Below are 56027 nucleotides of genomic sequence, written 5' to 3' on the forward strand. Positions count from 1 at the left end.
CACCGTGCAGCCGGGCCCGCGGCGCGGCCCGCCGGGTGCTGTGCGCCGCGCGGCCGCCGGAGAGCAGCGCGCGCACGGGGGCGAAGGTGTCGTTGCCCACCAGCCCCGCCCAGACCAGGTCCCACAGGGCGGCGGCGAGGGCGGCGTCGTCCTGGCTGCCGACGGCATCCGCGAGCTGGCGGAAAAAGAAGGCTCCGCCGCCGGCCAGGGTGGTCAGGATCTCCTGCTGCAGCGCGGTGGTCTCCAGCGGCGTGGGCAGCGGCAGGGTGAGCGGCGCGGTCTCGCGCAGGTGCAGGCTGATCCAGCCGTCGTTGCCGGCCAGCGTGCCGGCGCCGGCCCAGAGCACCTCGCCCGTGTTGGTGAGCTCGTCGAGCATACCCGGCCGGTAATCGGCGACCCGGGACGGGAACACGAGGGTCTCCCAGGCCGACGCCGGGATGCGCGCCCCCTCCAACTGTTCGATGACGGATGCGACCCCGTCGATGCCGCGGAGGCGCCCGCCCACGTGCTGCCAGGCGGGCAGGAACCGGCCCATCGTGACCTGGTCGACCGGCTCGACCTCGTGCCGGAGCGCGGCCAGGGAACGGCGGCGGAGGCGGCGGAGCACCTCGGTGTCGCACCATTCGCTGCCGGTGCCGTGCGGGCGGAACTCACCCTCCAGGATGCGGCGGGCCCCGGCGAGCCGGCGGAGGGCGACGAGCGCCACGGCCGGGCCGAGCCCGAACCGCGCGGCCACGTCGGCGAGGGTGAACGGGCCGTGGGTGCGGGCGTACCGGCTGACCAGGTCGCCGAGCGGGTCCGGCACCGGCTCGGTGAACACCGCCGGGACCCCCTGCGGCAGGGGAACTCCGAGCGCGTCGCGGAGCCGGGCGGCGTCTTCGATCGCCGCCCACCACTGCTGCCCGGCGAAACCGACCGGGATGATGCGGCGGGCGTCGAAAAGCACCTGCAGGCCCTCGGCGGCGCCGGGCGGCACGGCGGGGTCGAGGCGGGCGGCCACCTCCGCGGTGGTGAGCGGGCCGAGGCCGCGGAGCAGGTCGGCGATGCCCTCGATGCCGCGCGCCTTCCGGTCGGCCGGCAGCCGCTGCAGCTCCAGGTCGGTCTGCTCGATCACGGCCGGGTCGAGCAACTCCCGCAGCTCGACCCGGCCGAGCAACTCGGCCAGCAGGCTGGAGTCGAGGGAGAGGGCGGTGGCTCGCCGCTCGGCGAGCGGGGAATCCCCCTCGTACATGAACGCTGCCACGTAGCCGAAGAGAAGCGAGCTCGCGAACGGGCTCGCGGCATCCGTCTGGGTCTCGACCAGGCGCAGGGCCCGACTGTCGATGCGGCGGGTGAGGGCCAGGAGGGCGGGCAGGTCGTAGACGTCCTGCAGGCACTCGCGCACGGTTTCCAAGATGATCGGGAAGGTCGGAAAGGCGCGGGCCACGTCGAGCAGCTGGGCCGCCTTCTGGCGCTGCTGCCACAGCGGCGACCGGCGGCCCGGGTTGTAGCGCGGGAGCAGCAGGGCCCGCGCAGCGCACTCGCGGAACCGGGCGGCGAACAGGGCCGACCCGCCGACCTCGTCGGTGACCAGCGGTTCGAGCTCGGCCGGGTCGAACACGAACAGGGCACTGCCCGGCGGGTCCGATTCGGTGTCGGGGATGCGCACGACGATGCCGTCGTCGCTGGCGACGCAGGCTCCATCGAGCCCGTAGCGCTCGCGCACCCGGGCGCCCACGGCGAGGGCCCAGGGGGCGTGAACCTGCAGGCCGAACGGGGAGTGCAGCACCAGCCGCCAGTCGCCGAGTTCGTCCCGGAACCGCTCGACGATCAGGGTGCGGTCGGTCGGCACCTGGCCGGTCGCGACGCGCTGCTCGGAGAGGAAGGCCAGGAGATTGTCGACGGCCCGCTCGTCGAGGCCGCCGGCCCGGCAGCGCACCCGGGCTTCCGCGGCCGGAAGCGCCGAGACCTCGCGTAGGAAGGCGCCGATCGCCTCGCCGAGCTCGGCGGGCCGGCCGAGGCCGTCGCCCTTCCAGAACGGCAACCGCCCGGGCTCGCCGTAGGCCGGCAGTACCAGCACCCGGTCGTGGGTGATCTCCTGGATGCGCCAGCTCGTGGTGCCGAGGGCGAAGACGTCGCCGACCCGGGATTCGTAGACCATCTCCTCGTCGAGCTCCCCCACCCGGCGGCCGGTGGTCTGGTCGCCGCCGACCATGAAGACGCCGAACAGTCCGCGGTCGGGGATCGTGCCGCCACTGGTCACTGCGAGCCGTTGGGCGCCCGGGCGGCCGGTGAGGATGCCCGTTTCCCGGTCCCAGACGATGCGCGGGCGCAGCTCGGCGAACTGGTCGGACGGGTACCGGCCGGCGAGCAGGTCGAGGGTGGCCTCGTAGGCCGAACGCGGCAACGAGTGGAAGGGGGCGCTGCGGCGCACGGTGTCGAACCACTCCTCCGCGTGGATGGGTTCGAGGGCGGTCGCCGCCACGGTCTGCTGCGCGAGGATGTCGAGCGGGTTGGACGGCACCTGGAGGGATTCGATCAGGCCGGCGGCCATGCGCTCGGCCGCGACGGCCGCGTGGATGAGATCGGCCCGGTGCTTGGGGAAGATGACGCCCCGCGAGACCTCGCCCACCTGGTGACCGGCCCGGCCGATCCGCTGCAGCCCGCTGGCGACGGACGGCGGCGACTCCACCTGCACGACCAGGTCGACGGCGCCCATGTCGATGCCGAGCTCGAGGCTGGACGTGGCCACCACGCAGCGCAGCCGACCGGCTTTCAGGTCGTCCTCGATCAGCGCGCGTTGTTCCTTGCTGACGGAGCCGTGGTGGGCGCGGGCGAGCAGCGGCTCGGCCCCGGCACTCTGGCCGCTGGCCCCCATCAGCGCCGCCGGCGGGCCGGATGCTCCCCCGCCGGCGGGCACCAGGGCGGGCACCGGCGCGGGCACGAGCTCGTCTTCCAGACGTTCGGCGTAAATCTCGTTGAAGCGCGCGGTCAGCCGTTCGGCCAGCCGGCGCGAGTTCGCGAACACGATCGAGGAGGTGTGCGCCAGGACCGCGTCGACGATCGCCTCCTCCACATGCGGCCAGATGGAACCGGTCTGCGGGGCGGTGGCGGCCGTCGACCCCTCCCGCACCGGCGCCGGGCCGACCTGGCTCATGTCGTCCACGGGCACGACCACGCTGAGGTCGAACCGTTTGGTCGACACCGGCGCGACGATCTCCACCGGTGCGGAACCGCCGAGGAACCGGGCCACCTCGGCGGCCGGGCGCACGGTCGCCGACAGCCCGATGCGCTGCGCCGGGCGGGCGAGCAGGTCGTCGAGCCGTTCCAGGGAGAGCGCCAGGTGCGCGCCGCGCTTGCTGGACGCGACCGCGTGCACCTCGTCGATGATGACCGTGTCGACGTCGCGCAGCGATTCCCGCGCGGCCGAGGTGAGCATGAGGAACAACGATTCGGGCGTGGTGATCAGGATGTCCGGCGGCGCTTTGACCATACTGCGGCGCTCGGCGGCCGGGGTGTCCCCCGACCGCACGCCCACGCTCACCCGGGGCGGGGCGAAACCGAGGCGCTCGGCAGCCTGGACGATGCCCACCAGCGGGGCACGCAGGTTGCGTTCCACGTCGACACCGAGGGCCTTGAGGGGCGAGATGTAGAGAACGCGGGTTCCCGGGGCGGCGACCCGGTCCGGCGGCGGCGCCGGGGCATCCGCGGCGGCCGCAGTATCCGCGGCCAGGCGGTCGATGGCAAAGAGGAACGCGGCGAGGGTCTTGCCCGACCCGGTGGGGGCGACGACCAGCGTGTGGGAGCCGCGGGAGATGGCGTCCCACGCTCCGAGCTGCGCCTCGGTGGGCGCGGCGAAGGCCTGCGCGAACCAGGCGCGGGTGGCCGGGGTGAATTGGTGCAGAACCTCGTTCATACGACCATCCTCCCCGATCCGCCTGAGCGCCGCTGCCCGAGCCAATTCGACGGAGATTTTGGCCTGAAACCGCTATTCCGGCGGGTTCAGGGCCGATTCGGGCAGAATCTCCGTCGAATTCGTTAGGGGCGGGGACTGCGGAGCCGGCGGCCTACGCGGAGGGAACCAGCTGAACGGTGAGGGAGTCGACCTGGGTGGCGATGATGTCGCTCGACGACCAGCGGGCCGCGAGCCGGGCGAGGGTCGCGTCGAGTTCGGTGCGGGTCAGACCGTCCACCAACTCGAGGCGCACCACCAGTTCAGGTCCGGCGAGGCGGGCGGCCGAGTCGCCGGGGGCCAGCTCCACCCCGAGCACGCTCAGCTCGCTCGCGACCGACTCGGCGAAGGCATCCGCGACCTGCCGGCTGGCATAACTGGGGGTCCAGGGCAGGGACTGGGCGATCGCCCACAGGGCGGGCCGGCGCACGACGAACTCGGTGGGCGCGGTCGGGTCGAGCACGACGAGGTCGGTGTCGTCCTGGGCTGCGGCCAGCGCCACCCGGATGCCGTTGGACGGCACCGGCCGGGCCTGGGTGTTCCAGGCCGCCATTGCGGCGACGGAGGAGAACACCGGCAGCACCGTGCGCCCGTCGGGGCCGGCGACGGTGATGATCGACAGTTCCTGGGTCTTGTCGACGACGAGCCCGGCCTCGGTGGTGCCCGATTCGCCGAGTTCGGTGACCAGGGGAATGAGCAGGCGGGCACTGCGGATGGCGTCGACCACCGTCTCCTCGCCCGCCTCCCGGGCCTGGAAACGGCGCAGCGCCTCGAGCAGCGGCTCGGGCGCAAGGCCGTCGTCGTCGGCGTGCAGGCTCGGACCGAACGCGCGCCCGGCCCACGGCTGCCCGGCGGAGTCGCCGCCGCCGGGCAGGCCGGTGGATCCGAGGTTACGCGCCCGCGACATCCAGCGCCTCGCCCAGGGTGAACGCTCCCGCGTAGAGGGCCTTGCCGACGATGGCGCCCTCGAGTCCGAGCGGCACCAGTTCGCGCAGCGCGCGGAGGTCGTCGAGGCTGGAGATGCCGCCGGAGGCGACGACCGGGCGGGCGGTGCGCTCCATCACCTGGCGGAGCAGGTCGATGTTGGGGCCCTGGAGCGTACCGTCCTTGGTCACGTCGGTGACGACGTACCGCGAGCAGCCGGCTTCTTCGAGTCGGGCGAGCACCTGCCAGAGGTCGCCGCCCTCCTTGGTCCAGCCGCGGGCGGCGAGGGTGGTTCCGCGCACGTCGAGCCCGACGGCGACGGCGTCCCCGTGCCGGGCGATGACCTGGGCGGCCCACTCCGGGTTCTCCAGGGCTGCGGTGCCGAGGTTGATCCGGCTGACGCCCGCGTTCAGGGCCGCGTCCAGCGACGCGTCGTCGCGGATGCCGCCGGAGAGCTCGATCTTCACGCCGGTGACCTCGCGGATCACGGTGCGGATGACCTCCGTGTTGTTGCCGCGACCGAATGCCGCGTCGAGGTCGACGAGGTGGATCCATTCGGCGCCCTGGCGGGCCCAGTCGAGGGCCGCATCCACCGGGTCGCCGTAGTTGGTCTCGGTGCCGGCCTCGCCCTGGGTCAGGCGGACGGCCTTGCCGTCGGCCACGTCCACGGCGGGCAGCAGAACGAGACGGGGGGAAGGGGTGTTCACAGTCATGGGTGTCCTCGGTTGGGAGCGGTCGCGGTGACCAGGTCAGTCAGGGAAGGTGGCGAAGCTAGTTCTTGAGCGTGCCGAGCCAGTTGTGCAGCAGACGGATGCCCGCCTCACCGGATTTCTCCGGGTGGAACTGGGTGGCCGTGAGCGGTCCGTTCTCGATGGCGGCCAGGAACGGCTGCCCGTGCTCGGACCAGGTGAGAATGGGCTTGGGGAACGGCGGCATGACGTCGAGGGTCCATTCCTGGGCGGCGTACGAGTGCACGAAGTAGAAGCGCTCCTGCTCGATGCCGCGGAACAGTGTCGAACCCTCCCCCGGCGTGACCGTGTCCCAGCCCATGTGCGGAAGCACCGGTGCCGGCAGTTGCGTCACGGTGCCGGGCCATTCGCCCAGCCCCTCGGTGTCCACTCCGCGTTCGACGCCGTGCTCGAACATGATCTGCATGCCCACGCAGATGCCCAGCACCGGGCGGCCGCCCGCGATCCTGCGGTCGATGATCTCGTCGCCGTGCACCGCCTTCAAGGCCGCCATGACGGCACTGAACGCGCCCACGCCGGGGACGACGAGCCCGTCGGCCTCGAGCGCCTGGCGGCGGTCGCTGGTCAGCGTCACCTCGGCCCCGGCGAGTTCGAGTGCCTTGACGGCGGAGTGCACGTTACCGGTGCCGTAGTCGAAGACGACGACGCTGGTCACAGCGCACCCTTGGTGGAGGGAATGCCGGACACCAGCGGGTCGAGCGCCTTCGCCTGACGGAACGCGCGGGCGAACGCCTTGAATTCGGCTTCGGCGATGTGGTGCGGGTCGCGGCCACCCTGAACGGTGACGTGCACGGTGAGGCCGGCGTTGAAGGCGATGGCCTCGAAGACGTGGCGCACCATGGAGCCGGTGAAGTGGCCGCCGATCAGGTGGAACTCGAAACCGGACGGCTCGCCCCGGTGCACGAGATACGGGCGTCCGGAGATGTCGACGACGGCCTGCACCAGGGCCTCGTCGAGCGGCACGAGGGCGTCGCCGTAGCGGGAGATGCCGGATTTGTCCCCGAGAGCCTGCTTGATCGCCTGGCCGAGCAGGATGCCGACGTCCTCGACCGTGTGGTGCACATCGATGTCGATGTCGCCGCGGGCGCGCACGGTGAGGTCGGTGAGCGAGTGCTTCGCGAACGCGGTGAGCAGGTGGTCGTAGAACGGCACCGATGTCTGAATGTCGGATTCACCGGTGCCGTCGAGGTTGAGCGACAGGTCGATGCTGGACTCGCTCGTCTCACGCTGCAGGTGGGCGAAACGGGGCGACGTGGACGCTGAAGAGAAGCTCATGCGGCTAGTTTATTGGCCCGAGCAGGTCACGGGCGCCCCAGAGCCTCGAGGGCGTCGAGGAACGAGGTCGTCTCGGCCTCGGTGCCGGCGCTGACCCGCAGGTGGCCCGGGATGCCGACGTCGCGCACGAGGACGCCGTCCGCCAACAGCGCCTCGAAGGTGGCCCGGGGGTCCTCGACGCCGCCGAACAGCACGAAGTTGCTCGCGCTGCGACGCGGCGAGTAGCCGAGTCGGGCCAGTTCGCTCACCAGGCGGTCCCGCTGGGATCGGATGTCGTCGACCATGGCGAGCATCGCGGGCGTGTGGGCGAGCGCGGCGACCGCGGCAGCCTGGGTCAGCGCCGACAGGTGATACGGCAGGCGCACCAGTCGGAGGGCATCCGTCACGGCCGGGTCGGCCGCCAGATAGCCGACCCGGGCACCGGCGAAAGCGAATGCCTTGCTCATGGTGCGGGACACCAGCAGGCGTTCCCGACCGGGCAGCAAAGTGAGCGCGCCGGGCTCCTCCGGCGCACCGAACTCGGCGTAGGCCTCGTCGACGACGACGATTCCGTCGGTCGCGCTGTAAACGGCCGCGATCGTCTCCAAAGACAACGGCGTGCCGGTGGGGTTGTTCGGCGAGCAGAGGAAGACCAGGTCGGGTGCGACCCGGTCCACCCACTCGACGGCCGTGGCCGGGGAGAGTTCGAACTCGGCGTCGCGCCCGCCCGCGATCCAGCGGGTGCCGGTGCCGGAGGCGAGCAGCGGGTACATGGAATACGTGGGGGCGAATCCGAGTACCGACCGACCGGGGCCGCCGAAGGCCTGCAGCACCTGCTGGAGTACTTCGTTGGAGCCGTTGGCCGCCCAGATGTTCTCGCGGGTCAGGCCGTGGCCGAGGTACCGGGACAGAGCAACGCGCAGCTCGGTGAACTCCCGATCCGGGTACCGGTTCACCGTCGTGACCGCGACCGCCAGCGCCGCCACGATGTCCTGCGCAACCTCCTCCGGGATGCCGTGGGTGTTCTCATTCACGTTAAGAGCCACCGGCACGTGCAGCTGAGGAGCCCCGTAGGGAGTGAGTCCACGCAGATTGTCGCGGAGAGGCAGGTCGTTGAGACTGGTCACACCCCCCATGTTACCGGGGAGAGGTTCGGCGCGGTCTCGGCGGTGGTGGATCAGAGATCGTTCGGCAGCGCCAGCCGCTGACCGGGCTGCACGCTGTCGGACGGCAGCTGGTTGAGGTTGACGATCTCCGCGATGACCTCGCGCGGATCGGACGTGGGCGCGATGTCCTCGGCAAGTTGCCAGAGCGACTGCCCCGACTGAATGGTGACGTAGTCGAAGGCTGTGACCACGCCGCCGACAGTCGAGCTCTCGGCGGCGGCAATGCCCCCGTTGAGGGCGACGGCCAGGGCCGCAGCCACGAGCGGGACGGCAGCCAGCGAGGTGAAAACGACGCGACCGCGCCGGGTGAGCCGGAGCCGGGTGCGACCGGTTGCCATGGGAGTGTTCAGTTCAAATGCAGTGCTCATTTCATACCTCCTGTGAGAAAACGCATCCGGCTCTCGGCCGGGAGAGCCGGATACGAACCTATGTTCCGAATCTATATTCGATTATTCGAACAATCAAGCCGTTTCCAGTTGTTTCTGAAAAGTTTTTTCCGACCCACTCGAATACATGTTTGTTTAATGAGCAAGACGCGGATACAGTTTCGATTGTTGATTGGAACTCAATCAGGCACCCCCGACATTCGCGTGAATCGGCGGCATTCGCTGCTTGCCGCCAGCGCATCCATCGAAACGAGGAGCGACGAACGTGGCACACAACACCAGCGGTCCCCGCGACAAGGGCGGCACCAGACGCCGCAAGAGCCTGAGCGAGAAGCAGCTCGCCATCCTCGACGTCATCCAGCGCTCGGTCAGCCAGCGCGGCTACCCGCCGAGCATGCGCGAAATCGGCGACGCCGTCGGCTTGTCGTCCCTGTCGAGCGTCACGCACCAGCTCAACCAGCTGGAACTGAGCGGCTACCTTCGCCGGGACCCGAACCGTCCCCGTGCCCTCGAGGTGCTCATCGAGATTCCGCAGTCGCCGGAAGACACGACGGCCGGTGCCGCGGAGAGTTTCCACACCGGCGTGCAGGTCGGCGACGCCGCCATGGTCCCGCTCGTCGGACGCATCGCGGCGGGCATTCCGATCACCGCCGACCAGCAGATCGACGAGATCTTCCCGCTCCCCCGGCAACTGGTCGGAAAGGGCGACCTGTTCATGCTCAAGGTTGCCGGCGAATCCATGATCGATGCCGCCATCATGGACGGCGACTGGGTCGTCGTGCGGCAGCAGAAGACCGCCGAGAACGGTGAGATCGTCGCGGCGATGCTCGACAACGAGGCAACCGTGAAGGTGTTCCGCCAGCGCGACGGCCACACCTGGTTGCTCCCCCGCAACACGAACTTCGAGCCCATCGTCGGCGACCACGCCGAGATCCTGGGCAAGGTTGTGGCGGTGCTGAGGTCCGTCTAAGGGATGGGCTAGTCTCGCCAGGCTCGATCAGCGTCGTGGAGACTTTGATCTATTAGGTCGCCGACGGGGTCGGGGCGAGCAGACCGGCTCCGTCAAGCACGGCGAGCACGGTCTCGTGCTGATTGAAGGCGTAGAGGTGCAGCCCGGGGGCGCCGCCGGCGACGAGTTCCCGCGCCAGTTCGGTGGCCTGACGGATGCCGATCTCCCGCTGGCCCTCTTTCGTCGGCTCCACCTCCAAAGCGATCGCTAGCTCGGACGGAAGCTCCTCGCCGGACAGCTCAAGGATGCGGCGCAGCCGTGCCGGGCTGGTGACCGGCATGATCCCCGGCAGGATCGGGAATTCGACCCCCGCTGCCCGGGCCCGCTGGATGAAGCTGAGATAGTGGTCGGCGTGAAAGAAGAGCTGGGTGATCGCCAGGTTGGCACCGGCGGCCTGCTTGGCCAGCAGCGTGTCGATGTCCTGGGCGGCCGACCGGGACTGCGGGTGGCCGTTCGGGAACGCGGCCACGGCGATGCGCACCTTCTCCCGCTCCCTTTTGATCGTGCGGGCGGCGGGGAGCCCCGGGATCACGGCCTCGCGGTACGGCACCCGTTCGGCCTGTACCCGGTGGATCAGCTGCACCAGCTCCGCCGCGCTGCCCAGGTCGCCGAGGAAGGCCTCACCCTCCCGTGCGCCCTCCGGCGGGTCCCCGCGCAGGGCCAGGAAGCTCCGCACCCCGGCGTCCAGGAACTCCCGGATCAGTTGGCTGGCCTCCGCACTGGACGAGCCGACGCAGGTGAGGTGGGCCAGCGGGTCCACGGTGGTGGTGCGCAGGATGTGGGTGAGCACGTCCAGGGAGGAGCGGCGGGAGGAGCCGCTGGCGCCGTAGGTGACCGAGATGAACTCCGGGCCCGCCGCGGCGAGCCGCTCGATGGTGGCGTGCAACGCGGAGGTGGCGGCATCCGATTTGGGCGGATACAGCTCGAACGAGAACGGGATGTTCCCACACGCAGGGTCCGAGGTGTCAGGCATTGCTCCTCATTCGACAGGTGCCGGTGGCCGGCTGGGGGCCGGGCGGCCGCGGACCGCCAGACCAGCGAGGCGGGTGTTCGCGGGCGGGTGCCGGGCTCGGCTGTCGCTCCATGCCAGAGGCCGGAAGGCCCACGGCAACGATTACAAAAAGTGTAACAAGCACGCCGTCGCGCGGCCGGTCTGTGTCCGAATGTGTCGGGAGCGAAGGCCGGCGACTGTCAGCCGGCGGCGGCGGGCCGTACGACGAACGGCTCGAACTGGGGCTCGATCTCCGCGGTCACGAGCGCCGTGACCCGCGTCCCGGTCTCGGCGTACTCGGTGGCGAGCACCGTTCCCTGCTCGTGCAGCACCGCGATCAGGTCACCCCGTTCATAAGGGATCAGCAGTTCGAGCCTGATCGACGGCCGCGGCAGCAGGTCGGAGATGGTCGCGAGCAGTTCCTCGATGCCTTCGGCGGTGCGGGCCGAGACGAAGATGCCCTTCGGCCAGAGTCCGCGCAGCACGAGCCGGTCATCTTCGCCGACCAGGTCGCTCTTGTTGAAGACGACGATCTCGGGGATCTCCCGGGCGCCGACCTCGGCGATGACCTCACGCACGGTGGAAAGCTGGCTTGCCGGGTCGGGGTGCGAGCCGTCGACGACGTGCACGATGACGTCGGCGTCGGCGACCTCCTCCAGGGTCGACCGGAACGCCTCCACCAGCTGGTGGGGCAGGTTGCGCACGAACCCGACGGTGTCGGTCAGCGTGTAGAGCAGGCCGTCGGCCGTCGTGGACTTGCGCACGGTTGCGTCCAGGGTGGCGAACAGGGAGTTCTCGACGAGAACGCCGGCTCGGGTTATGCGGTTGAGCAGGCTCGACTTGCCGGCGTTGGTGTAGCCGACGATGGCAACGGATGGCACGGCGTTGCGCTTGCGGTTGGCCCGCTTGGCTTCGCGGGCGGGTTTCATCTCGAGGATCTGCTTGCGGAGCCGGGACATCCGGGTGTGGATGCGGCGGCGGTCCAGCTCGATCTTGGTCTCACCGGGGCCGCGCGAGCCCATGCCGGCGCCGGCGCCACCGACCTGGCCACCGGCCTGGCGGGACATCGAGTCGCCCCAGCCGCGCAGTCGGGGCAGCAGGTACTCGAGCTGGGCGAGTTCGACCTGCGCCTTGCCCTCGCGGCTTTTGGCGTGCTGGCTGAAGATGTCCAGGATGACGGCGGTGCGGTCGATGACCTTGACCTTGACGACGTCTTCGAGGGCGCGCCGCTGGCTGGGCGCGAGCTCGGTGTCGGCGATGACGGTGTCGGCGCCCATCGCCTTGACGATGCCGGCCACCTCCTCGGCCTTGCCCTTGCCGAGGTAGGTGCTGGCGTCGGGCTTGGCCCGGCGCTGCATGAGACCGTCGAGCACGGTGGCGCCGGCGGTCTCGGCCAGCGCGGCGAGTTCACGCATGGAGTTCTCGGCGTCCGCGACGGTGCCGTGCGTGTACAGGCCGATCAGAACGACGTTCTCCAGCCGGAGCTGGCGGTATTCGACCTCGGTGACGTCCTCGAGTTCGGTGGAGAGGCTGGGCACGCGCCGCAGCGCGTTGCGGTCCTCGCGGTCCTGCTGCACGCCGTCGTGGTCCTCGTCGTCGTGTGACGGGCCGGATTCGGCCTGCAGGGCCTGCGCGGAGCCGCTGCGGAACAGCGAGTAGCCGGCAGCTTTGCTGTCGGCGCTGGCCAGAACGCGGGCGACCACGTCGTCGGTCTCGTCGGGCAGGTTTGACTCAGTCATTCCTTTAACAATAGTTCCTCGATGCACGGTAAGTTCCCTCTATGCCTTCCGACCATTACTTCACCCCGGCACCCGACAGCACCCTGAAACTCCGCCAGGTGACCGTGCACTTGGGTGGTGCGGACCGTGAGCTGACCACGGCCAATTCGGTCTTCAGCCCGGACCACATCGACACCGGCACCCAAGTGCTGCTGAACAACGCCCCGACCCCGCCGCCCGGCGGCGACTTTCTCGATCTGGGCTGCGGCTGGGGTCCGATCAGCCTGCATCTGGCTCTCGCGTCCCCCCACGCCACGATCTGGGCCGTCGACGTGAACGAGCGTGCGCTCGACCTGGTGCGGCTGAACGCGGAAAAGCTCGGCCTCACCAACGTCACCGCGGTGCTGCCCGAACAGGTGCCCGCCCACGTGACCTTCCGCACGATCTGGTCGAATCCGCCGATCCGGGTGGGCAAGACCGAACTGCACAACATGCTGCGCACCTGGCTGCCGCGCCTGGAGCCGGGTTCGGATGCCTGGCTCGTCGTGCAGCGCAACCTCGGCTCCGATTCGCTGCAGCGCTGGCTCGATGGCGACCTGCCCGACGAATTCGGCACGTCGCGGCACGCCATCAGCAAGGGCTTCCGGGTTCTGCGGGTGAAGCGCCAGGGCTGAACCGTCTGGCGGTCCGACCGCCACCGGCGGCGCGACTCAGCCGAGGCGGAAAACCCCGTCGAACACGAGTTCCGCCGGGCCGGACAGCGACACATGCTCGCCGTCCTCGGTCGGGAACATGCGCACGCCCAGTGTGCCGCCGGTGACCTCGACCTGCCACTGGTTCGGGGCACCCGCGCCGGCCCAGTGCCGGGTGGCGAGGGCGGCGGCGGCGGCGCCGGTGCCGCAGGAGAGGGTCTCGCCGCTGCCGCGCTCGTGCACGCGCATCCGGATGCGGCCGACGCCGTTCACGATCAGTGGATCGCCCGGAAGCACGAACTCGACGTTCGCGCCGGCCGCCGGGTCCGGGTCGAGCTGGGGTATGAAGGTGAGGTCGACGCCCGCGAGCTCGTCCTCGTCGGCGAGGGCCACGACCACGTGCGGGTTGCCCACGTTGATGCCGAGGCCGGGGCGGGCCACGGGCAGGTTCTTCGCCCGGACGAGCGGTTCGCCGCCGTCCAGGCGCCACCGGCCGAGGTCGACCTGGTAGCCGGCAGCGCCGCGCTGCACGTCGCGCACTCCCCCGCGGGTGCCGATGCAGAGCGTGTCGCCCCGATCGAGCGTGGCCAGGCCCTGCTCCACCAGGAAGCGCGTGTAGACGCGGATGCCGTTGCCGCACATCTCGGACACGGTGCCGTCGGCGTTCCAGTAGTCCATGAACCATTCGGCCCCGTCGTCCTCGGCGAGGGCGGCCGCGCCGGCGGGCAGGCTCATCGAGCGCACCGCGCGGATGATGCCGTCGGCACCGATACCGAAGCGGCGGTCGCAGATCGCCTGGATTTGGCCCGGGCTGAGCTCGATCTGTCCGGCGGGGTCGGAGAAAAGCACGAAGTCGTTCCCGGTGCCGTGGCCCTTGGTGAAATTCAGATCGATACCCATGGCGTCCAGTTTAGGAGGCCGGGTGGGGTGCCCAGTGCTCGACCGGCTGATCCGGGTCGGCCAGGCGGGTGAGGGCCTGGTCGACCCGGTCGGGCGCGTCGGAGTCGATCCAGTGAGTGTGCGGGGAGCGCTTGAACCAGCTGACCTGCCGTCTCGCGTACCGGCGGGTGATCTGCTGTGTTTCCACGATGGCCTCCGTCTGGCTGAGGGTTCCCGCCAGTTGGCGGAGGGCCTGGGCGTAGCCGATGGCCCGGCCGGCCGTGACGCCGGTCTCGATTCCGTTCGGGATCAACCCGCGCACCTCCTCGACGAGCCCGTGGGCCCACATGCCCTCCACCCGGGCGTCGAGGCGCGGGGTGAGCTCCGCGCGCTGGGCGCGGAGGCCCAGGGTGAGCGCGGGCATCCAGTAGACCGGCTCGTCGGGAAGGGCGGCGGTGTGCGGCCGCCCGGTCAGTTCCACGACCTCCAGGGCGCGCACGAGGCGCCGGCCGTTGCTGGCGCCGATGCGGGCCGCGGCGACCGGGTCCACGGTCTTCAGCCGGGTGTACAGCGCGCCGGGCCCCTGCTCGACCAGTTCCGCTTCGAGTCGGGCACGCACCGCAGCATCCGTGCCGGGGAACTGAAAGTCGTACACCACGGCGGAGACATAGAGCCCGGAACCGCCGACCAGAATGGGGACACGCCCGCGGGACACGATGTCGGTGATGGCCGCGCGGGCCTCCGTCTGGTAGCGGGCGACGGTGGCCTCATCGGTCACCCGGAGCACGTCGAGCATATGGTGCGGGATGCCGCGGCGGTCGGCCACGCTGAGCTTGGCCGTGCCGATGTCCATGCCGCGGTAGAGCTGCATGGCGTCGGCGTTCACGATCTCGGCCGGGCGACCGGCCTCGGCTGAACGTTCCGCAACGTCGAGCGAGAGATCGGACTTGCCCGTGCCGGTCGGGCCGACGATGACGATCAGCGTGGGGTCGGCGCCGGGCACCGGGCCGGCGCCGGCCACCGGGTTCGGGCCGGGCACCGGCCTAGCGCTCCCCGTCGGTGACGTCGTAGATCGGCGTGGTGCTGGCGCCGCTCACCGCGAGCGAACCCTCGCGCGGGGTGGGGAGGCCCGGGGTGGGCAGGCGCGGGGTGGGCAGGCGCGGGGTTGGAAGGCGCGGGGTTGGAAGGCGCGGGGTTGGAAGGCGCAGGGTGGGCAGGCCGAGGGAGACCGAGCCGGGGCCACCGGCTGTCCCGCCGTGGCCGGGCACGCCGCAGGACTCCGCCTCGAGGCGGTCCCAGGCGTCGCCGGCGATGGTGCGACGGATGCGCAGCGGCGCCCCGTCGACGGAGTCGGCGATCAGGTGGAACGGGGCCGCCTGGGTGACCGTGACGGTGACGAGGTCGCCCGGGCGGGGCAGGTCGGACCCCTCGGGCACGTCGAAGTGCACGAGGCGGCTGTCGGGGGCGCGGCCGCTGAGCCGGTGGGTGTCGGAGTCCTTGCGGCCCTCCCCGTTGGCGACGAGCAGTTCGACCTCGCGGCCGATCACGGTCTGGTTCTCTTCCCAGGAGATGCGCTCCTGCAGGGCGGCGAGGCGCTCGTAGCGGTCCTGAACGACCTGTTTCGGGACCTGGTCGGGCATCGTCGCGGCCGGGGTTCCGGGACGGATCGAGTATTGGAAGGTGAAGGCGGTGGCGAACCGGGCCAGCTCCACGACCCGCAGGGTCTCCTGGAAGTCCTCCTCGGTCTCGCCGGGGAAGCCGACGATGATGTCGGTGCTGATGGCCGCGTGCGGCATCTGGGCGCGCACCCGCTCGAGAATGCCGAGGAACCGCCCCGACCGGTAGGAGCGCCGCATGGCCTTGAGGACGCGGTCTGACCCGGACTGCAGGGGCATGTGCAACTGCGGCATGACGGACGGCGTCTCGGCCATGGCATCGATCACATCGTCGGTGAAGGCGGCCGGGTGCGGGCTGGTGAAACGGATGCGCTCGAGCCCCTCGATCTTGCCCGCCGCACGCAGCAGCTTGCCGAACGCGAGGCGGTCTCCGAACTCGACCCCGTAGGAGTTGACGTTCTGGCCGAGCAGGGTGACCTCGATGGCCCCGTCGTCGACGAGCGCCTGGATTTCGGCCAGGATCTCACCGGGGCGGCGGTCCTTCTCCTTGCCGCGCAGCGCCGGCACGATGCAGAACGTGCAGGTGTTGTTGCAGCCGACGGAGATGGAGACCCAGCCGCTGTAGCTCGAGTCGCGTTTGGTGGGCAGGGTCGAGGGGAATGTCTCGAGGGAGTCGAGGATTTCGAGCTGGGCCTCGCCGTTGTGCCGGGCGCGCTCGAGCATGCTCGGCAGGGAGCCCATGTTGTGCGTTCCGAAGACGACGTCGACCCAGGGCGCCTTCTTGAGGATGACGTCCTTGTCTTTCTGGGCCAGGCAGCCACCGACGGCGATCTGCATGCCGTCGTGGCGGCGCTTGACCGAGGCCAGGTGCCCCAGATTTCCGTAGAGCTTGTTGTCGGCGTTCTCCCGCACGGCGCAGGTGTTGAGTACGACGATGTCGGCCTCCGCACCGGCGGCCGGCACGTAACCGGCCGCCTCGAGCGACCCGCTGAGGCGCTCGGAGTCGTGCACGTTCATCTGGCAGCCGAAGGTGCGCACCTCGTAGGTGCGGGCCCGACCCTCCGCGTCATGCGCCGCCGAGGACGGGGCGATCACAGTCGGTGCGCTCAGGCTCGGTTCGCTCAGGGTCGGCGCGCTCACGGGCGACGGGAAGGGGGGCATAGCGGTGCTGCTGGTCATAGTGGATACCAGCTTACGCGTGGCACCTCCGAAACCGGGCCGGGTCGCCCCGGCCCGCTCCCTACTGGAACCGCACCCGGGACGGCGAACCGCCGCGGGAGGCCAGGGCGGCCTTGACCGCCACGCGCACGATGGACCAGGAATAGCCCTTACGCATCAGGAACGCGTTGAGGCGACGGTCGATGGTCTGGTCGTCGAGCCGACCGAGCTGCCCCACCCGCTTCACGGCGATTTCGATGGCCCGTTCCGTTTCGTCGTCGGGCATCTCGTCGAGCTTGGACAGGATCAGGTCCTGATCGAGCCCGCGGCGGCGCATCTCCGCCTGCACGCCGGAGCGTCCCAGGCCCTTGCGCTCGTGGTGGCTGTGCACGATCTGGTCGGCGAGGCGGCCCTCGTCGATGTATGACAGCTCCGTGAATCGCTCGATGATCTTCTCGATCTCGTGCTCGGCGACCTCCGTGCCGGCCAGCACCAGACGGGCCTCGGACGCCGACAGCGACCGGCCGCGCAGGCGCTGCCGAAGCACCCCCTCGGCATGCTCGCGTTCGACTGCGACGCGGGCCGCCTGGCTCTCGGGGGTCTCGTCCTCTTTGTCGTCGTCGTCGTCCTCATACTTCTCGACGCCATACGGCGCGTCATCAGCGTCGTCGGAACCTTCAGCACCGTCAACACCGTCAGCGTTGTCGGTGCTGTCGGCGGCGGTGCTGTCGGCGGCGGTGCTGTCGGCGGCGGCGCCATGCGACGCGGCCGGAACGCCGCCGAGGTACGTGACCGGAGCGAGTCGCTCTTCGACGATGGGCGCCACCTCTGGCTCGGCTGCCCGGGTCGCGGCGGTGCCGCGTGCCGCATTCTTGCGGCGGGCCGCACTCAGCGACGCGACCTCGTCGGCCGGCTCGAAGTGGACCACGCGCTACGCCCCCTTGCGGGCGGCGAGCTTGGCCTGGAGGGAGTCGGCCTTGGCTGCCGCGGCCTCCTTGGCTGCCGCTGCGGTCACCAGGGCCGCCGCGGCGTCGACTGCCGCCTGAGCCTTCTTGGCCGCCGCACCCTCGGGGCTGATCCCGAGCTTGAACAGGATCTTCTTCTCGATCTCGTTGGCCATCTCCGCTTCGCGCAGCAGGAAGTTGCGCGAGTTCTCTTTGCCCTGGCCCAGCTGGTCGCCGTCATAGGTGTACCAGGCGCCGGATTTCTTGACGATGCCGTGCTCGACACCGAAGTCGATCAGGCTGCCCTCACGAGAGATGCCGATGCCGTAGATGATGTCGAATTCTGCCTGCTTGAAGGGCGGCGCCATCTTGTTCTTGACGACCTTGACCCTGGTGCGGTTACCGACGGCCTCGGTGCCGTCTTTCAGGGTCTCGATGCGGCGGATGTCGAGGCGCACCGAGGCGTAGAACTTGAGCGCCTTGCCGCCGGCGGTGGTCTCCGGGCTGCCGAAGAAGACCCCGATCTTCTCGCGCAGCTGGTTGATGAAGATCATGGTGGTATTGGTCTGGCTGAGCCCACCGGTGAGCTTGCGCAGCGCCTGGGACATCAGGCGGGCCTGCAGGCCGACGTGCGAGTCGCCCATCTCGCCCTCGATCTCGGCGCGGGGCACGAGCGCGGCGACGGAGTCGATCACGATCAGGTCGATCGACCCGCTTCGCACCAGCATGTCGGCGATTTCCAGTGCCTGCTCACCGGTGTCGGGCTGGGAGACGAGCAGGGCATCGATGTCGACGCCGAGCTTGCGGGCGTATTCGGGGTCAAGGGCGTGCTCGGCGTCGATGAACGCGGCGATGCCGCCGTTCTTCTGCGCATTGGCGATGGCATGCAGGGTGAGGGTGGTCTTTCCCGACGACTCCGGGCCGTAGATCTCGACGATTCGGCCGCGAGGCAGGCCACCTATGCCGAGGGCCACGTCCAACGCAATCGATCCGGTGGAGATCGTCTCGACGGGAGCGCGCTCGTCGCTGCCCAAACGCATGATCGAACCCTTGCCGAACTGGCGGTCGATTGCCGCGAGGGCGGTGTCGAGTGCCTTTTCGCGATCTGCTGATGATGCCATGAGTGGTCTCCTTCGGTCGTGCGTTTCGGCGCCTATAGGCTGTCGCGTTTGGCTACCGGGAAGACCCCGACACCCGCTCTCAACAAGGCATGTGCTCTCTGTCGCTGACAAAAACCGACTGTACGCGGCACGTCCGACACAGGCCGGAACGGGCAACGGCAGTGGATAAGCCTTCTTCGACTCCTGCTGTGGAGGAGTCTATCAAAATGCGAACACGCATTCGATGATTTGCGGAATGCGAGGCGTGTCGGGCGAAGGCTAGTTGCAGGCGGCGGGGAGTCCTGCGCCGTACCAGCGGGCTTTCGGCACATCCGTCTCGGCGCAGAGCGCCAGCCAGACGTCACGCGCCGAAGCACCGCCGGCCAGAGCCTGGTCGGCGGTGCTTCCGAACGCGGTCAGGATGAGATCGCGAGTGAGGACGCGGCCGTAGCCGTCGCCGAACTCGTCGCTCAAAGCCTGACGGAACTCACTGAGTCGCATGGAGGGGAGCTAGCGCACCATCATGCCGTCGTAGGTGGCTACGAGTTCGTCGGGCACGGTGTCGGGGAACCTGTCGAGTCCCTCGATGACGGCAAGGCGGTCGCCGACCTCCCGCATGATGACCGAGATCGGGGTTTCCAACGCCTCAGCAACGGACGCCAAAATCTCGGAAGACGCTTCCTTCTGGCCACGCTCCACCTCGCTCAGATATCCGAGGGCCACGCTGGCCCTGCTCGCTACCTGACGGAGTGTGCGCCCTTTCTGCAGGCGGAAGTCCCTGAGTACATCGCCGATTTCCTGTCGAACAAGAATCATCGGAACCTCCTTCTCGTACTGATTAAGGATTGCTTATCAAGTACTGCTTGATACTTCTGGCGCCCACTCAACCGGGAGGTTTCGTGTGTTGGATCGCAAGAGTACTACAACCTTCAACACCCTGACACTACCGACCACGACTGGGCTTTTCTTGTGAATACGCTCGTTGTAACCGAGGCTTTCGGGGAACTATTCCACCCGATCCCGGGCTAACAGCTGCCACACAGCTTCGACGGCCGCGGCCACCGAGGCCGCTCGGATGCCGGCCCGATCCCCCTGCAGCCGGAGCGGGATGACCGACGTCTCTGCCCCGCGGGCCAGCCCGAGGAAGACGGTTCCCGGCTCCTGGCCGCCCTGGCCGTCGGGACCGGCCACCCCCGTCGTGGCGACGCCGATGTCCGCGGGGCGGCCGTCGACGGCGAGGCGTGTGCGCACCCCCTCGGCCATCTGGACGGCGACCCGCGGATGCACCGGGCCGTGCTCCTCGAGGAGAGCCGCGTCCACGCCGAGGAGGGTGTGCTTCAGCGCGCTCTGGTAGGCCACCACTCCCCCGTTGACGACGACGGATGCGCCCGGGATGCGGATGAGTTCGGCCGTCAGGGCGCCGCCGGTGAGGGACTCGGCCACGGCGATGGTGAGGCCGCGGCGGGCGAGCTCGCCGACGAGGCGCGCCGTGGCATCCGTCGTTCGGGGCAGGTCAGCCACGGTCGTGCTGGTGCCGGTTGTCGCGGCGCGCGGCCACGAGGTAGTCGATGCCGGTGACGACGGTGACGATGAGGGCGAGGGCCATGGCAGTCCAGTTGACCCAGTAGATCCAGTCGCCCAGCACCAGCCAGAGCGGCACGAGGGCGAGGGAGATCGCCACGGACTGCAGCAGGGTCTTCAGCTTGCCGCCCCGCGACGCCGGGATGACCCGGTCCTTCAGCATGACGAACCGGAACACCGTGATGCCGATTTCGCGCACGAGGATGACGATGGTCACCCACCACCACAGCTCGCCCAGGATGGAGAGGCAGACCAGGGCGCCACCGGTGAGCACCTTGTCGGCGATCGGATCGAGGATCTTGCCGAGGTCGGTGACCAGGTTGTGCCGGCGGGCGATGGCCCCGTCGATTCCGTCGGTTGCGATCGCCACGATGAACAGGGCGGCCGCCCACCAGCGCAGCGCGCCGTCCTGGCCGGCGTCGGTCAGGAGCATCCAGATGAACAGGGGTGCCAGCAGGATGCGCACGACCGTGATCAGGTTCGGGAGGTTCCAGTTGCTGGGCCGGGCGACCGGCGTGGATGATGTGGCCATGGGTCAGTCCCTGTCGGTCAGTTGCCAGGCGTCTTCATCGGGGGATGCGTCTTCTTCCGCGTACCCCTCCGACATTTTGGCGACCGGGTCGTCGGCGTAGCGCGGATCGGGTGGGCCGGGCGTGGGCTGGTGGGCAGCGGATGCCTGCGCGCTGGCGGCGTGGTGCTCGGCGTCGGAGCCGCGCAGCAGGGCCAGCACGCCGGGCAGCTGCTCCGCGGAGACGAGCACATCGCGCGCCTTCGACCCCTCGGAGGGACCGACGATTTCGCGGGACTCGAGCAGGTCCATCAGGCGCCCGGCCTTGGCGAAGCCGACCCGGAGTTTGCGCTGCAGCATCGAGGTCGACCCGAACTGGGTCGACACCACCAGTTCCGCCGCGGCGAGGAGCACCTCGAGGTCGTCTCCGATGTCGGAGTCGATCTCTTTGCGGGGGGCGACCATGGAGACATCCGGCCGGTAATCGGGTCGGGCCTGCAGGGTGACGTGCTTGACGACCCGTTCGATCTCGGCCTCGTTCACCCAGGCGCCCTGCACGCGGATGGCCTTGGAGGCCCCCATGGGCAGGAACAGGGCGTCGCCCTGTCCGATCAGCTTGTCGGCGCCCGGCTGGTCGAGGATGACCCGGGAGTCGGTGACGCTGGTCACCGCGAACGCGAGGCGGGAGGGCACGTTGGCCTTGATCAGGCCCGTGACGACGTCGACGCTGGGGCGCTGGGTGGCGAGCACGAGGTGGATGCCCGAGGCTCGGGCCAGCTGCGTGATGCGCACAATCGAGTCTTCGACGTCGCGCGGGGCCACCATCATCAGGTCGGCGAGCTCGTCGACGACGACCAGGAGGTAGGGGTACGGCTTGAGGCTGCGCAGGCTGCCGGCCGGGAGAACGATCTCGTTGTTGACGACGGCCTTGTTGAAGTCGTCGATGTGGCGGAACCCGAAGCTGGCCAGGTCGTCGTAACGCATGTCCATCTCCTTCACCACCCACTGCAGCGCTTCGGCGGCCTTTTTCGGGCTGGTGATGATGGGCGTGATCAGGTGAGGGACCCCGGCGTAGGCGGCCAGCTCGACCCGCTTCGGGTCGATCAGCACCATGCGCACGTCGCTCGGCTTGGCCCGCATGAGCAGGCTGGTGATCATGGAGTTGACGAAGCTGGACTTGCCGGACCCGGTCGAACCGGCGACCAGGAGGTGAGGCATTTTGGCGAGGTTGGCGAGCACGAAGCCGCCGCCGACGTCTTTTCCGACGCCGATGGTCATCGGGTGGGTGCTGTTCGAGGCCGCCGGGGAGCGGAGCACGTCACCGAGGGTGACGATTTCCCGGTCGGTGTTCGGGATCTCGATGCCGATCGCGCTCTTGCCCGGAATGGGCGACAGGATGCGCACCTCGTTGGACGCGACGGCGTAGGACAGGTTCTTGCTCAGCGCGGTGACCCGCTCCACCTTGACGCCGGGGCCGAGCTGGATTTCGTACTGCGTCACGGTGGGGCCGCGGGAGAACCCGGTGACTTTCGCGTCGACCTGGAACTGGTTCAGCACCTCGGTGATGGACTTGACGATCTCGTCGTTGGCCGCCGAGCGGGCCTTGGCCGGCGGACCCTTGGTGAGGGTCGTGTCCGAGGGCAGCAGGTAGGGGGCGGCGGGCTGGTCTGCAGCCGGGGAAACGGTCGACGGCTTCAGGGACAGTGGGGTGTCCATGACCCCGCCGGCGGCGGCCGCGTCGATGCCGTCGAAACCGGGGAGGACCTCGGTCAGTCCGGTCTGGTCGTCGGCCAGGAGGCCGGTCGAGGAGCCGTGCGGCAGGTCGATCGCGCCCGTGAAGCGTTTGAGGGCGTCTTCGGCCCGGAGCAGGTCTTCGAGCACCTCGGTGCCGTAGTGGTCTTTGCTGTGGTCTGCAGGCGGCGGTGTCGTCTCCAGCGCGGTGGCGAAGCTCCCTCGTTTGTCCCCGCCGAGCAGGGTGCTGAGGGGGTCGGCGCCGGGCGCGCCGGCGGTGTTCGGCCCGGCGGCGCTCGGCCCGGCGGTGTTCGGGCTGGAGCCGGTACCGGCGCCGTGCGCGGTGAGCGGCCCGCCGAAGTCGGGGTCTTCCTCGCGTTTGCTGGTGTTGCGCCGCCACCAGGGCAGCGCCCCCGCGTCCTCGTCGACGTCGTCGACCCCGTCCAGTTCGACCTGAACGGCTTTCTCGTGCTTCGCCTCCCGCGCGGCGGCGCGCTGCTCGGGATCGGGGAGCTGGGCGCCGAACAGCCAGGCGTAGAGTTCGCGGCTGCGCTGGCCGATGCGGTTGGGCGGGGTCTTGGTGATGATGAACAGGCTCAGGGCGAGCAGCAGGATGACGACGATGGTGGCGCCGATCGACGTCGTCAGGTAGATCAGGGGCGCGGCGATCATCCAGCCGATGACGCCGCCGGCCAGCGCGAGGGTCTCCATGCCGTCGCTGGGAGCGGGCTGGCCGCCGAAGATGTGGCAGAGACCCGACACCGAGACGAGCAGCACGGAGAGTCCGATGCCGATGCGGCCGTTGTCGTGCACCGAGCTGGGCTTGCGGAACAGCCAGAGGGAGAAAAGCAGCATGATCACGGGCAGGGCGAACGCGACCCGCCCGAACCAGCCACCGAAGGACCAGGCGTCGAGGGTCTGGGCGACCGTGTTGTTGATCAGGAACCACTCGATCACGGCGCCGGCGATCGAGAGGAGCACGAGGAAGAAGGGCAGGCCGTCGCGGCGTTCCTCCTTGGAGAGCTGCTCCGGGCCGAGCGCCCGGGCGGCGCCGCCGGTGACGTGGGCCAGGGCCATCCAGGAACGCACGAGCAGGCTCGGCTTGACCTCCACCGCGGTGAACTTGACCGTTTTCTGGGCGGCGGTGCGGGCTGCGGGCTTCCGCGCCGGGGTGCCGCGCGCAGGCGTGCTGCGGGCGCGACCGTTCGACTTAGTGCTCGTAGCCATGCACCTACGGTACTTCGAACCCCCGACATTGGGGTGCAGGCACGCCACAACGCCTGCGGGCGACGATCACCGACCGTGAGATCGGGAGCAGGCGGATGCCCGGCATCCGTCGCCTCGACCGGATCAGGCCTCGATCACCAGGGGGACGATCATCGGGCGGCGGCGGAAGGCGGTGTTCACCCAACGACCGACCGTGCGGCGCACGATCTGCTGCAGCGCGAACGGGTCGCGAACCCCGTGCTCGGCGGCCTCGGCCAGGGCGGCCGCGATTTTCGGCCGCACGGCGTCGAACACGGAGTCGTCCTCGGCGAAGCCTTTCGCGTGGATCTCCGGCCCGACGATCACCTTGCCGGTGGCGGCGTCGACCACGACGATGATCGAGATGAAGCCCTCCTCGGCGAGGGTGCGGCGGTCCTTGAGGTCGGCCTCGGTGATCTCGCCGACGGTGGACCCGTCGACGTAGACATAACCGAGATCGAGTTGGCCGACCGTGGTGGCCACGCCGTCCTTGAGGTCGATGACCGTGCCGTCCTCGGCGAGGATCACGTTCGCCTCCGGCACGCCGGTCTCCATCGCGAGCTTCGCGTTGGCGACCAGGTGCCGGTATTCGCCGTGCACGGGCAGCACGTTCTTCGGCTTCAGGATGTTGTAGCAGTAGGTCAGCTCCCCGGCGGCGGCATGCCCGGAGACGTGCACCTTCGCGTTGCCCTTGTGCACCACCGCGGCGCCCAGCTTCGTCAGGCCGTCGATGATGCGGTAGACCGCGTTCTCGTTGCCGGGGATGAGGCTGGATGCCAGGATGACGGTGTCGCCGTGGCCGACCTCGATCTGGTGGTCCTGGTTGACCATCCGGCTGAGCACGGCCATCGGCTCGCCCTGCGAGCCCGTGGACATGTAGACGATCTTGTCGCCGGGGATGTTGCCGGCCTTCTTGAAGTCGACCAGCACTCCCTCCGGCACCCGCAGGTGGCCGAGGTCGGCGGCGATGGTCATGTTGCGCACCATCGACCGGCCCAGGAGGGCGACCCGGCGCCCGTTCGCGTGGGCGGCGTCGAGCACCTGCTGCACCCGGTGCACATGGCTGGAAAAGCTGGCCACGATCACCCGGCGCGGAGCCCGGGCGATGACGTCGTCGAGCACGGGGCCGATGGAGCGTTCCGTGGGTGTGAAGCCCGGGACATCCGCGTTGGTGGAATCGACCAGGAACAGGTCGACGCCCTCGGTGCCGAGGCGTGCGAATTCGCGCAGGTCGGTGAGGCGGCCATCCAGCGGCAGCTGATCCATTTTGAAGTCGCCGGTGTGCAGCACGGTTCCGCCGGCGGTCTTGATGGCCACGGCCAGGGCGTCGGGGATGGAGTGGTTGACGGCGACGAATTCGAGGTTGAACGGGCCGAGCCGTTCCGTCTGCCCCTCTTTGACCTGCAGCGTGTACGGCGTGATCCGGTGTTCCTTGAGCTTCGCCTCGATGAACGCGAGGGTCAGTCCGGAACCGATCAGGGGGATGTCCGCGCGGAGCTTCAAGAGGTAGGGGACGGCGCCGATGTGGTCCTCGTGGCCGTGGGTGAGCACGACCGCGAGGATGTCGTCGAGGCGGTCCCTGATGGGGCTGAAGTCGGGCAGGATCAGGTCCACGCCGGGCTGGTGCTCCTCGGGGAACAGCACCCCGCAGTCGACGATCAGCAGCTTCCCGTCGATCTCGAACGTGGTCATGTTGCGGCCGATTTCGCCCAGGCCGCCGATCGGCGTGATGCGGAGGGTTCCCGCCTTGAGCGGGGCCGGGTCGTACACGTCGATGGGCACAGGTCCTCCTCGGGGTTCGGTGGGACGGTTAGCGTGTCGTTCCGGCGACCCTCGGCAGGGCGCCGCCGGCCGCGGCGTTGCGGTCCGGCCGGAAATTGGAGAAGTCGACCCCGGGAATGTTCTTGACCAGGTCGATTTCGTCTTCGATATGGGCAGCTTCCCACTCTTCCGGACCGACCAGGGGAAGGCGCACGCGCGGGCTGTTGATGCGGCCGAGGCCGTGCAGGATGTATTTGACCGCGACCGTGCCGGGAACGTGCGTCATGCAGGCCCGCACCAGCGGTTCGAGCTGCTGGTGCGCGAAGGTGGCCGCCTTCAGGTCGCCCGCGTTCACGGCGTCGACCATCTGGCGGTACGGGGTGGCGGCGATGTTCGCGGTGACCCCGATCAGGCCGGTCGCCCCGATCGAGAGGTGCGGCAGAACGTTGGGGTCGTCGCCGGAGAAGTACATCAGGTCGGTCTGGTTGAGCACGCGGCTGACCTGGGCCAGGTCACCCTTGGCGTCTTTGACGGCGAGGATGTTCGGGTGCTTCGCGGCCCGCAGGATCGTCTTGTATTCGATCGGGATGCCGGTGCGACCGGGGATGTCGTACAGGATCACCGGCAGGTCGGTGGCATCCGCGATCATCCGGAAGTGGGTGAGCACGCCGGCCTGGGTGGGCTTGTTGTAGTACGGGGTGACGATCATGTTGCCATCGGCGCCCGCCTTCTCGCTCTGCTTGGCCAGCTGCATGGCGTGCGCGGTCTCGTTGGACCCGCCGCCGGTGATGATCTTCGCGCGGCCGCCTGAGACGTCCTTGCCGACCTCGACCAGGCGGATCTTCTCGGCGTCGGTGAGGGTGGACGTCTCCCCGGTGGTGCCGGTGACGACGATGCCGTCGGCGCCGGCCTTGATGACATCGTCGATGTGCTGGGCGACGCCCGCCCAGTCGACTTCGCCGTCAGCGGTGAACGGAGTCACCAGGGCGACGAGGACCTGGCCGAAGGGGTTCTGAGACATAGACACGAGAGACAGGTTACCGGTCAGCGTGGGGCCGTGCACCGCCGCGGCGTCACGTTACGGGGCGACGCGACCGTTCTTGTTGAAGGCGGCGTAGGTGAGCGGCATCAGGAGCGCGAACTGGTCTTCCATCTTCTCGGCGCACATCTCGATCTCGCGCTGCGGGAACGACGGGAAATGGGTTCCCTCGCGCTTGGTGCGCAGGCTGAGGAAGTTCATCAGCGACCGGGCGTTCATGGTCACGTACATCGAGGAGAAGATGTTCAGCGGCAACACGATGCGGGCGACCTCGCGGGCCACGCCGGCTTCGAGCATCCGCTGGTATGACGCGTAGGCGTGCGCGGAGGCCTCACGGGTCAGCTGGTCGACCAGCGCGGCCTGCTCGGCGGTGCCGGGCAGGAAGTCGTAAGCGCCGGGCTTGCCGACCTGCACGAGGTTGCGGGTGGCGGACGGAACGTAGAAGACCGGGTTCAGCTCGCGGTAGCGGCCCGATTCCTCGTTGTAGGAGGCGATCCGGTGCCGCATGAACTCGCGGAACACGAAGATCGGCGCCTGCACGTAGAAGGTCATCGAGTTGTGCTCGAACGGCGAGCCGTGGCGGTCGCGCATGAGGTAATTGATCAGCCCGGCGTCGCCCTTGCCCGCGGCTTCGGCATCCGACTCCTCGAGCAGGGCCTTGGTCAGGGTCTGCTCCCCCTGCGTGGACACCCGTGCGGCGAACAACACATCGGAGTCGTGGGCGCTGGCGCGAACCAGCTCAACGGTCACATCGGAGCGGAACTCGATTTCAGGCACGGCTAAACGATACCTGCTGGATGCGTAACCTGTCGTCACACAGGCCGGCCCGGCCCGGGATCCTTGTAACGTCGCAGCATGAATCCGATCTCGGCCCTGAGCCTCGTGCTGGTGCTCGTGGCGGTCGCCACCGTTCTGGGCTTGCTGTGGCGGTCCCGTCAGGGGCGCGCCGCCGTGGTCGCCCCGGGTACCCCGGACGCGCCCGGTCGGCCGGACGCGCTCACGCCGGCGGATGTCGGCAGCCGGGGTCCGTTCGGCGCGAACGCCACTCTCGTGCAGTTCTCCACCCGTCAGTGCGCCCGCTGCCCCGGCACCCGGGTGCTCCTCGCCGGACTGGCCCGGTCCCGTCCCGGCGTCGCGCACCTGGACGTCGACCTCACCCACCGGCGCGACCTCGCGAACCGGTTCGGAATCCTGCAGACCCCGACCACGCTCATCCTGGACGGCACGGGACGGGTGCGGGCCAGAATCGGCGGCGTTCCGAGCCGGGACGTTGTCCTCCAGCAACTCGACGATCTCTCCGGGAGCACCCATGACCAACTCGCCCGCTGATTCCCGGCCGCAGCCCGCGGCGCGCCGGCGACGCCCGGAGCGCCCGGACCTCGACCCGCGCGGACCACGCTTCGGCGCCGCGATCACGGCCGTTCTGCTCCTGGTGGTGGTGTTCCTGGCGCTGACCGGGGCATCCGTCGCCGCCCTCGTTCTGCTGAGCGTTCTCGCGGCCCTCTTCGCCTGGGGTGCGTTCGCCGGCGCCGGGCGCCACCCCTACGGCGCACTGTTCAAGGCGTACGTGCGGCCGCGGCTCGGACCGCCCGACGCCCTCGAGAACGCGGCCCCGCCGACGTTCGCCCAGGGTATCGGCCTGCTGGTCACGGTGACCGGCGTGGTGCTCGGCCTGGCCGGCCTGGAGTCCGCCGTCGGCGTCTCCGCCGCCGTCGCGTTCGTCGCGGCGTTCCTCAACGCCGTGTTCGACTACTGCCTCGGCTGCCAGCTGTACCTGCTGCTGGTGCGAGCGGGAATCCTCGGCCGCGGACAGACGGCGGTGGCCGGGGGCTGACCGGGGCCGCGGCGCCTTCCCTGATCATCAGCTGGGAGTGAACCCTATGTGGGTCGAGGCGACAGTTAGGCTGAAGCTCCACTTTCAGGAGGCAACACCATGGCACTGACCAGCGAAGCGACCACCGTCTGGACCGGCGATCTGAAGTCCGGCAGCGGTACCGTCACCCTCGACTCCTCCAAGACCGCCGAGTTCCCGGTCACCTGGCAGGCGCGGTCCGCCGGCACCCCGGATACGACCAACCCGGAGGAACTCCTCGGCGCCGCTCACGCGGCCTGCTTCTCGATGGCGCTGGCCAACGGCCTCAGCGCCGGCGGGCACACCCCGGACAACATCCAGACCACCGCGGCCGTCACCTTCGAAGCCGGCGTCGGCGTCGTGGGCAGCCACCTCCTGGTCAGCGCCAAGGTTCCCGGTCTGACCGAAGACGAGTTCGCGGTCTACGCCGAGGACGCCAAGGCCAACTGCCCGATCTCGAAGGCGCTCGCGGGCATCCCGATCACCATCGAAGCCGAGCTGGCCTAGGCCCGGCCCGCAGACGATGCGAGTTCTCGTCTCCGGTGCGTCCGGACTGATCGGCACCGAGCTCTGCGCGCAGCTGCGCGCGGCCGGCCACACCGTTGCCCGGCTGGTGCGCCGCGATCCGCGCGGTGCCGACGAATTCCGCTGGAATCCGGCCACGTTGAGCATGGACGAGAGCGCCCTCGCCGGCGTCGACGCCGTGATCAACCTGTCGGGGGCATCCATTGCCCGTCTGCCGTGGACGAAGGCCTACCGCCGGGAGATCCTCGATTCGCGCGTGCAGGCCACGCGCACGCTGACGGATGCGATGGGCCGGCAGGCGACCCCGCCGGCCGTGCTGCTCAATGCGTCGGCCGTGGGCATCTACGGCGACCGCCCGAACGAGGTGCTCACCGAGAACTCCCCCGCCGGCACCGATTTCCTGGCCAAGGTCACCAGCGCCTGGGAGGCCGAGGCGGGACGCGCGCCCCAGTCGACCCGGGTCGTGACTCTCCGCACCGGACTGGTCATCGCCCGGGGCGGCGCCTTGAAACCGCTCCTGCCGATCGTCAAGCTCGGCCTGGGCGGCCCGCTGGGCCACGGCACCCAGCACTGGCCGTGGATCAGCCTGCACGATGAGGCCGCGGCCTTCGTGCACCTGCTCACCTCGACGCTGTCCGGCCCGGTCAACCTGGTCGGCCCCACGCCGGCCACCGCCAACGACGTCATCCGCGCGGTCTCGGCCGGGCTGCACCGCCCGTTCCTGGTGCCGGTGCCGGAATTCGTGTTGACGCTCGCACTGCAGGACGCCGCCCGCGCGCTGCTGCTCGCCGACCAGCAGATCGTGCCGGACCGCCTGCAGAAGGACGGTTTCGTCTTCACGCACAAGACCGCGGCCGAGGCCGTGACCTGGATGCTCAGCCACCCGTAGGACTGCGCGTTCGGTGCCTGTTGGGATCTACCGGGATCTAGGAGCGCTCGAGGGTGATCGCGGTGCGGATGGCGCCGCGGGCACGCCGGCGGTCCCCCGAGGAGTTGTAGGCCAGGCCGAGCCTGAACCAGGCGCGCCAGTCGTCGGGGGCGGCATCGACGGCCGCCCGATAGATCGGGAATTCGGCGTCGGCCGAATCCCGCAGGGGGCGCCCACTCGGCCGGATCGGCAGATTTTCGACCGGCAGCCCGCCCTCGGCCTCGAGCCGACGCACGAGCCGTGCGGAGTTGCGCCCGAATCGGAGCTCGGCGACCAGCGCCCAGACTCCGACCAGCGGGAGCACGAGCAGCGCCACCCCGATCACGATGCCGACGATTTCGCCGCTCTGCAGGAACAACACCGCCCGCCAGCCGACCAGGACCAGGTAGAACACCAGCAGCAGGGCCATCAGGCCCGCTGCGACGCGGCCCTTCATTTGGACGCCTCGCCCAGTCCGAGGTCGATGATCTGGTCCAGTCCCACGGTCACGCCGACGGCCGTGCGGGTGGCGGCCAGCGCCAGCAGGATGCCGCGCTCGTAGGACGCGGCCGACAGGGTGTTGTGGCTGATGGTGAGGGTTTCCCCCGCGCCGCCGAAGATCACGTCCTGGCGGGCGAGCATGCCGTCGAGGCGCAGACTGTGAACGGGGATGCTCGACACCTGCTGGCCGCGGGCGCGCTGGTCGGTGTGCGACGCCGAAACCGGCCCGATCTCGGCCCGGGCCCGCCCGATCAGCTCGGCGGTGCGCACGGCCGTGCCGGACGGGGAGTCGACCTTGCCGGCCCGGTGGGCCTCGACGATCTCGATCGAGTCGAAGAAGCGGGCGACGAGCACCGAGAGGCCGGTCGCGATGACCGATCCGATCGAGAAGTTGGGGATGATGACGACGCCGATCTCGTTCTGCCCGGCGAGGCGGGCGGACAGGGCGTCGATGCGGTTCTGCGACCAGCCGGAGGTGCCCACGAGCACCCGCAGGCCGTGGTCGACGGCGAAGTCGACCACGCTCTGGCTGACCCCGGGCAGGGTCAGGTCGATCACGATCTCCGCCGCGAGCATCTCGGACAGGTCGCTCTTCGAGTTCAGCCCGGCGACGAGTTCGTACTCATCGGACCGCTCGACGAGACCCGAGACCAGGCGGCCCATCGTTCCCGATACGCCGACGATGGCCACCCGTGTTTTCATGAATCCAATCTATCAATCCCGGGGCATCGAGTTAGCCTTGGGCCATGCCTGACACTCCCACCCTTGCCTTCAGCGAAGTGTCGGTGACGGATGCCGGCTCCATCGTGCTGCTCACCCAGTACTTCAGCGATCGGGAGTCCAGCTTCCCGTCCGCGCAGGGCCGGTACCGCACCACGTTCCCCGATCCGGCCCAGTTCCTGCCGCCATCCGGAGTGTTCCTGCTGGTCAGCGAGAAGAAGGGACCGGCCGAACGGGCGTTTGTGGGGTGCGGCGGCATCCGTCGGCTCGAGGATTCCCCGGCCGGTCGGCCGCGATTCGAGATCAAGCACCTGTGGCTGCAGCCGCAGGTGCGGGGGCGCGGCTGGGGCCAGGCGCTGCTCGCCGAGCTCGAACGACGCGCCCGGTCCTTCGGCGCGGACGAGGTCGTGCTGGACACCAACGCGAGCCTGACCGCGGCCGGGGCGCTGTACGCGCGGTCGGGCTACGAGTCGTGCCCGCCGTACAACGACAACCCGAACGCCACGAACTGGTACCGGAAGAGCCTCACCCCGGCGACGGCAGGGGCCGAGTCGAGCTAGAACAGGAGCGGGTCCGGCAGGCCGGTGCGCAGCTCCACCGGAAGGTGGCCGGTGTCGTTGTGGGTCAGCAGGGTCCACGGGCGGCCCGGCTTCTGGTGCAGCACGGTGAGGCCGCAGTTGGCCTGGTTGATGCTGATCCAGCGCCAGTCCGGGGCGCCGAGCACCTCGCGCACGAACCAGGCGATGACGAAGTTGTGGGTGATCAGCAGGTCGTGGCGTTCGCCACGGCGCGGCTGGAGGAACTCGGCCACTGCGTCGCCCATCTGCGCGCTGCCGGCCTCGATATCGGCCTCGCTGACACCGCCGAAGAAGGGGGCGTAGGCCGACGGTGTCTCCGGCGCCCGCCCGGAGGGGATGCAGTCGAAGAGCAGCGGGCTCGGCTTCGAGGTCAGCGCCGGCAGGCGCTGCGCGATGATCTTCGCCGTCTCGGCGGCGCGCTGCAGCGGCGAGTGCCAGGCGTCCGTGAACGGCACGCCGCCGAGCCGCTCCGCGATCAGTTGCGCCTGCCGGGTGCCGCGCGCCGACAGCGGCCCGTCGGGCATGCCGTGCTCGGCATCCTGCTGCTCACCGTGTCGAACGAGGTAAATGTAGTGGTGCAAGGTGATCTCTCTCAGTCCGACGCCACACAACGGTGGGTGGCCTCGGCACTAGGTTTCGGTGGTTCTGGTCTCGAAGGTTCGGGTGTCGAACGTGCTGGTCTCGAACGTGCTGGTCAGGATCGCGCGGAAGTCGGCACGATCGCGGCGAAGACGTCGTCGTCGAGCGCGCCGACGGCGGAGATGGAGAGCGGCCCGGCCGCCAGTTCACAGGCGAGGTTCCGAACGTCCTCGGCCGTGACGCGTGCGAGCCGGCGGAGGGCCTCGTCAAGGTCGATGAACTCACCGAGGGTGATCTCGGAGCGGCCGAGCCGGGACATCCGGGTGTCGGAATCTTCGAGGGCGAGAGCGGATGCCCCGGACAGCTGGCCCCCGGCCCGCTTCATCTCGTCGGCCGTCACGCCGTGCTCGGCGAGCCGGTGCAGCTCGCCCAGCATCAGCTCGGCCACCTGGCCGGCCTTCGCCGGCGTGCAGCCCGCATACATGCCGAACAGGCCCGCATCGGAGTAGCCGGGCGCGAAGGAATAGACCGAGTAGGCCAGACCGCGCTTCTCGCGGACCTCCTGGAACAGGCGCGAGGACATTCCCCCGCCGAAGATCGAGGTGAGCACGCTCATGGTGACGCGCCGGTCGTCGGTGGCCAGCAGGCCGGGGAAGCCCATCAGCATGTTCGCCTGCTCGAGCGGCCGGCGCACGATGGTGACCGGAGCCCCCTGGCTGAGGGCGACCGGCGCGCCGGACCGCCGGCCGACCGGGGATGCGGAGACGCTGAGGTCCCAGCCGGCGAGGGCGAGGGACCGGGTGACGGCGGCGACCAGCACGTCGTGGTCGACCGCGCCGGCCACGGTGACGACCAGGTCTTGCGGGCGGTAGTTCGCCCGGTAGTGCTCCAGCACGGCGGCGTGGGAGGCCGCGCGGATCGTGTCGGGGCTGCCGCCGATCGGCCGCCCGAGCGCATGTTCGCCCATGACGGCTTCGAAGAAGCGCTCGTTGGCGACGTCGGCCGGGTCGTCGTCGGCCATGGCGAGCTCTTCGAGGATGACGGCGCGCTCGTTCTCGAACTCGACCGGGTCGAGCAGCGATGAGGTGAGCATGTCGGTGAGCACCTCGACCGCCATCGGCAGGTCCCGGTCCTGCACCTTGGCGTAGTAGCAGGTGTATTCCTTGGCGGTCATCGCGTTGTGCTCGCCGCCGACCGAGTCGAAGGCGATCGCGATGTCGAGTGCGGTGCGCTTGGCTGTGCCTTTGAAGAGAAGGTGTTCCAGAAAGTGCGTTGACCCGAAGTGGCCGGGCTCCTCATCGCGGGAGCCGACCGCGACCCAGTAGCCGATGGTCAGGCTGCGGCTGCCGGGAACATGCTCCGACACGATGCGCACACCGCTCGGCAACACGCTGCGGCGCACCAAAGATTCACCTGCCGCTCGGAACGAGAGTTCGGGCAAGTCCAGAGGGAATTCGACGGCACCGTTCATGACTCCTCCACCTTACGTCACACCCCCGGCGCAGCCCGGGTGCCGGCGCCGGTCGTCGGCCGACCCCGGGTCGGCCTTCAGGCCGAGATTCGGTCGAGGTCCACCATGTCGCTGCGGGTCAGCCGGACGCCGGCCGCCGCCACGAGGGCGTCGACCTGCTCGGGCCTGCTGGCGCTGGCCACCGGCGCCACGACCGGGCCGCGTGCGAGCAGCCACGCGATCGCGATCGCCGCCGGCGCCGCCGAGTGTTCCTCGGCGATGCGGTCCAGCACGGCGAGCACGCGCAACCCGCCGCGGTTGAGGTATTTGGCTCCGCGGGCGCTGCGGGTGGTTTTCTCCAGGTCGGCCTTCGACCGGTACCGGCCGGCCAGGAATCCGTGGGCGAGCGCGAAATAGGGCAGCACGGCCATTCCCTGAGCCCGGGTGACGAGAGCCAGCGATGATTCGAACGACGTGCGGTGCAGGAGGCTGTACTGCGTTTGCAGGGCCACGAAGCGGGGCAATCCGTTGGCCGCGAGCACCCGGGCCTCCATCATGCGTTCGGCGGAGAAATTGGAGGCGGCGAGGTAACGCACCTGGCCGCGCCGCATGAGCACGTCGACGGCACCCAGGCTCTCTTCCAGCGGCACGGTCGGGTCGTCGAAGTGGAAGTGCAGCAGGTCGATGTAGTCCGTTCCCAGCCGTTCGAGGGAGGCGTGCACGGCGCCGATGATGCTGCGGGAGGAGAGCCCCGGGTTGTCGAGGTTCTTGCCGATCTTGGTGGCGATGACGGTGCTGTCGCGGGTTCTCCGGGAGCGCAGCCACGACCCGATGATCACCTCGCTGCGGCCGGAGGTGTAGCTGTCGGCCGTGTCGAGGAAGTTGCCGGCCAGGTCGCGGTGACGATCGAGGATGCGGTGGCTCGTGGCGCCGTCGGCCGTCCACCCGAACACACTCGTGCCGAGGGCCAGCGGGTGCACGGTGAGGTCGGTGTCGGCGATCGTGCGGCGGAGCGCGAGAGGGGAAGCGCCGGTCGCGGGCGGTGTCGCCGCGCCGGGGAGCGTGGGCAGAATCGGCAACCCTGACGGGGGCGCCGACGGGAGCGCCACCGGGAGATCAGCCAGCGGTGCGGCGGGCCGGTCGGTCGTCTCGATGGAGTGGGAGAGCGGTGACGGGGCGTGCGACGTCACTCGGTGGGAACCGTGCATGGTCGGACGCGGCATCCGTTCTCTCCCTCCGGTCGGTTTGAGGGTATCCCCGGCGCGGATGGTTGCAAAGGACGCGCCTGGACCGTTACCAAACCGTTCCTGCGTCGGGTTCGCACCTGGCCACCGGATGGGTAGAAACAGTTCCCAGAGTGTGAAGTTACAATTGGAGGGAACCGATTCTTGAGTAGCGGCCGCCCAGGCAACGCCCCCCGCCTGCCCGAATCATCCGCGAAAGAAGGATCCATGACGCAGCTCGCCGGCGTGTCCACGCCCGAGGTACTGACCGAAGCGCGCAGGCGACGCACCTTCGCCGTGATTTCGCACCCCGACGCGGGGAAGTCGACGCTCACCGAGGCGCTGCTGCTGCACGCGCGGGCCATCACCACGGCCGGCGCCACGCACGGCAAGGCCGGCCGGCGCGGCACGGTCTCCGACTGGATGGCGATGGAGCAGGCCCGCGGGATCTCCGTGACCAGCGCGGCGATCCAGTTCGAGTACCGCGACGCGGTGATCAACCTGGTGGACACCCCCGGGCACGCCGACTTCTCCGAGGACACGTTCCGCGTGCTCTCCGCCGTCGACGCCGCGGTCATGCTCGTGGACGCCAGCAAGGGTCTCGAGGTGCAGACCATGAAGCTCTTTGCGGTGTGCAAGCAGCGCGGCCTGCCGGTGATCACGGTCATCAACAAGTGGGACCGACCCGGCGCCGAGGCGCTGGACCTGATGGACGAGATCCGGGAACGCACGGGCCTCCTGCCCACTCCCCTGACCTGGCCGGTCGGGGTGGCCGGGGACTTCCGCGGCGTGATCGACCGCTCGTCCAACGAGTTCATCCGCTTCCACCGCACCGCCGGCGGCGCGAAGACCGCGGAGCCCGAGCGCCTGAGCGTGGCCGTCGCGGCAGCCGAAGAGGGCGCCGCCTGGGTCACCGCCACCGAGGAATCCGAGTTGCTCGCCGAGGAGAGCCAGGACCACGACGAGGCCCGCTTCCTCGCGAACGAGACCACGCCGGTGCTTTTCGCCGCGGCCGTGCTCAACTTCGGTGTTCAGCACATTCTGGACACCCTCGTGGACTTCGCGCCGGCCGCGGAAGCCCGGGAGGACGCATCCGGTGGCCACCGCCCCGTGGACAGCGCCTTCTCCGGTTTCGTGTTCAAGGTGCAGTCCGGGATGAACGCCTCGCACCGCGACCACGTCGCGTTCGTGCGGGTCTGCTCGGGCCAGTTCCGACGCGGGATGATCGTGACCCATGCGGCCAGCGGGCGCCCGTTCGCCACCAAGTACGCGCAGCACCTGTTCGGGCGCGAGCGCGAGGTGGCCGACGAGGCCTGGCCCGGCGACATCGTCGGTCTGGTCAACGCGTCCGCCCTGCGGGTGGGCGACTCGATCTTCGAGCTCGAACCGGTCGAATACCCGCCGCTGCCGATGTTCGCACCGGAGCACTTCCGGGTGGTCCGGTCCGCCGACTCCAGCAAGCACAAGCAGTTCCGCCGCGGAATCGACCAACTCGACCACGAAGGCGTCATCCAGGTGCTCCGGTCGGAGTTGCGCGGTGACCAGGCACCGGTGCTCGGCGCGGTCGGCCCGATGCAGTTCGAGGTGGTGGAGGAACGGATGACGCACGACTTCGGCGCCGCCATCCGCACCGAGGCCTTGCCCTACCAGCTGGCCCGCCGCACCGACCGGGCGAGCGCCGAGATCCTCGGCCACGACCGCCAGGTGGAGGTGCTGATGCGCTCCGACGGCACACTGCTCGCCCTGTTCAGCACCCCGTGGAGGCTGCGCAACACCGTGCGCGACCACCCGGAGCTGATGCTGGAAGACCTCGCCACGGGCAGCAACGAGGTTCCCGCCGCGTACTAGCGCCCCCGACACCGGCGAGTGTTGCCCAATCGGACAACTGTCGCCGGTGTGGCGGCAACAGTTGTCCGATTCGGGAACTTTTGCGGGTGGACCGGGAGGGTCAGCGGATCAGGCTGCGCGGCGGCTCCATGAACTCGTCCCCGCCGTACTTCTCGTTGGCGGCGCTCATCATCGCGGGCCACATCCGGTGCCGGGCCGTGGCCGCCTTCCCGCTGTCGAAGTACGTCTCCCGCTGGTCCTCGGGCTCCCCCGACACGTTCACGACGCCCACAACGGTGGCGACCTTCGTGCTCGCGCCGGCCATCCAGGTGTCCGTGTTCTCGTCCGTGGTGCCGGTCTTTCCGATCATCGGCACCCGCGGGTCAGTGTCGTAGTAGGAGGAGGCGCCCGAGCCGTCGGTCATCACCCGCTCCATGGCGTAGCTCATCGCCGCGGCGACCTCCGGGCTGACGGACTGCGTGCAGCTCGACTGCGGCACCGGGAGTTCGGCCCCGTCCGGTCCGGTGATCCGGTCGATCACGACCGGGGTGCAGGTGACGCCGTTGTTCGCGATCCCCGCGTAGGCGGCCGCCATCGTCAGCGGTGCGATTTCGTTGGTGCCCAGCACCGAAGACGCGCCCTGTTCCAGCGCGCCCCCATCGGCGCGGTGCACACCGAAGGCTTCGGCCGTCTTCCGGATGTCGCACAGGTCTAGTTCCTTGGCCATCCCGATGAAGCCGGTATTGATCGAGTCGATGGTCGATTCCAGCGGGGTGTAATACGAGTCGTCGTCCGAGGACCTGTCGTTGCCGGGCGCGAAGGCTTCGCCGTAGTCCTGGGGCCCGTTGCAACTGTCCTCGAAGGTGCCCCAGTCGTCGCGTTCCCGGGAGTTGACCGAGTCGGCGAGCGAGTTGCCCCGGGAGAGCCATTCGGCGAGGGTGAACACCTTGTAGGTCGACCCGGTCTGGAATCCGTTGGAACCGCCCTGATCGAGGTCGGTGTTGTAGTTGATGCCGGTGAAGTTGGGAGCGGTGTCGGCCGGGTCCTGGCTGTAGTCCTTGTTCTGGGTCATCGCCAGCACCCGCCCGGTGCCGACGCCCACGCTCGTGATGACGCCGCCGACATCCCATTCCTCGAAGGTCTGGGGGACGTTCTCGGCCATGGTTTCCTCGGCGACCCTCTGCAGGTCCGGGTCGAGGGTCGTGTACACGTTGTAGCCGCCGAGCCGGAAGTTGGCCAGCCGCTCATCGGCATCCGCGCCGAAGGCCGGGTCGTTCCGGAGGGTCTGGAGGACCAGGTCGCAGAAGTAGGCGCTGCCGCCCGCGGTGCGGCAACCCGTGCTGGGTTCGGTGATGGTCGGCTCAACGGGAACGCTGATCGCGGCGTCGTGATCGGCGGTACTGATCTTCTCGCGCTTCAGCATCTCGTCGAGGATGTAGTCGCGGCGTTCCTTGTTGGCCGCGTACCCGTTGGCGGCGCCGTTGGTCGTGCTCTCGGGTTCGTCGAGCTGGAACTTGACCGGGTTGTTCACGATGGCGACGAGGCTCGCGGCCTGCGGCAGCGTCAACCCCGCCGCGGTCGTGTTGAAGTAGTAGCTCGCGGCCGCCTCGATGCCGTAGACGGATCCCCCGAAGCCGGTGATGTTCAGGTACTGCCGGAGGATGTCGTCCTTGGAGTATTTCTTCTCCAGCCCGACGGCGAGGCTCATCTCCTTGAGCTTGCGCCAGGGGCTGGTCTCCGTGGCCGCGTCGTAACAGGTCATCCGTTCGTCATCGTCGGCCAGTGCCTCGCACTTCTGCACGAGCACGTTTTTCACATACTGCTGAGTGATCGAGGATCCTCCGCGGACCTCTCCGGTGAACAGGGTCGTGACCGCGCCGGTGAGGCTGCCCCAGATGTTGACGCCGCCGTGCGTGAAAAAGCCGGGGTCCTCTCCGGAGGTCGCCGCATCCTTCACAAACGGGCTGATCGCATCCGAACCCACTTCGACCCGGTTCTGGTCGTAGAACGAGGCGAGCAGATAGGACGAACCATCACTCGAGGTGGCGTAGATGTTGCTCTTCTGCGACAACCGGCCGATCGACAGGTCGTCGGGCAGATTGACCACGACCACGATCGCCGTCGTCGCCAGCAGTGCCACGACGACACCGAGCGCGATCAGCACGCGCGCCCGCACCCGCCGTCGGGAACGACGAGCGGTCTTTCTACCGGACAATTCAGTGGTCATGGGCACGCCGAGTCGTTTCTGGTCGAGGGAAAGCGGGAAGGCCGCCGGGCCGTACGGCCCGACGGCCCGGCGACACCGATCAGGCGTCGACGACGACCGAGGTGATGACCGGGATGCGACGGTACTTGCGCTGCATCCAGCGGGTCAGGCTCTGAGTGAAGATTTCCTCGAGCTCAGCGCCGCTGACGATCTTGACCTTGTTCGCGGCGCGCAGGCCGTCATCGATGGACTTGGTCGCGCCCTGGATCCACTCGTTGTCCTGCACGAAGCCGCGGGCGATGAACTCGACCGGTTCGGTGAGAAGGCCGGTGCGGGTGTCCAGGATGCCGAGGATCGTGACGGCGCCGTCGTTGGAGAGCTGCACACGGTCGGCGAGTGCCTCTTCGGATCCGCCGCCACCGACGGTCATGCCGTGCACGAAGACGAGCTCGGCGGCCACGCGGCCGGTGACCTTCGCGACGCCGTCGACGAGGTCGACGACCACGCCGTCTTCGACGACGAGGACCTGGTCTTCGGGGACGCCGGTGCGAATGGCGAGATCCGCGTTCGACTTGAGGTGGCGCCATTCGCCGTGGTACGGCAGTACGTTCTTGGGCTTGACGATGTTGTAGCAGTACACGAGTTCGCCGGCCGACGCGTGGCCGGAGACGTGCACCTTGGCGTTGCCCTTGTGTACGACGTTGGCACCCCAGCGGGTGAGGCCGTTGATGACCCGGTAGATCGAGTTCTCGTTGCCGGGGATCAGCGAGCTGGCGAGAAGAACGGTGTCGCCCTCGCCGATCTTGATGGTGTGCTCGCGGTTGGCCATGCGGGCCAGTGCGGCCATGGGCTCCCCCTGAGAACCGGTGCAGATGAGGACGACCTTGTCGTCCTTCATCCGGTCGAAGGCCTTGACGTCGACCAGGAGGCCCTTGGGCACCTGGAGGAAGCCCAGCTTCTCGGCGATGCCCATATTGCGCACCATCGATCGGCCCACGAAGGCCACCTTGCGGTTGTGGCGGGCGGCAGCGTCGATGACCTGCTGGATGCGGTGCACGTGGCTGGCGAAGCTGGAGACGATGATGCGGCGCGGCGCGGTGCGGAAGACGGCGTCGATGGCGGGGCGGATGTCTTCCTCGGTCACCGTGAACCCGGGGACCTCGGCGTTGGTCGAGTCGGTCAGGAACAGGTCGACGCCCTCTTCACCGAGCCGGGCGAAGCCGGGGAGGTCGGTGAGGCGGTTGTCGAGGGGGAACTGGTCCATCTTGAAGTCGCCGGTGACGAGCACGAGGCCGGCCTCGGTGCGGATCGCCACGGCGAGTCCGTCGGGGATCGAGTGGTTCACGGCGAGGAATTCGAGGTCGAACGGGCCGGCCTTGCGGCGCTGCCCTTCCTTGACCTCGATCAGGCGCGGCGTGATGCGGTGCTCTTCGAGCTTGGCGGTGACGAAGGCAAGGGTGAGCTGCGACCCGATGACGGGGATGTCCTTGCGTTCGCGCAGCAGGTACGGCACCCCGCCGATGTGGTCCTCGTGGCCGTGGGTGAGAACGATGGCCTCGATGTCCTGGAGGCGGTCGCGCAGCGACGAGAAGTCGGGCAGGATCACGTTGATGCCGGGCTGGGTCTCTTCGGGGAAGAGGACGCCGCAGTCCACGATCAGGAGCTTGCCCTTGTGTTCGAAGACGGTCATGTTGCGGCCGATCTCGCCGAGACCGCCGAGCGGGGTGACGCGGAGGCCACGGCTGGGCAGTTTCGGCGGCGTGGACAGGTCGAGCGGGTGCTTGGTCAAAGAAAACTCATTTCTCAGTGTGAAAACGCGCGCGTGGCGGGCGTGTCTCGCGTAATGGACCGTGTCGGGTCCGGGTGAACGGATGTTCTGGTGAACAGATCGTGCAAAGTCTGGATTCGGGCGGCCTCTCCCGGGGCGGACGCTGGTGTCCGATCGGGTCGGAGTCGAGGGTGAGTCCGAAGGCGGGGGCGGCAGGTCCGCGGTGTCATCGACACGGCGGTCGAGACGGCACGGATGATGCTCATGACTTTTCATTCTACCGCAGCCCGGTCCGTCGCTCCGCCGCTCCCCCTCCCCAGCCTTCTCGAAGGCGGCAGCGGTAGCGTCAGACCCATGTCAGCGTCAGTGCTCTACTCGACCCCGCTCACCCTCATCGACGGCACGGAAACGACCTTCGGCCAGTTCGCCGGCAAGGCTGTCCTGGTCGTCAACGTCGCCTCCAAATGCGGCTTCACCCCGCAGTACGCCGGCCTGGAAGCGCTCCACCAGAAGTACCAGGACGAGGGTCTCGTCGTGCTCGGCCTCCCCTGCAACCAGTTCATGGGGCAGGAGCCCGGGGCCGAGGCGGAGATCGAGTCGTTCTGCCAGATGAACTACGGCGTCACTTTCCCGCTGAGCGTCAAGGTCGACGTGCGCGGCAAGCACCAGCACCCGCTCTACGCCCAGCTGACCAAGTTCAAATCAGGCCTGCTGCCCGGCCTGATCAAGTGGAACTTCGAGAAGTTCCTGGTGAGCCCCGACGGCGAGATCGTCGACCGTTTCGCCTCGACGGTCGAGCCGGAGTCCGGCGAGATCGTGCAGGCGATCGAGAAGACCCTCGCGGCCGACGCGGCCTAGTAGTCCACCGCGTCGGGTGGAGCCGAGTGCGTCGGGGCCGAACCGGTCGGCCAGCGGGGCTCCGGCGGGACGGCCTCCGCCCGCCGCAGCACGGCCTCGGCATGACGCAGCAGGGGCGCGTCGATCATGCGTCCCTGATAGGCGAACACACCCTCCTCGCCGGCCGCCGCCTCCAGGATCTGCCACGCCGCCGCGACCTCGGCGGGCGCGGGCCGGTACGCGGCCCGGATGACGGGCACCTGGCTGGGGTGGATGCAGGCGGTGGCGCGGAATCCGCTCGCGACGGCATCCACCACCTCCTCTTCCAGACCCTCGAGGTCGGGGATGGCCAGGAAGACGCCGTCCACGGCGGCCTTGTCGTTGGCCCCGGCCGCGAGGAGTACCGCGGAACGGGCGTAGCGGGCGATGGCGCGGTACCTGCCGTCGGGGAACCGGCTCGAGCTGCCGCCGAGCGAGGCCACCAGATCGTCGGCGCCCCACATCAGTGCCACCACATTGGGCTCGGCCGCGATCGCCGGGGCGGCGAGCACCCCTGCTGCGGTCTCGCAGAGCGCGATCACCTCGAACCGGGCGAGAGCGGCGAGATGGGCGGCGCTCACGGCCTTCGGCAGCATCACATAGCGGTACAGGGTGTCGTCGAGGGCGGCGAGGTCGCGCTCGAAGTCGGGCGTGCCGGCCGGGTTGACGCGCACGATGGTGCGCTCGGGGTCGAGTGGATGGCTGACCAGCAGGCCGCGGGCCCTCGCCCGGTTGCCGGGCAGGAGCGCGTCTTCCAGGTCGAGGATCACGGCATCCGCGCGCTCAGCCGCCTTCCGGTACCGGTCGGAGCGGTCGGCCGGGCAGAACAGCAGTGCGGGCCCGAGATCGAAGCTCACCTGTCGGCCTCCTGGCACCAGACCAGCACCGTACGCTCGGCCGTGGCCACCACGTCGCCGTGCTGGTTCCGTCCGGTGTGCCGGAGCGTGACCAGACCCTGCCCCGGCCGGGACGCCGACAGCCGGCGGTTGGTGACAACCGTGTCGGAGTACAGGGTGTCGCCGTGGAAGAGCGGATGCGGGAACGTCACCTCCCCGAAGCCGAGATTCGCCACGATCGTGCCCTGGGTCAGCTGCGCGACCGAGCTGCCCACCAGGGTGGACAGGGTGAACATCGAGTTGACCAGGCGTTGCCCGAACGGCTGGGTGGCCGCCCACGCCGCGTCGAGGTGCAGCGCCTGCGAGTTCATGGTCAGCGTGCTGAAGAGCACGTTGTCGGCCTCGGTGACCGTGCGGCCGGGGCTGTGCCGGTAGCGGACGCCCTGGTCGAACTCCTCGTAGTACAGTCCGCGCTGCTCGATGGTTCGTCGTTCGTCGTTCATGTTCCTCCTGCCTAACCGGTGAACCCGAGCGCCCGCGAGATGACCATCAGCTGAACCTCGGTGGTGCCTTCGCCGAGCTCGAGCACCTTCGAGTCGCGGTAGTGCCTCGCCACCGGGTTCTCGTTCAGGAACCCGTAGCCGCCGAAGATCTGGGTGGCGTCGCGGGCGTTGTCCATGGCCGCTTCGCTCCCCACCATTTTGGCAATCGAGGCCTCCATTTTGAAGGGGCGGCCGTGCACCATTTTCTGGGCCGCGTCGTAGTAGGCGAGGCGGGCCGTGTGCACGCGCGCCTGCATCCGGGCGATCTTGAAGGCGATGTGCTGGTTGGAGCCGATCGACCGGCCGAACACGTTGCGGCTGTTGGCGTAGCGGATGGCCTCCTCGAGGCAACCCTGCGCCGCGCCCGTGCAGAGCGCGGCGAAGGCGATGCGCCCCTCGTCGAGGGTCTGCACGAAGTTGGCGAAGCCGCGGCCGCGGTCGCCGAGCAGGTTGGCCTCCGGCACGCGCACGTTCTCGAAGAGCAGCGGATGCGTGTCGGAGGTGTGCCAGCCCACCTTGTCGTAGGCCGGCAACGCCGTGAATCCCGGGGTCGGGGTGGGCACCAGGATGGCCGTGAGCTCCTTCTTCACCGAGCCGTCGGGGCGCGGGGACTCCCCCGTGACGGCGGTCACCGTGACCAGTCGGGTGATCTCGGAACCGGAGTTGGTGATGAACTGCTTCGTGCCGTTGATCACCCATTCGCCGCCGGACAGCTCCGCCGTGGTCTTGGTGCCGGCGGCGTCGGAGCCGGCGTCCGCCTCGGTCAGCCCGAACGCGGCGAGCGCGCGCCCGCTGGTCAGCAGCGGCACCCATTCCTGCTTCTGCGCCTCGGTGCCGCGCCGGTACACGGGCATGATGCCGAGCCCCACACCGGCCTCCAGGGTGACGGCGATGGACTGGTCGACCCGGGCGAGCTGCTCGACCGCGAGGCAGAGCGCGAAGTAGTCCTGGCCCTGGCCGCCGTACTCCGTGGGGAACGGCAGGCCGAACAGTCCCATCTCGCCCATCTGGGCGATGATGTCGTACGGCAGGCTCCGTTTGGTGTCGTACTCGTACGCGGCCGGCGCCACCACCGTGTCGGCGAAGTCGCGCACGGTGTCGCTGAGGTGCTGCTGCTGCTCGGTCAGTTCCTGTTTCACGTTGGGTCTCCCTTGACTGGCGTGGCTGGTGTTGAGGCTTCCGTGACGGTGGCGACGATCTGGTCGAGGCGCACGAGGTCGCCCGGACGCACGCTCACGCTGAGCCGGCCATCCGTTTCGGCCACCAGATGGTGCTCCATCTTCATGGCCTCCACGGTGAGGATGCGCTGGCCGGCGACGATCAGGTCGCCCGTGGCCAGGTGCACGGCGACAACGGTGCCGGGCATCGGCGAGCGCACCTCGGGCCGGGCCGCACCGGCCTCTCCGCCGGCGCGGTCCAGGCCGGCGAGGCGGTCGGCGAGCTGCTCGGCGCGGGAGCGGTGCACCAGGTCCGCGCTGAAACCGTTCTGGCCGAGCCAGAGGCGCGGTCCGTCGGCAACGAGCTGCAGCACCTCGAGGCGGCCGTCCAGCTCACAGGCGAAGGTGCCCGAATGATCGGTGACGGGCGCGAGTCGGGCGGGAACGGGCATCCGGTCATCGACGGCCACGCGGAGGCCGTCCGGTCCGGCCAGCACGGCGACGTCGACCGTTTCGGTGGCGCTGACCCGCAGGCTGTAGCGCACCGGCCGGTCGGGGCCGAGCCGCCAGCCGCTCGGCTGCGCCCAGAGGCCGGGGCCGGTGGCTCCGCTGGTGTGGGCGGAGGCGCGGGCGGTCGCCTGGGCGTGCAGGAACAGGGCGGCGGCGACGGGAAGGTGGTCGGGCAGCGGCTGCCCGGGCATCCCCCGCAGTCCGAGGCCGGGCAGGCTGCGCTCGATCAGCCCGGTGTCGAGGCGGCCGGCGAGCACGTCGGGGTTCCGGAGCAGCAGCCGGAGGAACTCCAGATTGGTGTGCACCCCGAGCACCACGGTATCGGCGAGCGCCCGGTCGAGCCGGGCGAGGGCCTCGGCGCGGTCGGCTCCCCAGGCGATCACCTTGGCGAGCATCGGGTCGTAGACCCCGGAGATCGGCAGGCCCGACCGCAGGGAACTGTCGACCCGGATGCCCGCACCGGCCGGTTCGGACAGGCTCAGCACGGTGCCCTGGCTGGGCAGAAAACCGCGGGCCGGGTTCTCGGCGTAGACGCGGGCCTCGATCGCGTGACCGGTGAGCACCACCTCGTCCTGGGTCAGCGGCAGCGGCTCCCCCGCGGCGATCCGCAGCTGCCACTCCACCAGGTCGAGGCCGGTGACCAGCTCCGTGACCGGGTGCTCCACCTGCAACCGGGTGTTCATCTCCATGAAGAAGAACTCGTCCGGGGCCGCGTCGGAGACCAGGAATTCCACCGTGCCGGCGCCCGTGTAGCCCACGCTCTGCGCCGCCCGGCAGGCCGCCTCGCCGATGCGAGCGCGGGTCGCCGGGTCGAGCAGCGGCGAGGGGGCTTCCTCGATCACCTTCTGGTGGCGGCGCTGCAGGGAGCACTCGCGCTCGCCGAGGTGGATGACGGCGCCCGTTGCGTCCGCGAGCACCTGCACCTCGATGTGCCGGGGCCGGTCGATGAAACGCTCGAGCAGCAGCGTGTCGTCGCCGAATGCGCCCAGCGCCACGCGCCGGGCCGTGACGAGCGCGGCGGCGAGCTCGCCCGCTGAGTCGACCCGCAGCATCCCCTTGCCGCCGCCGCCCGCTGACGGTTTGATCAAAAGCGGGTAGCCCACCGTTTCCGCGGCGGTGACGAGCTGCGCGTCGCTCTGGCCGGGCCGGGAGAACCCGGGGATGACGGGCACCCCGCTGTCGGCGACGTGGTTCTTGCCGCGGATCTTGTCGCCCATCACGGCGAGGGCGGTGAGGCCGGGCCCGACGAAGACCAGGCCGGCGGCGGCAGAGGCGCGGGCGAAGGCCTCGTTCTCGCTCAGGAACCCGTAGCCGGGGTGCACGGCGTCGGCGCCGGTGGCGGCAGCGGCGGCCAGGATCGCGTCGATGTTCAGGTAGCTCGCCTGCGGGGCGGCCGGGCCGAGGCGCACCGCGGCGTCCGCGAGGCTCACGTGCAGCGCGTCCCGGTCGGCGTCGCTGTAGACGGCGACCGAACGGATGCCCATGGCGCGCAGGGTGCGGATGATGCGGCAGGCGATCTCGCCGCGGTTGGCGACCAGCACGGTCTCGAAGGGTTTCATGGTGCGCCTCACATCCGGAAGAGGCCGAAGGCGGTCTCGGGCAGGGGCGGCAGGGCGACGACGTCGAGGGCCAGGCCCAGCACGGTGCGGGTGTCGGCCGGGTCGATCACCCCGTCGTCCCAGAGCCGGGCGGTCGAATAGTAGGGGCTGCCCTGCCGCTCGTACTGGGCGGTGACGGGCGCGGTGACCTCGGCCTCGGCATCCGTCGACCAGGGCAGGCCGGCCTTCTCCCGCTGCTCGCGTTTGACGGTGGCGAGAACGGATGCGGCCTGCGGGCCGCCCATCACGGAGATGCGGCTGTTCGGCCACATCCAGAGGAAGCGCGGCGAGTAGGCGCGCCCGCACATCGAGTAGTTGCCGGCGCCGAAGGACCCGCCGATCACGACGGTGAGCTTGGGCACGCGGGCGGTGGCGACGGCGGTGACCATTTTCGCGCCGTGCTTGGCGATGCCGCCGGCCTCATAGTCGCGGCCGACCATGAAGCCGGAGATGTTCTGCAGGAAGATCAGCGGGATGCCGCGCTGGTCGCACAGCTCGATGAAATGCGCGCCCTTGAGGGCGGATTCGGAGAACAGCACGCCGTTGTTGGCGATGATGCCGACCGGGTGGCCGTGCAGGTGCGCGAAGCCGGTGACCAGCGTCGTGCCGTACTCCTGCTTGAACTCGTGGAACTCGCTGCCGTCGACCAGCCGCATGATCACCTCGTGCACGTCGTAGCGGCCCTGCGGGTCGGTGGGCACCGCGCCGTAGAGCTCGGCCGGGTCGGCGACCGGGTCGACGGCCGGCAGCCGCGGCCAGGCCGGCGGCGGGGGCGCCGGCAGGTAGCGCACGATGTCGCGCACGATCTGCAGGGCGTGCTCGTCGTCCTCCGCGAGGTGGTCGGTCACCCCGGAGGTGCGGGCGTGCAGGTCGCCGCCGCCGAGTTCCTCGGCCGTGACGATCTCCCCGATCGCGGCCTTCACCAGCGGCGGGCCGCCGAGGAAGATGGTGCCCTGGTTCCGCACGATGACGGTCTCGTCGCTCATCGCCGGCACGTAGGCCCCGCCGGCGGTGCAGGAGCCCAGGACGGCCGCGATCTGCGGGATCTTGGCCGCCGACATCCGGGCCTGGTTGTAGAAGATGCGGCCGAAGTGGTCTTTGTCGGGGAACACCTCGTCCTGCAGCGGCAGGAACGCCCCGCCCGAGTCGACCAGGTAGACGCACGGCAGCCGGTTCTCGAACGCGATCTCCTGGGCCCGGAGATGCTTCTTGACCGTCATCGGATAATACGTGCCGCCCTTGACGGTGGCGTCGTTGGAGATGACGAGCACGTGGCGGCCGTGGATCAGCCCGATCCCGGCGATCAGGCCGGCCCCGGGGCTGTCGTCGCCGTAGAGGCCGGTGGCGGCCAGGGCCGCGATCTCGAGGAAGGGGCTGCCGGCATCCAGCAACCGGTCGATGCGTTCGCGCGGCAGCAGCTTGCCGCGGGCGAGGTGGCGCTGGCGGGAGGCGTCGGGACCGCCGAGGGCGACGACGGCGAGGCGGCGGTGCAGGTCGGCGACGAGCTCCCGGTGGGCTGCGGCGTTCGCGTCGAAGCCCGGACTGGTCGAGTCGATCAGACTCGCGAGTGTCTCCATCGACGACTTCCCGCTTTCCCGCTTGAGTGCTCAGCCGGTACAGTTAGCATGTACTAACCGAAATTCAGGTTAGCGGTTCATAACTGGGTTGTCCAGACTTTCGGATGGGACGGGGCGCTTCATGGCTGACCGAACTCCCCCGCCGGGTGCGCCTGTCGCGCCGACGCCGCGGAGCCTGGCCAAGGCCGACCGGCGGCAGGCGTTGCTGGGGGCCGCGGCGGCGCTATTCGCCCGGTCGGGGTATAACGGGGTCTCGATCGAGGACCTCGGCGCGGCCGTCGGCGTGAGCGGGCCGGCCGTCTACCGGCACTTCAGCGGCAAGTCGGCCGTGCTCGCCGCGCTGCTGGTGGAGGTCAGCGAGACGCTCGTGGCGGGCGGGCAGGCCGTGATCGAGGGCGCTCCGGATGCCGCGGGCGCACTCCGCGGGCTGGTGCGGTTCCACACGGACTTCGCCCTGTCGCATCCGAACGTCATCCGCGTGCAGGACCGGGACCTGGACAGCCTCGCGGCACCGGACCGGCACCGGGTGCGCACCCTGCAGCGCACCTATGTGGAGCTGTGGGTGCGCGTGCTCGGGCAGGTGCACCCCGAGGTGGAGGCGCAACTGCTGCGCATCCGTGCCCAGGCGACGTTCGGACTGCTGAACTCGACCCCGCACACGCTGCCGGCGTCGTCGAGCGGCGCGGTGCGACCGCTGCTGGAGGAGATGGCGCTCGCGGCGCTCGGGGCGGGTTCAGAGGGAACGGGGATGGGTCGGGCGATGGCTCAGTAGACGGTGGTGCAGACGCAGAGCTCGTTGCCCTCGGGGTCGGCCAGCACCCACCACTCGGGGGCGTGCTCGTCGGTGAGGACGTCGCCCCCTGCGGCGATGATGTCCTGCACCCGGGACTCGGCGTCGATGGTGGGCACGTACACGTCGAGGTGGATGCGGTTGCGCTCGGTGCGCACGATGTCCATGCTCTGGAACCAGATCCGCGGGCCCTGGCCGGATGGATCGACGAGTTCGGTCTCGCCCTCGCTGTCGACCTCCACATAGCCGAGGCCCACCCGCCAGAACGGCCGGATCGCCTCGGCGTCGGTGCAGTCGATCGCCACGTCGTAGCGGGCCGGTTGCACCGGCGCACGGTCGGCGCCCTGCGCATCCGCCAGCTCCTGGATGCGCAGCGCGAGCCGAAGGTCGCGGTCGGTCACGCCGCCGGCATCGTGGGACGAGAGGCGGAAGCCGACCCGGCCGTAGCCGATCCGCACGTCGGGGTGGTGATTCATCGCATCCGCCGCCTCGGCCGCCTGGTCGACCAGGCGCACCGCCGACGCGAAATCCCGGGTCGTGAACGAGCCGTGCAGGGTGCCGTCGAGGTGCACGAAGGCGCCGCCGGCAAGCACGGATTCGGTGTCGATCGGGGTGAGGAGGGTGCCGGGTGATTTCATCCCCTCACTCTGCTGCGTGTCCGAAACGCCGTCAAGGCGCGCGCGGCAGTGGACTGGCGGCGGACTAGAGGAGGGCGAGGGCGCGCGCCGGGTTGGCGAGGATGCCGGCGACGTCGGTCAGGAACCGGGCCGCCTGCTCGCCGTCGACGAGCCGGTGATCGAAGGCGACGCTGAGGGTGACCACCTGCCGGAGTGCGATCTCGCCGCGATACTCCCACGGCCGCGGCGCGATCGCCCCCAGCGCGAGGATCACGGCCTCCCCCGGGGGCAGGATCGGCGTGCCCGCATCGATTCCGAAGGAGCCGATGTTGGTGATCGAGATCGTGCCGCCGCCGAGGGCGGCCGGGCTGGTCGCGCCCGCCCGCGCTGCACGGGTCAGCTCGGCGAGCGCCGCGGCGAGGTCGGCGAGGCCCAGCCGTTCGGCATCCGGGATGCCGGGCACGAGCAGCCCCCGCGGCGTGGCGGCGGCGATGCCGAGGTTCACGTAGTGGAACTGCACGATCTCTCCGGCCGCCTCGTCCCAGCGGGTGTTCACCTCGGGGGTGCGGGCGACGGCGAGGCAGAGCGCCTTCGCGACGACGGCCAGGATGCCGATGCGCGCGTCGGCGAACTCCCGGTCGCGTTTGAGCGCGTCGATCAGCTCGATCGTCGGCGTCACGTCCACGGTCAGGAACTCCGTGGCGTGCGGCGCGGTGAAGGCGCTTCGCACCATGGCGGCGGCGGTGTGCTTGCGCACGCTCCGGATCGGGCTGCGGGTCTCCCGTGGGCCGGTCACGGATGCCGGGGGCCGAGCGGCCGGTTCGACGCGCCCGGGGTCGGCACCGCGGTCGGCACCGGGGTCGGCACCGGGGGAAGCCGGGGCAGCGGACGCCGCGGAGGCCTCCACGTCCTCCCGGGTGATGAGGCCGGTCGGACCGGTCCCGGTCACCTCGGCCAGGGCGACACCCAGGGTGCGGGCCAGTGCGCGCACCGGCGGCGTGGATCGAGGCCGCTCCCCGGCTGCCGGGGCCGGGGCCGGGGCAATGACCCGGCTCAGCGCATCCGTCGCCCCCGCCCGGGCCCGTCGCTGCGGCCGTCCGCTCCGCTCGGCCGCGGCGCCGTACCCCACGAGCACGGCCTCCCGTTCCGGCTCGCGAGAAGGGGCAGCACCAACGGAGGGGGCAGCACCAGGGGCAGGGGCGTCGACCTCGAAGGAGACGATCGGGTCACCCACGCGCACGGTGGTGCCGGGCTGCTGGTGCAGTTCGGCGACCACACCCGCGAAGGGCGACGGCAGCTCCACGACCGCCTTGGCCGTCTCGACCTCGGCGATGAGCTGGTTGAGTGTCACCGTGTCGCCCGGCGCGACCCGCCAGGCCACGATCTCCGATTCGGTCAGTCCCTCGCCAAGGTCGGGCAGTTTGAAGACCTTGATCATCGTCGTCTCCCCAGCACGCGGTCGACGCCGTCGAGCATGCGGTCGAGGTCGGGCAGGTGGTGGCTCTCCAGCTTCGCCGGCGGGTAGGGGATGTCGAACCCGGTGACCCGCACCGGAGCGGCCTCGAGGTAGTCGAAACAGCGCTCGGTGACCTCGGCGATGATCTCGCCGCCCAGCCCGCCCGAGCGGGCGGCCTCGTGCGTCACCACGAGCCGACCGGTTTTCCGAACGGATGCCTCGACGGTGCCGTAGTCGATGGGCGAGAGCGAGCGCAGGTCGATGACCTCGATCGAAATGCCCTCGTCGGCGGCGGCGAGCGCGGCATCCGTCGCCGTGGACACCAGCGCTCCGTAGGCGAGGAGCGTGACATCGGTGCCGGCGGCCACCACCCGGGCGCTCTCGAGCGCGGCGCCGGGCTGCGGGGACACCGGGCCGGCGACGTGGTACCGGCGCTTGGGCTCGAAGTAGAGCACCGGGTCGTCGGAGGCGATCGCCTTCTGGATCAGGCTGTAGGCGTCCTGCGGGTTGGAGACCGCGACCACCCGGAGGCCCGACGTGTGCGTGAAGTAGGCCTCGGGCGATTCGGAGTGGTGTTCGGCGGCGCCGATGCCGCCGCCGAACGGCACCCGGATGGTGATGGGCATGCGCACGGCCCCTTGGGTGCGGTAGTGGAACCGGGCCACCTGGCTGACGATCTGGTCGAAGCCGGGGAAGATGAAGCCGTCGAACTGGATCTCGCAGACCGGGCGGTAGCCGCGGTAGGCGAGCCCCACGGCGGTGCCGATGATCGCGGACTCGGCCAGCGGGGTGTCGACGACCCGGTTGGGCCCGAACTCGGCGAGCAGGTCGCTGGTGACCCGGAACACTCCGCCGAGGGCGCCGATGTCTTCGCCGAGGAGCACCACCTTCGGATCGTCGAGCATCGCCTGCCGCAGCCCGGCGTTGATCGCCTTGGCCAGGGTCAGGGTCGTCGTCTCGGTGAGCGGCACGGGCGTGGCGCCGTTCGCGCTGGGAGCCGGGGAACTCCGGACGGTTTCGATGGTCATCAGGCCTTTCCTCCGGTCAGGTCGTAGCTCGCCAGATAGGCCGCGTACTCCGCCCGTTGGCGGTCGACGCCGGCGTGCGGGGTGGCGTAGACGTTGGCGAGCACGGTCAACGGCTCCGGGTCCGGCAGGCCGATGCAGCCGGCGCGCAGCTCCGCGGCCGTGGCGTCGGCTCGGGCCTGCGCCTCGGACTCCAGCTCGGGCGTGAACAGGCCGAGGGAGTCGAGCAGCCGCCCCAGGCGCAGGATCGGGTCCTTCGTCGCCCACTCCTCGAGCTCGGCCGCCGGCCGGTAACGGGTGGGGTCGTCCGCCGTCGTGTGCGGGCCCATCCGGTAGGTGACGGCCTCGATGAAGGTGGGCCCTCCCCCGGTGCGGGCCCGGTGCAGGGCCTGCCGGGTCGCGGCCGTCACGGCCAGGATGTCGTTGCCGTCGATGCGGAGGCTGGGGATGCCGAACCCGGGGGCGCGGCCGGCGATGCTGGCCCGGGCCTGCAGCCCGACCGGCTCGGAGATGGCCCAGTGGTTGTTCTGGCAGAAGAAGACCACCGGCGCCTGGAAGCTGGCCGCGAACACGAGCGCCTCGTTGACGTCGCCCTCGCTGGTCGCGCCGTCGCCGAAGTAGGCCACGGCCACCGAGTCCGCGCCGTCGAACCGGGCTCCCATCGCCCAGCCCGTGGCGTGCAGGGTCTGCGCCCCGATGATGATGCTGGGCGTCGCCATCTTGTGCACCAGCGGGTCCCAGCCGGATTGCGCGGTGCCGCGCCACACCCGGAGGATGTCCGTGGGCGCCACGCCACGGCACCAGGCGACCGCGTTCTCGCGGTAGCTGGAGAAGACGAAGTCGTCGGCGCGGAGAGCGCGGGCCGAGCCGATCTGCGCCGCCTCCTGACCGAGCAGCGGCGGCCAGAGTCCCAGCTCGCCCTGGCGCTGCAGCGCCGTGGCCTCGGCATCGATCCGGCGCACCACGACCATGTCCTGGTAGAGCGCCGCGAGGTCGGCCCCGGTCACATCCGCCACCCACGGATCGAGATCGGCGTCGGCCAGCCGCACCCCCTCGGGGCTCAGCAGCTGCAAAAGAACGTCGGGGGTCTCCCCGGTGTGGACAGTGTGCATCAAACGCTCCCAGCGTCGTTGCCGAAGTTGTTGAGAGCGTACGATTCCGCGACACGCAGCACAACCATGACGAAGAATATTGAGCATTTTGCCCTATTCATGGGGCACCCTGCATGCTACCGTCGGGCATTATGCACAGTCTGGACAAAGTCGACCTGCAGTTGCTCAACGCCCTGTGCGCCGACCCGCGGAGCACGTTCGTCGCGCTCGCCCAGCAGCTGCACCTCTCCCGCAACACGGTTCAGGCGCGCATGGCCAGGCTCGAGGAATCGAACGCGTTCCTCTCCTTCGACCGCCGCATCAACCCGGTCGCACTGGGCTACCCGCTGACGGCCTTCATCGAGGTGCACGTGCAGCAGAAACGCCTCGCCCAGATCGTGGCCGAGCTCGCCCGCATCCCGGAGATCGTGCAGGCGCACGGCATGAGCGGGGCGACCGACATCCTGGTGCGCGTGGTGTGCGCGGATGCCGACGACCTGTTCCGCATCGACGGCACCATCCTCGCCTGCGAGGGTGTGGATCGCACCGAGACGTCCCTGGCCATGGGCGAGCTGATCCCCTACCGGGTCACCCCCCTGCTGGAGCGCACCGGGCGCCGGCAGGGCTCCGCCCCCGGCCTGTCCGACCCCGGCTCCTCCCCCTTCCCCGACGCGATGATCCCGTGATGCGGGCGGCCCGCCGATGACCCCGCCGTCGTTGACGCCCCTGCCGATGTTCCCGCTGGGCTCGGTCCTGTTCCCCTATATGCCGCTGCAGCTGCGGGTGTTCGAGGACCGCTACCTGGTCATGCTGTCGCGCATCCTCAAAGACGAGCCGGCCGAGTTCGGCGTGGTGCTGATCGAACGCGGCCAGGAGGTCGGCGGCGGCGAGCGGCGGTTCCGGTACGGGACCGTGGCCCAGATCACCGAGCTCGAGGCCTCCGAGGGCTTCATCGGGGTGACCGCCCAGGGAGAACGCCGGATCGAGGTCATCGACTGGCTGGCCGAAGACCCGCACCCCCAGGCCACGGTGCGCGACCTCGCCGTGCTCGACTGGGACGACGACCTGCTGCCGCTGCGGGAACGGGCCGAACAGGCGGTGCGACGGGCCCTGGCCCTGGCGAGCGAATTCGCCGACCAGCTCTGGCCGTCGACGGTGGAGCTGTCCCGGGATCCGACGGCGGCCGCCTGGCAGATCGCCGGCATCGCTCCACTGGGCCCACTGGACCAGATCGAACTGCTGCGGTCGACCTCGATGGAACGACTCCTGACCGCGGTGATCGATTACACCCAGGACGCCGTGGACTCCCTGAGCACACCCTGGCCCGAAGAATGACCCGAATCTATTTGATAAATTTATTATATAGGTATATAAAGAAGTAATGATGTTTCGTGTCCCCTGGAGCCTGAGTTGAGCGTCAAACGACTCACGAATCTCATCCGCACCAGTGGGCGCATCGCCGAACCGGCCCCGCCGGCCCCGGCCCTGCTCCCCGGCGCCGAGGTCTTCGGCGGCAGCGTGCAGGTGCGCTTCATCAACGCCGGCAGCTGCAACGACTGCGCGATGGAGGTGCAGAGCGCCTTCGGCCCGGTCTACGACGTCGAGCGCTATGGCATCCGTCTGGTCGCGTCCCCCCGTCACGCCGACGTGCTCGTGATCACGGGCGCCGTCACCCGCAACCTGATCGAACCGCTGCGCCGCACCATCGACGCCACGCCGACCCCCCGCTTCGTGATCGCCGTCGGCGACTGCGCCATCACCGGCGGTGTCTTCGCCGGCGGCTACGGCGTCGCCGGGCCCGTGTCCGACTTCGTGCACGTCGACCTGTCCGTGCCGGGCAACCCGCCCGAGCCGGCCGTCATCGTGGCGGCCCTGCGCCGGATGACCGGCCGATGACCGCCCTCGAAGCCGGGATGCTCGGCCAGACGCTGCTGCTCGTGCTCGCCGTCGCCGCGGCCCTGCTCACCCCGACTCCCTGGCGCTCCCGGGTCAGCGGAACCTTCTGCACCCTGCTCGCCGCGGCCGGCATCGTCACCGGCGCGCTCGCCCTCTCCGGCGGAACCGGGTCTCTGAGCATCCCCACCGCCCTTCCGCTGGACCCGCTCGTGCTCTCCCCCGACCGCCTCGGCGGCCTGGTCATGGTGGTCGTCTCCTCGGTCGGCGTGCTCGCCTCCCTGTTCGGGATCGGCTCGGCCCGCGTGGCCTCGGCCTCCCGCACCGCGTGGCTGTCGATGGCCGTGTTCCTCTGCGGAATGCAGCTGGTGCCGGCCGCCACCGACGTCGTGACGTTCCTGCTGTTCTGGGAGATCATGACGCTCGGCTCGACGGCGCTGCTGCTGGCCCACCACGCCACCCGCGGCACGGTCGCCTCCGCCCTGGTCTGGTACTCGGCGATGTCGCAGCTGAGCTTCTTCTTCGTGCTGGCCGGCTTCGCGATGCTCGCCGGCCAGGCCGGCGGCACCGGGTTCGCCGACCTCGCCACGATCGATCCCTACTCCTGGCAGGCGAGCGTGGCCTTCCTGCTGCTGCTGCTCGGCTTCGGCGGCAAGGCGGAACTCGTTCCCCTGCACGTCTGGGTTCCCCGGGTGCTGCCCGAGGCTCCGGGCCACGTCGCCGCCGCGATGAGCGGCGCGATGGTCAACATCGGCGTCTACGGCGCCCTCCTCGTTCTCGTCCGGTTGCTGCCGAACGGCCCGGCCTGGTGGGGCGTGCTGATCATGGTTGTCGGCGGGGTCTCCGCGCTCTACGGGATCCTGCAGGCCTCGGTGGCGAGCAATCTCAAGGTGCTGCTGGCCTACTCCACGACCGAGAACATGGGGCTGGTGTTCCTGGGGCTCGGGGCATCCGTTCTGCTGCGCGCCGACAACGCCACGGCCGCGGCCGACGCCGCCCTGGTCGCCGCCCTGCTGCTGATGCTCAGCCACGCCGCCTTCAAGTCCACCCTGTTCCTCGGCGCCGGAGCCGTGGCCCGCGCGGCCGGCGAGATGAACCTCGACCGGCTCGGGGGGCTCGGCAGCCGGATGCCGTGGACCGCCGCCGCGTTCGGCGCGGCCGCGATGGGCGCCGCGGCCCTGCCCGTCACGAGCGGGTTCGTCGCCGAGTGGATGCTGCTGCAGTCCCTGATCCACGGATCCCGGGTCGACGGGGAGGTCGTCTCCGTCACGGCATCCGTGGCCATGCCGCTCGCGGTCGCCGTGATCGCCCTGACCGCCGGGCTGGCCCTGCTCACCTTCGTCAAGGCCTACGGGATCGCCTTCCTGGCCCGCCCCCGCTCCCCGGAAGCCAAACTGGCGGTCGAGGTGCCCGTCATCATGCGCATCCCGCTCGTGCTCGGCGCCCTCCTCGTGGTCGGGCTCGGCCTGCTGCCCGGCCCCCTCGCCGTGGCCGTCGGCGGGGCCGTGGGCCCGGAGTTCACCCCCGACGTGCGCACCATC

52 protein-coding genes (1 of these 52 running past the window's edge) are annotated in these 56027 nt (G+C 69.8%); 14 read left to right on the forward strand and 38 right to left on the reverse strand.

Annotated features, from left to right (window positions below; translation table 11 throughout):
* From E3T23_RS13770 to E3T23_RS13800, 7 genes are all read right to left on the reverse strand, one after another.
* A partial coding sequence (locus tag E3T23_RS13770) for an ATP-dependent helicase (protein ID WP_134371048.1) occupies positions 1–3895 on the reverse strand: 3895 nt, incomplete at its 3' end.
* A 151-nt stretch (positions 3896–4046) separates the two neighbouring features.
* Positions 4047–4838, reverse strand: a complete 792-nt coding sequence (locus E3T23_RS13775; RefSeq protein WP_134371050.1) for an SseB family protein — start codon at positions 4836–4838, stop codon at positions 4047–4049.
* Positions 4822–5568, reverse strand: a complete 747-nt coding sequence (priA, locus tag E3T23_RS13780; protein ID WP_134371051.1) for a bifunctional 1-(5-phosphoribosyl)-5-((5-phosphoribosylamino)methylideneamino)imidazole-4-carboxamide isomerase/phosphoribosylanthranilate isomerase PriA — start codon at positions 5566–5568, stop codon at positions 4822–4824. The genes E3T23_RS13775 and priA overlap by 17 nt, the downstream gene beginning before the upstream one ends.
* Before the next feature lie 58 nt (positions 5569–5626).
* Entirely contained in the window at positions 5627–6259 is a 633-nt protein-coding gene (gene hisH / locus E3T23_RS13785) for an imidazole glycerol phosphate synthase subunit HisH (protein WP_134371052.1), read from the reverse strand.
* On the reverse strand, positions 6256–6879 hold the full coding sequence (gene hisB, locus E3T23_RS13790; RefSeq protein ID WP_134371053.1) for an imidazoleglycerol-phosphate dehydratase HisB: 624 nt from the start codon (positions 6877–6879) through the stop codon (positions 6256–6258). The genes hisH and hisB overlap by 4 nt, the downstream gene beginning before the upstream one ends.
* Positions 6880–6905: 26 nt before the next feature.
* A complete protein-coding gene (locus tag E3T23_RS13795; protein ID WP_134371054.1) occupies positions 6906–7994 on the reverse strand; it encodes a histidinol-phosphate transaminase in 1089 nt (362 codons plus the stop codon).
* Between the two features lie 41 nt (positions 7995–8035).
* Positions 8036–8392, reverse strand: a complete 357-nt coding sequence (locus E3T23_RS13800; RefSeq protein WP_134371055.1) for a LysM peptidoglycan-binding domain-containing protein — start codon at positions 8390–8392, stop codon at positions 8036–8038.
* A 283-nt stretch (positions 8393–8675) separates the two neighbouring features.
* Between E3T23_RS13800 and lexA the strand changes: the two genes are divergently transcribed.
* Complete coding sequence (gene lexA / locus E3T23_RS13805) at positions 8676–9380, forward strand: transcriptional repressor LexA (protein ID WP_134371056.1); 705 nt, start codon at positions 8676–8678, stop codon at positions 9378–9380.
* Between the two features lie 52 nt (positions 9381–9432).
* Here lexA and E3T23_RS13810 read toward each other — a convergent pair whose 3' ends face one another.
* The gene (locus tag E3T23_RS13810; RefSeq protein WP_134371058.1) at positions 9433–10392 is read right to left on the reverse strand and encodes a methylenetetrahydrofolate reductase; all 960 of its coding nucleotides are present in this window, start codon (positions 10390–10392) and stop codon (positions 9433–9435) included.
* Between the two features lie 218 nt (positions 10393–10610).
* The gene (gene hflX, locus E3T23_RS13815) at positions 10611–12149 is read right to left on the reverse strand and encodes a GTPase HflX (protein WP_134371059.1); all 1539 of its coding nucleotides are present in this window, start codon (positions 12147–12149) and stop codon (positions 10611–10613) included.
* A 41-nt stretch (positions 12150–12190) separates the two neighbouring features.
* On the opposite strand from hflX, the gene E3T23_RS13820 reads away from it, so the two are divergent.
* Positions 12191–12802 carry a class I SAM-dependent methyltransferase gene (locus E3T23_RS13820; protein WP_134371060.1) on the forward strand — a complete coding sequence of 204 codons (612 nt, stop codon included), beginning with the start codon at positions 12191–12193 and terminating at the stop codon, positions 12800–12802.
* A 36-nt stretch (positions 12803–12838) separates the two neighbouring features.
* On the opposite strand, the gene dapF is transcribed toward E3T23_RS13820, so the two are convergent.
* The 13 genes from dapF to thyX all read right to left on the reverse strand — a co-directional run bounded on the left by dapF (position 12839) and on the right by thyX (position 27159).
* A complete protein-coding gene (dapF, locus tag E3T23_RS13825; RefSeq protein ID WP_134371061.1) occupies positions 12839–13720 on the reverse strand; it encodes a diaminopimelate epimerase in 882 nt (293 codons plus the stop codon).
* 10 nt (positions 13721–13730) lie between these two features.
* Complete coding sequence (gene miaA, locus E3T23_RS13830; protein WP_241977962.1) at positions 13731–14738, reverse strand: tRNA (adenosine(37)-N6)-dimethylallyltransferase MiaA; 1008 nt, start codon at positions 14736–14738, stop codon at positions 13731–13733.
* A 4-nt stretch (positions 14739–14742) separates the two neighbouring features.
* Entirely contained in the window at positions 14743–16476 is a 1734-nt protein-coding gene (gene miaB, locus E3T23_RS13835; protein ID WP_174843885.1) for a tRNA (N6-isopentenyl adenosine(37)-C2)-methylthiotransferase MiaB, read from the reverse strand.
* A 79-nt stretch (positions 16477–16555) separates the two neighbouring features.
* The gene (locus E3T23_RS13840; RefSeq protein ID WP_241977963.1) at positions 16556–17401 is read right to left on the reverse strand and encodes a regulatory protein RecX; all 846 of its coding nucleotides are present in this window, start codon (positions 17399–17401) and stop codon (positions 16556–16558) included.
* A gap of 3 nt (positions 17402–17404) precedes the next feature.
* On the reverse strand, positions 17405–18538 hold the full coding sequence (recA, locus tag E3T23_RS13845; RefSeq protein ID WP_134371062.1) for a recombinase RecA: 1134 nt from the start codon (positions 18536–18538) through the stop codon (positions 17405–17407).
* A 258-nt stretch (positions 18539–18796) separates the two neighbouring features.
* Positions 18797–19018: a DUF3046 domain-containing protein gene (locus tag E3T23_RS13850; protein WP_134371063.1), complete on the reverse strand. Its 222-nt coding sequence runs from the start codon at positions 19016–19018 to the stop codon at positions 18797–18799.
* Positions 19019–19027: 9 nt separating this feature from the next.
* Positions 19028–19333, reverse strand: coding sequence for a helix-turn-helix domain-containing protein (locus E3T23_RS13855; RefSeq protein WP_134371064.1), 306 nt, complete (start codon positions 19331–19333; stop codon positions 19028–19030).
* Positions 19334–19522: 189 nt separating this feature from the next.
* Positions 19523–20038 carry a CinA family protein gene (locus tag E3T23_RS13860; RefSeq protein ID WP_241977964.1) on the reverse strand — a complete coding sequence of 172 codons (516 nt, stop codon included), beginning with the start codon at positions 20036–20038 and terminating at the stop codon, positions 19523–19525.
* Complete coding sequence (gene pgsA / locus E3T23_RS13865) at positions 20031–20630, reverse strand: CDP-diacylglycerol--glycerol-3-phosphate 3-phosphatidyltransferase (protein ID WP_134371066.1); 600 nt, start codon at positions 20628–20630, stop codon at positions 20031–20033. The genes E3T23_RS13860 and pgsA overlap by 8 nt, the downstream gene beginning before the upstream one ends.
* Positions 20631–20633: 3 nt before the next feature.
* Positions 20634–23564, reverse strand: a complete 2931-nt coding sequence (locus E3T23_RS13870; RefSeq protein ID WP_134371068.1) for an FtsK/SpoIIIE family DNA translocase — start codon at positions 23562–23564, stop codon at positions 20634–20636.
* A 123-nt stretch (positions 23565–23687) separates the two neighbouring features.
* Complete coding sequence (locus E3T23_RS13875) at positions 23688–25364, reverse strand: ribonuclease J (protein ID WP_134371069.1); 1677 nt, start codon at positions 25362–25364, stop codon at positions 23688–23690.
* 28 nt (positions 25365–25392) lie between these two features.
* Positions 25393–26370, reverse strand: a complete 978-nt coding sequence (dapA, locus tag E3T23_RS13880; RefSeq protein ID WP_134371071.1) for a 4-hydroxy-tetrahydrodipicolinate synthase — start codon at positions 26368–26370, stop codon at positions 25393–25395.
* A gap of 51 nt (positions 26371–26421) precedes the next feature.
* Positions 26422–27159, reverse strand: a complete 738-nt coding sequence (gene thyX, locus E3T23_RS13885) for an FAD-dependent thymidylate synthase (RefSeq protein WP_134371073.1) — start codon at positions 27157–27159, stop codon at positions 26422–26424.
* 78 nt (positions 27160–27237) lie between these two features.
* Between thyX and E3T23_RS13890 the strand changes: the two genes are divergently transcribed.
* The 4 genes from E3T23_RS13890 (at position 27238) to E3T23_RS13905 (ending at position 29648) form a co-directional block, all read left to right on the forward strand.
* On the forward strand, positions 27238–27711 hold the full coding sequence (locus E3T23_RS13890; RefSeq protein ID WP_134371074.1) for a TlpA family protein disulfide reductase: 474 nt from the start codon (positions 27238–27240) through the stop codon (positions 27709–27711).
* Positions 27692–28216, forward strand: a complete 525-nt coding sequence (locus E3T23_RS13895) for a DUF4395 domain-containing protein (RefSeq protein ID WP_134371076.1) — start codon at positions 27692–27694, stop codon at positions 28214–28216. The genes E3T23_RS13890 and E3T23_RS13895 overlap by 20 nt, the downstream gene beginning before the upstream one ends.
* A 99-nt stretch (positions 28217–28315) precedes the next feature.
* Entirely contained in the window at positions 28316–28741 is a 426-nt protein-coding gene (locus E3T23_RS13900) for an OsmC family peroxiredoxin (protein ID WP_134371078.1), read from the forward strand.
* A 16-nt stretch (positions 28742–28757) separates the two neighbouring features.
* Complete coding sequence (locus E3T23_RS13905; RefSeq protein WP_134371080.1) at positions 28758–29648, forward strand: TIGR01777 family oxidoreductase; 891 nt, start codon at positions 28758–28760, stop codon at positions 29646–29648.
* A gap of 37 nt (positions 29649–29685) precedes the next feature.
* Here E3T23_RS13905 and E3T23_RS13910 read toward each other — a convergent pair whose 3' ends face one another.
* Positions 29686–30123, reverse strand: a complete 438-nt coding sequence (locus tag E3T23_RS13910; protein ID WP_134371082.1) for a tetratricopeptide repeat protein — start codon at positions 30121–30123, stop codon at positions 29686–29688.
* Positions 30120–30869, reverse strand: coding sequence for a 4-hydroxy-tetrahydrodipicolinate reductase (gene dapB, locus E3T23_RS13915; protein ID WP_134371084.1), 750 nt, complete (start codon positions 30867–30869; stop codon positions 30120–30122). The genes E3T23_RS13910 and dapB overlap by 4 nt, the downstream gene beginning before the upstream one ends.
* A 44-nt stretch (positions 30870–30913) precedes the next feature.
* Here dapB and E3T23_RS13920 point away from each other — a divergent pair, with 44 nt between their 5' ends.
* Positions 30914–31447 carry a GNAT family N-acetyltransferase gene (locus tag E3T23_RS13920; protein WP_134371086.1) on the forward strand — a complete coding sequence of 178 codons (534 nt, stop codon included), beginning with the start codon at positions 30914–30916 and terminating at the stop codon, positions 31445–31447.
* Here the strand turns inward: E3T23_RS13920 and E3T23_RS13925 are convergent.
* The 3 genes from E3T23_RS13925 to E3T23_RS13935 form a co-directional block, all read right to left on the reverse strand.
* Positions 31444–32046 (reverse strand): histidine phosphatase family protein, encoded by a 603-nt coding sequence (locus tag E3T23_RS13925; RefSeq protein WP_134371088.1) that lies wholly within the window; start codon positions 32044–32046, stop codon positions 31444–31446. The two genes, E3T23_RS13920 and E3T23_RS13925, sit on opposite strands and share 4 nt — an antisense overlap.
* Before the next feature lie 113 nt (positions 32047–32159).
* Complete coding sequence (locus E3T23_RS13930; RefSeq protein ID WP_134371090.1) at positions 32160–33515, reverse strand: M16 family metallopeptidase; 1356 nt, start codon at positions 33513–33515, stop codon at positions 32160–32162.
* Positions 33516–33592: 77 nt separating this feature from the next.
* A complete protein-coding gene (locus E3T23_RS13935) occupies positions 33593–34717 on the reverse strand; it encodes an aldo/keto reductase (protein ID WP_241977965.1) in 1125 nt (374 codons plus the stop codon).
* A gap of 228 nt (positions 34718–34945) precedes the next feature.
* On the opposite strand from E3T23_RS13935, the gene E3T23_RS13940 reads away from it, so the two are divergent.
* Positions 34946–36565, forward strand: coding sequence for a peptide chain release factor 3 (locus tag E3T23_RS13940; protein WP_134371094.1), 1620 nt, complete (start codon positions 34946–34948; stop codon positions 36563–36565).
* A gap of 100 nt (positions 36566–36665) precedes the next feature.
* On the opposite strand, the gene E3T23_RS13945 is transcribed toward E3T23_RS13940, so the two are convergent.
* Together E3T23_RS13945 and E3T23_RS13950 are read right to left on the reverse strand one after the other, a co-directional pair.
* Positions 36666–38771, reverse strand: a complete 2106-nt coding sequence (locus E3T23_RS13945) for a transglycosylase domain-containing protein (protein ID WP_134371095.1) — start codon at positions 38769–38771, stop codon at positions 36666–36668.
* A gap of 79 nt (positions 38772–38850) precedes the next feature.
* The gene (locus E3T23_RS13950) at positions 38851–40539 is read right to left on the reverse strand and encodes a ribonuclease J (RefSeq protein WP_241977966.1); all 1689 of its coding nucleotides are present in this window, start codon (positions 40537–40539) and stop codon (positions 38851–38853) included.
* A 333-nt stretch (positions 40540–40872) separates the two neighbouring features.
* Between E3T23_RS13950 and E3T23_RS13955 the strand changes: the two genes are divergently transcribed.
* Positions 40873–41376: a glutathione peroxidase gene (locus E3T23_RS13955; RefSeq protein ID WP_134371099.1), complete on the forward strand. Its 504-nt coding sequence runs from the start codon at positions 40873–40875 to the stop codon at positions 41374–41376.
* Here the strand turns inward: E3T23_RS13955 and E3T23_RS13960 are convergent.
* From E3T23_RS13960 to E3T23_RS13980, 5 genes are read right to left on the reverse strand one after another with little or no spacing between them, the layout of a single operon-like run.
* Positions 41373–42251, reverse strand: a complete 879-nt coding sequence (locus E3T23_RS13960; protein WP_134371101.1) for an HpcH/HpaI aldolase/citrate lyase family protein — start codon at positions 42249–42251, stop codon at positions 41373–41375. The two genes, E3T23_RS13955 and E3T23_RS13960, sit on opposite strands and share 4 nt — an antisense overlap.
* Entirely contained in the window at positions 42248–42733 is a 486-nt protein-coding gene (locus E3T23_RS13965; RefSeq protein WP_134371103.1) for a MaoC family dehydratase, read from the reverse strand. Before E3T23_RS13965 ends, E3T23_RS13960 begins: the two co-directional genes overlap by 4 nt.
* Before the next feature lie 11 nt (positions 42734–42744).
* Positions 42745–43911, reverse strand: a complete 1167-nt coding sequence (locus E3T23_RS13970; RefSeq protein WP_134371104.1) for an acyl-CoA dehydrogenase family protein — start codon at positions 43909–43911, stop codon at positions 42745–42747.
* Positions 43908–45998: an acetyl/propionyl/methylcrotonyl-CoA carboxylase subunit alpha gene (locus tag E3T23_RS13975; RefSeq protein WP_134371105.1), complete on the reverse strand. Its 2091-nt coding sequence runs from the start codon at positions 45996–45998 to the stop codon at positions 43908–43910. The genes E3T23_RS13970 and E3T23_RS13975 overlap by 4 nt, the downstream gene beginning before the upstream one ends.
* A gap of 8 nt (positions 45999–46006) precedes the next feature.
* Complete coding sequence (locus tag E3T23_RS13980) at positions 46007–47614, reverse strand: carboxyl transferase domain-containing protein (protein ID WP_134371107.1); 1608 nt, start codon at positions 47612–47614, stop codon at positions 46007–46009.
* 121 nt (positions 47615–47735) lie between these two features.
* Here E3T23_RS13980 and E3T23_RS13985 point away from each other — a divergent pair, with 121 nt between their 5' ends.
* Positions 47736–48386, forward strand: coding sequence for an SACE_7040 family transcriptional regulator (locus E3T23_RS13985; RefSeq protein WP_134371109.1), 651 nt, complete (start codon positions 47736–47738; stop codon positions 48384–48386).
* Here E3T23_RS13985 and E3T23_RS13990 read toward each other — a convergent pair.
* The 4 genes from E3T23_RS13990 to pdhA form a co-directional block, all read right to left on the reverse strand.
* Positions 48380–49042 (reverse strand): VOC family protein, encoded by a 663-nt coding sequence (locus tag E3T23_RS13990; protein WP_134371111.1) that lies wholly within the window; start codon positions 49040–49042, stop codon positions 48380–48382. The genes E3T23_RS13985 and E3T23_RS13990 overlap by 7 nt on opposite strands.
* 64 nt (positions 49043–49106) lie before the next feature.
* Complete coding sequence (locus tag E3T23_RS13995) at positions 49107–50459, reverse strand: dihydrolipoamide acetyltransferase family protein (protein ID WP_134371113.1); 1353 nt, start codon at positions 50457–50459, stop codon at positions 49107–49109.
* Positions 50456–51505 carry an alpha-ketoacid dehydrogenase subunit beta gene (locus E3T23_RS14000; protein WP_134371115.1) on the reverse strand — a complete coding sequence of 350 codons (1050 nt, stop codon included), beginning with the start codon at positions 51503–51505 and terminating at the stop codon, positions 50456–50458. Before E3T23_RS14000 ends, E3T23_RS13995 begins: the two co-directional genes overlap by 4 nt.
* Positions 51505–52614: a pyruvate dehydrogenase (acetyl-transferring) E1 component subunit alpha gene (gene pdhA / locus E3T23_RS14005; RefSeq protein WP_134371116.1), complete on the reverse strand. Its 1110-nt coding sequence runs from the start codon at positions 52612–52614 to the stop codon at positions 51505–51507. The genes E3T23_RS14000 and pdhA overlap by 1 nt, the downstream gene beginning before the upstream one ends.
* Positions 52615–52745: 131 nt before the next feature.
* Between pdhA and E3T23_RS14010 the strand changes: the two genes are divergently transcribed.
* The 4 genes from E3T23_RS14010 to E3T23_RS14025 all read left to right on the forward strand — a co-directional run.
* Positions 52746–53279: an Lrp/AsnC family transcriptional regulator gene (locus tag E3T23_RS14010; protein ID WP_134371118.1), complete on the forward strand. Its 534-nt coding sequence runs from the start codon at positions 52746–52748 to the stop codon at positions 53277–53279.
* Positions 53280–53295: 16 nt separating this feature from the next.
* Complete coding sequence (locus E3T23_RS14015; RefSeq protein ID WP_241977968.1) at positions 53296–53928, forward strand: LON peptidase substrate-binding domain-containing protein; 633 nt, start codon at positions 53296–53298, stop codon at positions 53926–53928.
* Positions 53929–54003: 75 nt separating this feature from the next.
* Positions 54004–54489, forward strand: a complete 486-nt coding sequence (locus E3T23_RS14020) for an NADH-quinone oxidoreductase subunit B family protein (RefSeq protein ID WP_134371120.1) — start codon at positions 54004–54006, stop codon at positions 54487–54489.
* Positions 54486–56027, forward strand: the 5' portion of a protein-coding gene (locus E3T23_RS14025) for a proton-conducting transporter transmembrane domain-containing protein (protein ID WP_134371122.1). 477 nt of this gene lie beyond the right edge of the window; the window shows 1542 of its 2019 coding nt (coding positions 1–1542); it begins with the start codon at positions 54486–54488; its stop codon lies off the right edge, out of view. The genes E3T23_RS14020 and E3T23_RS14025 overlap by 4 nt, the downstream gene beginning before the upstream one ends.

This window comes from Cryobacterium cheniae (assembly GCF_004403395.1).
GTDB classification, from domain to species: domain Bacteria; phylum Actinomycetota; class Actinomycetes; order Actinomycetales; family Microbacteriaceae; genus Cryobacterium; species Cryobacterium cheniae.

What these genes read in the sequence shown, in the direction of transcription:
- E3T23_RS13935 (WP_241977965.1), bottom strand. Translation starts at nt 34,717, where the DNA reads ATGCCGCGTCCGACCATGCACGGTTCCCACCGAGTGACGTCGCACGCC.
- pdhA (WP_134371116.1), bottom strand. Translation starts at nt 52,614, where the DNA reads ATGCACACTGTCCACACCGGGGAGACCCCCGACGTTCTTTTGCAGCTG.
- miaB (WP_174843885.1), bottom strand. Translation starts at nt 16,476, where the DNA reads ATGCCCCCCTTCCCGTCGCCCGTGAGCGCGCCGACCCTGAGCGAACCG.
- hisB (WP_134371053.1), bottom strand. Translation starts at nt 6,879, where the DNA reads ATGAGCTTCTCTTCAGCGTCCACGTCGCCCCGTTTCGCCCACCTGCAG.
- E3T23_RS13820 (WP_134371060.1), top strand. Translation starts at nt 12,191, where the DNA reads ATGCCTTCCGACCATTACTTCACCCCGGCACCCGACAGCACCCTGAAA.
- E3T23_RS13810 (WP_134371058.1), bottom strand. Translation starts at nt 10,392, where the DNA reads ATGCCTGACACCTCGGACCCTGCGTGTGGGAACATCCCGTTCTCGTTC.
- E3T23_RS13930 (WP_134371090.1), bottom strand. Translation starts at nt 33,515, where the DNA reads ATGAACGGTGCCGTCGAATTCCCTCTGGACTTGCCCGAACTCTCGTTC.
- E3T23_RS13775 (WP_134371050.1), bottom strand. Translation starts at nt 4,838, where the DNA reads ATGTCGCGGGCGCGTAACCTCGGATCCACCGGCCTGCCCGGCGGCGGC.
- E3T23_RS13900 (WP_134371078.1), top strand. Translation starts at nt 28,316, where the DNA reads ATGGCACTGACCAGCGAAGCGACCACCGTCTGGACCGGCGATCTGAAG.
- E3T23_RS13975 (WP_134371105.1), bottom strand. Translation starts at nt 45,998, where the DNA reads ATGAAACCCTTCGAGACCGTGCTGGTCGCCAACCGCGGCGAGATCGCC.
- dapF (WP_134371061.1), bottom strand. Translation starts at nt 13,720, where the DNA reads ATGGGTATCGATCTGAATTTCACCAAGGGCCACGGCACCGGGAACGAC.
- E3T23_RS14010 (WP_134371118.1), top strand. Translation starts at nt 52,746, where the DNA reads ATGCACAGTCTGGACAAAGTCGACCTGCAGTTGCTCAACGCCCTGTGC.
- E3T23_RS13890 (WP_134371074.1), top strand. Translation starts at nt 27,238, where the DNA reads ATGAATCCGATCTCGGCCCTGAGCCTCGTGCTGGTGCTCGTGGCGGTC.
- pgsA (WP_134371066.1), bottom strand. Translation starts at nt 20,630, where the DNA reads ATGGCCACATCATCCACGCCGGTCGCCCGGCCCAGCAACTGGAACCTC.
- E3T23_RS13920 (WP_134371086.1), top strand. Translation starts at nt 30,914, where the DNA reads ATGCCTGACACTCCCACCCTTGCCTTCAGCGAAGTGTCGGTGACGGAT.
- hflX (WP_134371059.1), bottom strand. Translation starts at nt 12,149, where the DNA reads ATGACTGAGTCAAACCTGCCCGACGAGACCGACGACGTGGTCGCCCGC.
- E3T23_RS13980 (WP_134371107.1), bottom strand. Translation starts at nt 47,614, where the DNA reads ATGGAGACACTCGCGAGTCTGATCGACTCGACCAGTCCGGGCTTCGAC.
- E3T23_RS13990 (WP_134371111.1), bottom strand. Translation starts at nt 49,042, where the DNA reads ATGAAATCACCCGGCACCCTCCTCACCCCGATCGACACCGAATCCGTG.
- priA (WP_134371051.1), bottom strand. Translation starts at nt 5,568, where the DNA reads ATGACTGTGAACACCCCTTCCCCCCGTCTCGTTCTGCTGCCCGCCGTG.
- recA (WP_134371062.1), bottom strand. Translation starts at nt 18,538, where the DNA reads ATGGCATCATCAGCAGATCGCGAAAAGGCACTCGACACCGCCCTCGCG.
- dapB (WP_134371084.1), bottom strand. Translation starts at nt 30,869, where the DNA reads ATGAAAACACGGGTGGCCATCGTCGGCGTATCGGGAACGATGGGCCGC.
- E3T23_RS13995 (WP_134371113.1), bottom strand. Translation starts at nt 50,459, where the DNA reads ATGATCAAGGTCTTCAAACTGCCCGACCTTGGCGAGGGACTGACCGAA.
- E3T23_RS13895 (WP_134371076.1), top strand. Translation starts at nt 27,692, where the DNA reads ATGACCAACTCGCCCGCTGATTCCCGGCCGCAGCCCGCGGCGCGCCGG.
- E3T23_RS13800 (WP_134371055.1), bottom strand. Translation starts at nt 8,392, where the DNA reads ATGAGCACTGCATTTGAACTGAACACTCCCATGGCAACCGGTCGCACC.
- E3T23_RS13795 (WP_134371054.1), bottom strand. Translation starts at nt 7,994, where the DNA reads ATGGGGGGTGTGACCAGTCTCAACGACCTGCCTCTCCGCGACAATCTG.
- E3T23_RS13965 (WP_134371103.1), bottom strand. Translation starts at nt 42,733, where the DNA reads ATGAACGACGAACGACGAACCATCGAGCAGCGCGGACTGTACTACGAG.
- E3T23_RS13945 (WP_134371095.1), bottom strand. Translation starts at nt 38,771, where the DNA reads ATGACCACTGAATTGTCCGGTAGAAAGACCGCTCGTCGTTCCCGACGG.
- E3T23_RS13955 (WP_134371099.1), top strand. Translation starts at nt 40,873, where the DNA reads ATGTCAGCGTCAGTGCTCTACTCGACCCCGCTCACCCTCATCGACGGC.
- E3T23_RS13910 (WP_134371082.1), bottom strand. Translation starts at nt 30,123, where the DNA reads ATGAAGGGCCGCGTCGCAGCGGGCCTGATGGCCCTGCTGCTGGTGTTC.
- E3T23_RS13940 (WP_134371094.1), top strand. Translation starts at nt 34,946, where the DNA reads ATGACGCAGCTCGCCGGCGTGTCCACGCCCGAGGTACTGACCGAAGCG.
- E3T23_RS14000 (WP_134371115.1), bottom strand. Translation starts at nt 51,505, where the DNA reads ATGACCATCGAAACCGTCCGGAGTTCCCCGGCTCCCAGCGCGAACGGC.
- E3T23_RS13905 (WP_134371080.1), top strand. Translation starts at nt 28,758, where the DNA reads ATGCGAGTTCTCGTCTCCGGTGCGTCCGGACTGATCGGCACCGAGCTC.
- E3T23_RS14015 (WP_241977968.1), top strand. Translation starts at nt 53,296, where the DNA reads ATGACCCCGCCGTCGTTGACGCCCCTGCCGATGTTCCCGCTGGGCTCG.
- E3T23_RS13855 (WP_134371064.1), bottom strand. Translation starts at nt 19,333, where the DNA reads ATGATTCTTGTTCGACAGGAAATCGGCGATGTACTCAGGGACTTCCGC.
- E3T23_RS13985 (WP_134371109.1), top strand. Translation starts at nt 47,736, where the DNA reads ATGGCTGACCGAACTCCCCCGCCGGGTGCGCCTGTCGCGCCGACGCCG.
- E3T23_RS13870 (WP_134371068.1), bottom strand. Translation starts at nt 23,564, where the DNA reads ATGGCTACGAGCACTAAGTCGAACGGTCGCGCCCGCAGCACGCCTGCG.
- E3T23_RS13850 (WP_134371063.1), bottom strand. Translation starts at nt 19,018, where the DNA reads ATGCGACTCAGTGAGTTCCGTCAGGCTTTGAGCGACGAGTTCGGCGAC.